We start from the raw sequence: 56,351 nt of genomic DNA, 5'->3' as shown, positions 1-56,351 counted from the left end.
CGTGCTGCGGCTCGGGGACCCGCTTCCGGAGGTCGTGGACCAGCTGCGGGGGCGCGTGGTGGCCGAGCTCGGCGAGATTCCGGTGGACGTCGAGATCTGCGGCGTCGTCGCCCCGGGCGAAGACGGTGCGGGCGAAGGAGTTCCGGGACCGGGCGGCGCTTGATGGAGCGCGATCGGGATCCGGCGGCGCGGAGCCGGTACCGGGCTTTCGTCCGCACCCACCACCCCGACGCGGGTGGTGATCCGGAGGTGTTCGCGGCGGGCCTGGAGCTATTCCGGGCTCGCGAGCGGCCCCGGAACGACCGCCCCGACCGCTACGACGCACCGGTGGAAGTGGTGCCGGACGCGCGCAGCGTGTCCGGCCTGGTCAAGCGGGTCAGGGCGTGGCGGCGGCGCAGGAGCCGGAGCCGGGTGCGGTGACGCGTCGATCCATAGAACAACAGGAGGTCAAGGCGGATGAACGGGACGCAGACCGGTGCGCTGGCCGGGTTGATCCTCGGACTCGCCGCTGCGGCAGGCGGTTTCACGGGTTTCCTGATCGCGCTCGTGCTCGGAGCGATCGGGCTGGTCGTCGGCAGGGTCCTGGACGGGGACCTGGACGTCGGTGACGTCCTGGGCAGGGGCAAGGACCGATGAGCGCCCCCGCCGAGGAGCAGGACTCGGGCGAGCGCGGCTCGCTGGAGATCGATCGCGTCGTGCTGCGCAAGATCGCCGAGCACGCGGCGTCCGGCGTCTCCGGTGTCGCCCGCACGCGCCGCGGTCCGAACGCGAAGCTCACCGGGCCCGACGAGGAACTGCGGATCCGCTTGGACCTGCCCGTGCGCTACCCGGAACCGGTGCGGGACGTCGTGCGCCAGGTGCGCGGCGCGGTGAGCGAGGAGCTGACGAAGCTGGCCGGTGCCGGAGTGCTGAACGTGGAGGTCACCGTCTCAGCGCTGGTGCCCGCCGCCCGACGAAACCGAGTGGGGTGAACCGTGCGCTTCGTCGTTCGAGTGTTCACGTCCCTGGCCGGTCTGATCGCGATGGCCGCGGGAGTGCTGCTGATCGTGGAGGTCGTCGGGGCCTGGGCGCGCCCGGACTCGGGCGGAGTTCTGGTGCCGTGGCCGGCCGCGCGACCGGTGCTGGCGCGCGTGACCTGGCACGAGCCGCCGGTGCTGGGGATCGCCGCCGGGTGCGCGCTGATCGGCCTGGTGCTGCTGGTCATCTCGCTGCTGGCGGGACGCCGGGTGGTGCGGCTGCTCGACCCCGCACCGGAGGTGACGGTGACGACCGATCCGCGCTCGCTGGCCAGGCTGGTCGGGCACCGGGTGCGCGCCGAGGACGGCGTGGCGGGCGCGGTGGTGACAGCGCACCGGAAGCGGGTGCGGGTGAAGGTGACCGGCAGGTTCCGCGCGGTCGGTGATCTGCGCGATCGGGCGGCCGCGACCGCGTCCGCCGCGGTCGGCGGTCTGCCGCTGCAGCGCGGCCCGCGGGTGTCGGTCTCGGTCTCCCCGGCGAAGGAGCGGTGATGGCGCAGGACAACGAGGAGGTGCGGCCGAGCCGCACGCCGGTCGGACGATCCCTGGGGTTCGAGCGCTCGCTGCTCGGCGTGCTGGCGATCGTGCTGCTGGCCGCCGGGACTTCGGCTCTGGTGGTCGGTTTCGGTCTGCTGGGGCGGTTCCGCGCGGCACGTCCGGTGCTGGACCCGCTGCTGGAGGACTGGATCAGCGCGCACCGCGTGCCCTTCCTCGCAGCGGGCCTGGTGCTGGGCGCGGTGCTGATCGTCACCGGGATCTGGTGGCTGCGGCGGTCTCTGCGCCCCGAGGGGCGGCCGGACGTGCCGCTGAGCGACGAGTCCGGCGGTTCGGCCACGATCACTTCAGGCGCGTTGGCGGACGCGGTGCGCGGTGACGCCGAGCGGGTCGCCGGGGTCAGCCGCGCGCGGGCGCGGATGGCGGGCACCGAGCAGCGGCCGCACCTGCGGCTCGCGCTGTCCTTGCAGGACGGTGCCGACGTGCGCGGTGTGTGGGCCGAACTGGACGAGAAGGTCCTGCAGCGCGCCCGCAGCGCGCTGGGCGCCGAGCGGCTGCCGACCGCGATCCACTTCCGCTTGGAACGCGAGGCCGGCAGCCGGGTCAGCTGAGCGGTCAGGACTGGAAGATCTTGGTGGTGTGGCGGAACGACCAGAGGACCACCACGGCGGCCAGCGCCGTCAGGGGAGTGCCCATGGCGATCTTGGCGAAGGCCAGCCAGCCGGTGGAATCGGCCAGGTAGAGCCATTCCTTGACCACGAAGCGGCCCGCGAACACCAGCAGGACCGCCAGGGACGCGAGGTAGTGCGCGCGCAACGCGGAGCGGTTCTGCCGCCAGGGGTTCTTCCCGCCGTGCAGGGCGTTCCAGATGACACCGGTGATCGGGCGGCCCGCCAGCATCGTGGCGAGCACGACGACCGCACCGGCCAAGCTCGCCCAGATACCGATGAGGAAGAAGTCCTTGGCGGACCCGGTCCACGCCGCGACACCGCCCGCCACGGCGATGGCGAGAACACCACCGAGCGCCGAGGACAGCTTCTCCCCGCGCAGCACCCGGAACCCGGTGAGCGCCAAGGCCACGGCGAGCGCGATCCCGATCGACGCGGTCAGCGGCAGGAAGGAGGTCGCGGTCACGAACACCACGACGGGCAGCGTCGTGAACAGCATTCCGACCGGCCCGCCGAGGCCGTCGAGCATCGCCTGCTTGATGTCGACCGGCTCGTCCTCGGTCGCGGGCGTCTTCGACTCTGCCGTGGTCATTTCGCGTCTCCTATGTGCTTGGTGAGGAAGCGGTCCGCAGCGCGGAACATGGCGATGAGGTTCTCCGGGTTGACGATCGCGTGGCCCTCGTCGGGGAAGACCAGGTACTCGACGTCGAGTCCGTTGTCGCGCACGGCTTGCACGATCAGGTCGGATTCGTCCTGCACGACCCGCGCGTCGTTGGCGCCCTGGACCACCAGCAGCGGTGAGCGGATCTCGGCGGCGCGGGTGATCGGGGAGCGGGCCAGCATGTCGGCTTCCTGCTCCGGGTCGGCGGGGTCGCCGACGTAGCGGAACCAGTTGTTGACCAGACCCGGTTTGACGAAATCGGGCTGGGTGCGCATGAAGTTCGCGAGGTCGGAGATGCCGACGTAGTCGACGACCGCGGCGAAGCGATCCGGTGTGAAGGTGGCTCCGACCAGCGCCGCGTATCCGCCGTAGGACCCGCCGAAGATCGCGACCCGGTCCGGGTCGGCGTACCCCTGCTCGACCGCCCAGTCCACGCCGTCGATCAGGTCGTCGTGCATGGCTCCCGCGAACTCGCCGATCGCGGCCAGGGTGTGGGCCTTGCCGAAGCCCGTCGAGCCTCGGAAGTTGACCTGCAGCACCGCGAAACCGCGGTTCGCCAGCAGCTGCGCCACCGGGTTGAAGCCCCAGGCGTCGCGCGCCCACGGTCCACCGTGGACCACCAGCACCAGCGGGAGCCCCGACGGTGCGACGCCGACCGGAAGCGTCAGGTACGACGGCAGTTCCAGCCCGTCGCGGGCGGTGATGGTCACCGGTGTCATCGGCGCCAGCGACTCGGGGTCCAGGTGCGGCAACGGCCGGAACAGCAGTCGACGCTCACCCGTGGCGTGGTCGTAGAACCAGGTCGCGCCCGGATCGCGGTCGTGGTTGAACGAGACGATCCAGCGCTGTCCCGAGTCGTCGGAGGAGAACTCGCCGACATCACCGTCGGAGAGCTTCTCCAGTTCCGCGAGCACGTCGGCGAAGTGCGGGTCGAGCGGCCGGATCACCTGGCGCTCGCCCAGGTAGCGGGCTCCGAGCAGCTCGCCGCGCCGGTCGCGGATCAGCGTCTCGGGCGAGGTGGGGAACACCTGCGGGCGAGGGTCCAGGTCGAACTCCGGGTGGCTGTCGACCTCGGTCTCGGCACCGGTGGCCAGGTCGATGCGAACCAGCCGGGTGCGGTCGGTGCCCTCGTTGCTGCCGAACCACATGCCGCGCCCGTCGGGCGTCAGCTGCAGCAGTGCGCCCACCGGGTGGTCGACGCCGGGGAACAGGCGCACGCGCTGGAGCGCGCCGTCGGCAGAGGGCCGGGCGATCTCGATGTCGCCCTCGGCCGTGAGCGAGCTGACGAGCAGTTCGCCTGCAGCCTGGAACCAGCTCATGCCGAGCCCCGGGCTCTCGCCGAGCAGCGTGAGCTCGCCGGTCGCGACGTCGAGCTCGTGCAGGTCGAACTCGGCGGGGGTGCGCGCGTTGAGCAGGAGCGTGAGCTTGCCGGGGCGGTCGAGGGACGGCTCGAACGAGACGACCCGGGCGCCGGGGAACGGCGTCAGGTCGACGGCGGGCTCACCGGGGGCGTTGACGTCCGCCCGGTGCAGGTGCCAGTTCTCGTCACCGCCGTCGTCCTGCAGGTAGAGCAGCCACCGCGGGTCGTCGGTCCACTGGAAGCTCTGCACGCTGCGGGTCTCGTCGGCGGTCACGCACTGCGGTTCCGCGCCGGGTTCGAGGTCCTGCACCCACACGTTGAGCCGGTGCTTCCAGGGCGCGAGGAACGCGAGCCTGGTGCCGTCCGGCGAGATGCGGGCCCGGGTCCGCTGCGGTTCGGCGAAGAGGTCCTCGACCGAGAGGTGGTCGGGTCTGGTCATGTCATCCCCCTGGGATCGTGGCTGTGGGTCCAGGAGAAGGTGTGCCGCTGCGTCATGCTCAAGCCTCCGGCAGGGTGATGCGCATCACGCTTGACCGTGCCGCAGCGGCACGGTTTTGACTTGAGGGCGCAACGCCGTGGAGACGAGGAGACACCTGGTGGCCTGGAGCACTCGCGAAATCGCCGAGCTCGCCGGAACGAGCCTGCGAGCCGTGCGGCACTACCACGAGGTCGGGCTGCTGGAAGAGCCCGAACGTCGGTCCAACGGCTACAAGCAGTACGGCGTCGCGCACCTGGTGCGCTTGCTGCGCATCAAGAGGCTGGTCGATCTCGGGTTCTCGCTGTCCCAGATCGCCGCCATGGGCGACGCCGACGACCACCCGGAGGAAGCCCTGCGCGCTCTCGACGCGGAACTCGCCGCCACCATCGACCGACTCCAGCGCGCCCGCGTCGAGCTCGGCCTCATCCTGCACCAGTCCGCGCCGACCGACCTCCCACCGGAGCTCGGCTCGGCGGCCGCGGGAACCGAGATGACCGAGGCCGACCGCTCGTTCCTCGTCGTGGTCTCCCGGGTCCTGGGCCCGCAGGGCATGCAGGCCTACGTGGACATGCTGCAGAGCAACCCCGGTGAGGACGCGTCCCCCGCGTTCGACCACCTGCCGGCCGACGCCGACGAGCAGACCCGCCAGTCCGTGGCCGCGGAAATCGCCGAGGAGACCCGCGCGCTCTACGAGAAGCACCCCGGCCTGCTCGAACTCGCCGCGGACGCCCCGGGCGGCTCCCGGCACGCCTGGATCACCGCGGGCAAGGCCCTCATCGACCTCTACAACCCCGCCCAGATCGACGTCCTGCAACGGGTCCACAAACTCGTCCACGACTCCTGAGTCGCTGGCAGGTTCAGGACACGGCGGTTGACGGCGTGCGGGTGCGGGTGTGTGCTCGCGGTGAGGTGATCAACCGTGCGCACTCACCGATCTCACCGCGCGACAGGGGTTCTCGGGCTCGTGCTGGCCGCGGTGGTCGCGTTGCCCGCGACGGCGTCCGCCGCCGACCCGTGGAACGGGGATTTCGCGGACTTCCCGGGCGATTCCTGGTCGCAGCGGTGGGGAGTCGTCGACGACGGGCGGTTCGGGTTCGACCGGATGTCGGGCCAGGACGGTGCCGTGGACGTCTTCTACGGGCGGGGTTCCTCCGCGCCCTCCTGCGATGACTGCCCCAGCGAGGGCGGCGGCCAGTTCTACAGCGACTTCACCGCTGCCGGACGCGGCGACCTGGCCGAGGCGCGCAGCCTCCGGCTGACCTACCAGGCCAAGTTCCCGTCGGACTGGGACTTCGGCAAGGGCGGCAAGCTGCCCGGTCTGTACGGCGGGGCGCCGGGCGAAGCCGGCGGCGGCAACCACGGTCAGGCCTGGTCGACCCGGTTCATGTGGCGCAACGACGAGGGCTCCGGTGCGCGCAGCGCCGACGGCGAGGTCTACGTCTACGACCCGTCGATGGGCGATGGCTACGGCGAGGACGTCGGTCGCGGCGCCTGGCAGTGGCAGGCCGATGACCAGTGGCACACCGTCGCGCAGACCGTCGACCGCGACACCGGGCGCATCGTGGTGAGCATCGACGGGCAGCAGGTGCTCGACGAGCAGGGCATCGAACGGATCGCCGAGATCCCCTTCGCCGGGATCTTCTTCTCCACCTTCTTCGGGGGTCACGCGACCGAGTGGGGCCCGAGCCGTGACGTGCACGCCCAGTTCCGCGATTTCGAGGTCACCACGCCCTGATCGATAACGAGCAGGCGGCGGTTGCGCGAAAATGACGGCCGCGTTCCCGCCTGGACGGGATGATTCCGGTCATGAGGCGCTCCAGGTGGGGCGGAAATGGATCGGGAGGGACCCGGGTGAAGGCACAGGCGAAACGACGCGTGCTGTGGAGCGCGGTGGTCGCGGGGTTGCTGATCAGCACGCCGCCCGCCTTCGGCGCGAGCGACCCGGACACCGCTGCGCAGCGGGCGTTCGAGGCGTCCGCCGCCGAATTCGGCGTCCCCGCACCGCTGTTGATGGCGACCTCCTACCAGCTCACCAGGTGGGAGGACCACCGAGGTGAGCAGAGCCGCGCCGGCGGGTACGGGCCGATGCACCTCACCGAGGTCGACCTCGCGCAGCTGCGCGAGCAGAACCCGAAGCTGCGCGAGCTCGCCGACCACCCGGCGCTGCACACGCTGCCGGAGGCCGCGAAGCTCCTCGGCGTTCCGGCCGAGTCGCTCAAGCGCGATCCGGAGAGCAACATCCGGGCCGGTGCCGCGCTGCTGGCCGAGCGCGCCAAGCAGCTCGGCGGCGGCGAGCTGCCGAACGACCTCGGCGGCTGGTACCCGGCGATCGCCGACCTCAGCGGCAGTCCGCAGGCCAGCGGTGCGCAGGACTTCGCCGACAGCGTCTACGACGTGCTCGATCAGGGACGCGCGCGCACCACCTCCAGCGGGCAGCACGTCTCGTTCGGCCAGATCCCCGAGGTGACCCCCGACCGCGACCTCGCCCGCACCGGGCTCGCCGCGGACGAGTCGGAATCCCGCGCCGAATGCCCGGAATCGCTGGACTGCCGGTATATCCCGGCGGCCTACGCGCCGACCGATCCCGAGGACCCGTCCGCCGGTTACGGGAACTACGACACGGCCGACCGGCCCGACGACGTCGAGATCGACTCGATCGTCATCCACGACACCGAAGTCTCCTACCAGACGGCGATCTCGCTGTTCCAGGACCCGGCGAACGGTGCCTCCTCGCACTACGTGATCCGGTCCTCCGACGGCGAGGTCACGCAGATGGTGCCGACCAAGGACATGGCCTGGCACGCCGGTAGCTGGGACCGGAACATGCACTCCATCGGCATCGAGCACGAGGGCTGGGCCAACGAGGGCGGCACCTGGTACACCGAGTCGATGTACCGCTCCTCGGCGAAGCTCGTGCGGTACCTGGCGGAGAAGTACGACATCCCGCTCGACCGCGAGCACATCGTGGGCCACGACGAGGTCAGCGCCGACAAGCCGTCGGGCGCCGGAGCCGAGCACTACGACCCGGGGCCGTACTGGGACTGGGCGCACTACATGAACCTCGTCGGAGCACCGCTGGACGGTGAGCGGGGCGACGGCGAAGCGGTCACGATCTACCCGCGCTTCGACACCAACCAGCCGCCGGTCAGCGAATGCCCGGACGGTGCCTGCCAGGACCTGCCCGCACAGCCGGCGAACTTCCTCTACCTGCGGACCGAACCGCGCGGCGACGCGCCGCTGCTGAGCAACCCGGCGGTGCACCCCGACGGCGCACCCGGCACCACTCGCATCGAGGACTGGTCGGCCAAGGCCGCGACCGGTCAGCGCTACGCCGTCGCCGAGCGGAAGGGCGACTGGCTGGCCATCTGGTTCGACGGCAAGAAGGCGTGGCTGCGCGATCCGGGCGGCGAGAACACCGCGCCCGCCGAAGACGCCGACCTCGTCGAAGCCCGTCGCGACGGCATCCCGACCTACGGCATGGCGGTCCCGTCGCCCCGCGAGTACCCGGAGGGCATCGATCCTCGCGAGATCGAACCGCTGCCGTACACGATCCCGGCCGGGCAGGTCTACGTCGCCGGCGACGGCGTGCGCGCGACCGACTACAACGCGGTGTACGACGGCATCGAGGACCCGAACAACCACACGGTGATCAGCGGAGCCGAGCAGTACGTGCGGATCTCCTACAACCACCGCTGGGTCTACGTGAAGCGCGCCGACATCAAACCGACCTGATCCACCCGATGCCGTGGTCCGGCAGGGCGTCCACCTCGGCATTTCCCAGTTTTAGTCCTAATCAGGCCGCTTTCGTGCCCGAAATGTCCACTCAGTTTGGACTAAAACTGGGAAATGCCTGGGGCTCCGCTCCCGCCGGTCGCGGGAACACCGGCCCGGAGGGGGTCAGCCGCGGCGCTGGGCGGCCTGGTCGAGGAGTTCGCCGACGGTGCGGCTGCCCGCGGCCGTGTCCCCGTTGAAGCGGCGCAGGATCTCGATCCGCGCCTCGGCGGCCTGCCCCTGCGCGACCTGCAGCAGCAGCAGGTCCTTGTCGGCGGAGGGCAGTTCGGTCATCCAGGCGCCGAGCGCCTTCGGGTCGAGGGACTCCTGCAGCGGCATGCTGTTCTCGGTCGCGACGGCCAGCAGGTCCTCGTCCAGGCGCAGGAACTCCGCGAGCGCTCGCTGCGCGTGGGTGAGCTGACCCAGCCCGGGCGGCACGACCGGTTCGGGCTCGTCCTCGGCGCTGGTGTCGAAGGCGAACTCGTCGCGCTCCCAGGTCCCGTATCCGGCGAGCCACGCGATGTAGAGCGAGCGCAGGTCCCCGGCAACGATCTCGGTGCGGATCTCGGCGAGCCGGGCGAGCAGGCCGTCGCGGTCGATCTCGGGGGACTCCTCGTCCTCGCTGGTGAAGTCCAGCACCACGTGCTCCTCGGAGCTCCACACGTCGACCCGCTCGGCGACCTCGAACTCCTCGGCCACGGCGTCGTCGAGGTCCCCGCGCGCGACGCGGATCATCAGCCGTCGCGTTCCCCAGCTCGTCACGTGCAGGTGAGCGTCGTAGTAGGACTCGACGAGCACGTCCGGGTCGCCCCGGAACTCGTCCTGCTCGTAGGTGCCGGTGAAGGTGGTGCCGGTGACCGACGCGCGGGCGGAGAGCTCGCGCACCTCGGCCTGCTCCTCATCGCTCAGCGGCCGGTCGACCGCGAGGAACTCGTAGTGCTGGTACTCGCTCACCGAAAACCCCGCAGCTCCTAGGGAACACCGAGCCGCCAGGCTACTCATCGACGCGGTGGAGCGGACGAACGGCTCGTATCGTCCGGGCTTCGCCCGTTGGGATTACTGGCCGCGAACATCTTCCGGGGCGCTGGTAAGTATCGATTTCCGGGCGAACCGGATTGGTTCGCCTTCCCCGAATCATCCCGGAGGACCCATCATGAGACGCGCTCGCTGGACGCTGAGTGCACTCGGCGCGATGGCCGCCTTGTCGGTCGTGCCCGCGCTGCCTGCCTCTGCCGATTCCGTGCTCATTACCAAGATCACCAACGTGGCCGACAAGTCGCGCTGGGTGGTCAACAGTGAGAGCTCCGCGGTCGGCACCCTGCGCCCCCACTCGACCGCGCAACCGCGGTCGTTCGACCAGTGGGTCATCGCCAAGAGGCCCGACGGCGCGGTGTCCATCCAGAGCAAGGAGAACCGCCAGTGCGTCACCGCCGAGACGCGTGCCGGAGGTGAGCTGCGCACCGTCGCCTGCGACCCGTCCAGCCCGACCCAGACCTGGACGATGAACCGCCGCAACGACGGATCGGTCGTCATCAGCCCGAAGTCCGCGGCGCGCTACGTCGTGGCCGTCCAGCAGCCCCCGGCCAAGAACGGCTCCCTGCAGCTCACCGAACGAGAACAGGTCACCAGCAATTCCACGAAACCCGACCACAGCGCCATGGACAGCCAAGCCTTCAAGCTCGACCTCTGAGCGGAGCGGAAGACGGCTGCCCCGTGGTGGTGGGGAAGTTTTCATGAAAACTTCCCCACCACCACGGAATTTGGTAGGAAAGCCGTCTTCTCGTTCCCGGCGGACTGTCAGGGCAGCAGCGGCAGGTCGAACGTCGGGTGCGGGACGCATTCCAGCGAGGGCACGCCTTCGCCGTCGACGGTGATCATGAACAGGGTCTCGTTCTCGGCGGAGAAGGCCAGGCCGCGCGGTGCCACGGCGTCCCCGCGCACGTCCACCGCCTTGACCGGCTCGGACCCTCCCACCTGGTAGATCCGCACCTGGTCCTCGGTGGAGCCGGCCGTCGCGGTGGCCAGGAAACCGCCGTCCAGCGAGGGAGCGGCCGCGAGCGGATGCGGGCCGCTCGCGTACGTCCCGGCCGCAGCCAGGTCGCCGGAGCCGAAGGCGTCCACAGCGTCCCGCGATCCCGCGGCGGTGAAAACCGTCTGCCCGTCCGGCGACACGGCCAGATCGGTGAGGTTGCTGCCGGCGGCGCCGGACTCCGCGCCGGGCGTCAGCTCGCCGCCGCCGGAGCCGTACCGCTTGAGCAGCGCGAGGCTGGTGTCCGGCTGGCCTGCCAGCACCGGGCCGGCATCGCCGGTGCCGGAGGCCAGCAGCGGTGCCTGCTGGAACGGCGTGCCGCCCTGCACGTCCAGCCGCACCGAGGGCGGCTGCGCGAGGGTGTCGAGCTCGCCGATCCGGCCCTGCCAGGACGACCCGCAGCCGTAGCCGAACCACACGTTGCCCGCCGTGCGAGCCAGGTGCGTCGGGCACGACTGTGCGCCCGTGCCGAAACGCTCTGCCTCCGCGAGGGTTTCGGCGTCGATGGCGCTGATCGCATCACCTGCGCTCAACGCCGCGTACACCGTGGCACCGTCCTCGCTCAGAATCAGCCCGGTCGCGCCGGACTGGTTCTCGATGGTCTTCTTCACGTGCCCGAAGAAGTCGGTGACCACGATTCCCTGGGATTCCGGTCCACCGCTGATGAAGATCTGCTTCCGGGCGTTGTCGACGACCATGTCGCCGTATCCCGGGAGTGGGAGTTCGTGCGCGAACAACGATCCCAAGATCGGGATCTCATCGAGCTCCAGCGCGTGCGCGGGAGCAGCCACAGGAATTGTCAGGGCCGCGGCGACCAGCGTCGTTGCGGCGAAGCGTGCGGTTTTCAGCATTGTTCCCCCTGGTTCGGCAGTGAGTGCAGAACTCGCCCGGCGCTGGAGGGTACGGCAGCCTGTTCCGCGAAGAAGGGGATTTTCCGGAGTTGGCGCGAAATGGCCGCTCGCATTGCGGCATTCGGGTGCGCAGAACGCTTCTCCACCCGAATGGCGGATTGGGCCGGTGTGGGAGTGCCGCTAGTTTCCGCCGAGTCGGATTCGTGATCTGCGAATCCGCACCACCGGGGGAATTTCGGACGGCATGGGAATGGCCGGATTCCGGGTGCACGACACACCGCGAAGGGGAACGCCGGGATGTCGAAATTAGGGCGGCTGCTGGCGCTGTCGCTGTCCGCCGCGATGCTGGCAACCGGTGTCGCGCACGTGCCCGCCGCCGCGAAGCCCGCGGTCGAGGAACGACCGGAACAACGCGACGAGCAGGTCTACCCGAAGCCCGGGCTCGACGACATCCGCGCGAACTGGACCAGCACCGGGGAATCGGCGGAGGGCAGGAAGCAGCGGGACGAATCGGCCCGCGCGCTGGCCCAGCCACCCGCTCCGGAGAAGCCGAGCGCCTACGACGCTCCCACCACCCCGCAGCGCATGATCCCCGGCGAGGAGCAGGAAGTTCCCGTCACCCTCACCAACGTCACCGATGAGACCCTGTCGGCCACGACCCACGCGCTGTCCTACCACTGGTCGCTCGCCGACGGCACGCCCCAGCCCGAGCTGCTCGGCGAGATCAAGACCGAGCTCCCGCACGACCTGGCACCAGGCGAGAAGGTCCAGCTGCAGGCCAAGGTCCGCGCCCCCAAGCTCGCCGACCTCGGCAACAAGCGCGAGCAGTTCGTCCTCAACTGGGACGTGCGGCACCGGCTCACCGGGCAGTGGTGGTCCAAGAGCGACGACGTGCCACCGCTGAGCATGCCGGTCACCGTCGAGGACCCCACCTCCGACCAGCTCGGACTCGAGCAGTTCTTCCAGTTCCAGGGCACCGGCGCCGGTGCCGGCTCCACGGTGCTGGCCAACCAGCACGCGGGCAACGCGGTGTTCAGCTTCGACCCGATCAACAACCCCGGTCGCGGGCTGGCCAGCTTCGTCCGGCTGACCTACAACTCCCAGGACACCTCCCGCTCCTACGCGGGTCACGGGTGGTCGGTGTCGGCGTCCAGCCTCACCAGGCTCGGATCACCGCTGCAGTTCCACGGCCTGCTGCCCGGCCTGGTCGGGCACGCGAGCAAGGTGACGATGGTCGACGGTGACGGCACGAGCCACACCTTCGAGCTCAACAAGAACGACAGCCTGGACCCCGCGAAGTGGACCTACGAGGAACCTGCCGGCGTCCACATGAGGCTCAGCCGCGTCGAGGACGGCTGGGAGCTGATGCGACCCGACCGCAGCCGCGCGCTCTTCGACGAGCAGGGCTACCAGCGGTCCATGGTGGACGCCAACGGCAACGTCCTGACGTTCAACTACGAGCAGAGCCACATCGGCGGGCGCAACACCGGTGTGCTCAAGAACGTCACCGACGCCACCGGCCGCCAGGTGCTCACCTTCGACTACTACGAGTGGGGCGAGAACGCGCCGCTGCTCATCGGGGCCGTGAAGAAGCTGGTCGGTTCGCTGACCAACCTCAACGTCACCAACCAGCTCAAATCCATCACCGACGTCTCCGGGCGCCGAGTCGGCTTCGTCTACGACGACTTCGGCAAGCTCCGGCAGATCGTCGACGGCCAGGACACCGAAGGCGCCCGCACGTTCGCCTTCGACTACGACGGCGGGCTGCTCAACAACGCCAAGCTCACGAGCGTCACCGACCCCCTGGGCAACACCACCCGCCTCGGCTACTTCGAAGGCGGGCTGCTCGACCTGCTGCACAAGAAGCGCGTCCAGGCCATCACCGACCGGCGCGGCGGGCGCACCACCTTCGACTACCGGGATCCCGACGGCGTGCACGGAACGCAGGTCGACTCGGTGGTCACCAACCCCAACGGCCAGCGCACCGACGTGCGCATCGACGGCTACGGCAGACCGGTGAAGCTCACCAACGCCAAGGGCGAGACCACCGAGCTGACCTGGGACGCCGACAACAACGTCGTGCGCATGACCGAACCCAACGGTGCCCTGTCCACCTGGGTCTACGACCAGCGCAGCGGGTATCCGCTGGAGATCCGCGATGCGCGCGCCAACGCCGAGCGGGGGCCGCCGACGCGCCTGGAGTACCGGTTCAGCGAAGGCGGCTACGTCGCCGACCTGATCGGCAAGACCACACCGGAAGGGCGCACGTGGTCCTTCGGCTACGACGAGCGCGGCAACCTGCTCACCGTCACCGACCCGAAGGGCACCGCCACCTCCGCCGAGGGCGATTACACCACCCGCTACAGCTACGACCGCCACGGCCAGCTGCAGACCAACACCGACGCCAACGGCAACACCACCACCTACGGCGCGTTCGACCCCAACGGCTACCCGAAGCGCATCACCGATCCGCACGGCAACCACACGGACTTCTCCTACGACGTCGTCGGCAACGTGGTCGCGGCGACCGACCCGCTGGGCAAGACCAGCACCTACACCTACGACCAGTTCCGCAGGCCGATGTCGACCAAGCAGCCGTGGGACCCGGCGAGCCCGGACCCGAACCGGCACTACGTCGTCACGCCCGGCCCGGTCTACGACGCCAACGACAACGCGGTGCAGACCACCGCCGCCAACGGCGCGATCAGCACCACCGCCTACGACCCCGGTGACCTGCCCGTCTCGGTCACCGCACCGAAGGACTCCGCCGACGGTCCGGCGAAGGTGTCCACGATGACCTACGACGCGGTCGGGAACCTGCTGAGCGAGACCGAGCCCAACGGCACCGCCACGGGCACCGAAGGTGACTACACCACCAGCTACACCTACGACCAGATCGACCAGCTCATCGAGGTCACCGACGCCCTCGGCGGTCGCACCACCGCCGAGTACGACAACGTCGGGAACGTCGTCGAGGTGGCCGACGCGCGCAAGAACGCCACCCCCGACCCGGCCGACTTCACCAGCCGCACCACCTACGACCTGCTGCACCGGCCGATCGCCGAGTTCGACGCCGACGGCAACGCCGCCCGCACCACCTACGACCGCGACGGCAACCCGGTGTCCAGCACCGACCGCGCCGGGGTGCGCACCGACATGGTTCTCGACGAGCGCGGAATGCTCGCCGAGCAGCGCGTTCCACACCGCGACGGAGTCGTGAACACCACCCGCTTCGAGTACGACCAGGTCGGCAACCCCACCAAGACCATCACCCCGCGCGGCGCGAACACCGCGAACCCGGACGACTTCGCGCAGCAGGCCGTCTACGACGAGATGAACCGGGTCGTCGAGGAGATCAACGCCTACGACCCGGCCGATCCCCGCTACAACAAGCCGACTTCCACCCGCTACACCTACGACGCCGCGGGCCGGCCGACCGAGATCAGCGCCCCTCCGTCCGACGGGCAGCAGAACCGCAACGTCACCAGCTACGAGTACTTCGACAACGGCTGGATCAAGTCCAGTGAAGACCCGTGGGACATCCGGACCTCCTACGAGCACGACGCCCTCGGGCAGCAGACCAAGCGCACCGTCAGCGACGAGAGCGGCAAGGCGAACCGGACCCAGACCTGGTCGTTCTACCCGGACGGCAAGCTGCACCAGCGCAGCGACGACGGCGTCCCGGCCGGGCTGAACCCGGTGCTGGTCGACAACTCCGACCGCAACTACACCGAGGCCCGCGGCGACTGGGCGACCGTCGGCGACGGACCAGGGCACCAGGGCTTCGACTACCGCACCCACCAGCCCGGACCGACCCAGGACAGCTTCACCTGGAAGGCCGACATCCCGGTGTCCGGGCGCTACGAGGTGGCGGTGAGGTTCCCGCGCGGCGAGGCCACCAACGCGACCTACACCATCGAGCACGACGGCGGCAGCACCACCAAGACCGTGGATCAGACGCAGGTCAGCGAGGACGGATGGGTCTCCCTCGGGTCGTACGACTACACCGAGGGACAGCTGCGCTCGGTCACCCTCAACGGCGGCGCCGACGGCGCGGTCAACGCCGACGCGGTCCGCTGGGTCCGCGACAACCTCGGCACGCGGGACGACGAGCGCAAGACCTTCGAGCACTCCTACGACCCGAACGGCAACCTCACCAAGATCACCGACAGTTCGTCGGGCGCCCGCGCGGACACCTACGACGTCGACTACGACCAGCTGGGCCGCGCCACGAAGGTCGACGAGCTGCGCGGAGGGAACCGCCAGAACACCACGACGTTCGGCTACGACGAAACCGGCAACCTGCTCAACTACGAGCACGACCAGCAGTCCGCCGAATACTCCTACGACGCCCGCGACCTGGTCACCAAGGTCACCAACTCCAAGGCCGGGGACAACCCCGAGCCCAAGACCAGCACGTTCGCCTACGACGAGCGCGAAATGCTGGTCACCGAGAACAAGTCCAACAACAACCGCACCGACTACGAGCACTTCCAGGACGGGAAGCTCTCCCACCAGATCGAGCGGAAGTCCGACGGCGCCCTGGTCAACGAGCACCGGGCGAGCTACGACGCCAACGGCAACCGGACCCGCGACGAGTCGCGGAAGATGAACGCGGACAACCACTCCGACACCATCGACCGCGACACGAACTACACCTACGACCCGCGGGACCGGGTCGGTGAAGTCCGCAAGACCGGCGACGGCAAGGACTCCACCGAGAAGTACGTCAACGACGACAACAGCAACGTCATCGAGCAGACGGTCGGCGGCCAGACATCGAAGTTCAACTACGACCGGAACCGGTTGGTCTCAGCCAGCTCCAACGGTGCCGACACCCAGTACCGCTACGACACGTTCGGCCGGCTGGACAAGCTGACGTTCGCGGGCTCGCCGCAGGAGTCCTACCGCTACGACGGTTTCGACCGCACCGCGCAGCACCGGCAGTACGGTCCGGGCGGGCAGGGCGGTGTCACCAGCGACTACAGCTACGACCCGCTGGACCGCACCACCCGCCAGTCCGTCACCGGCGACGGCGAGGACAAGAACACCGAGTTCACCTACCTCGGCATCGGCGATCAGGTGATCGGCGAAACCGAGAACGGCAAGCTGAGCAAGTCCTACCAGTACTCCTCGACCGGGGCGCGGCTGTCGCAGATCAAGTTCAACGACGACGGTGGCGAGGAGGACTCGGAGTACAGCACCAACTCGCACACCGACGTCGAAGCGACCACCGGAGCGGACGGCAACACCCAGTCGACCTACGGCTACACCGCCTACGGCGAGGACGAGCAGTCGGAGTTCACCGGCGCCGACTCGCCCGAGGGCGGCGGTGAACCGTCGCAGGACCCGCAGAACGTCTACCGCTACAACTCGATGCGCTGGGACGCCTCGTCGGGCAACTACGACATGGGGTTCCGCGACTACGACCCGGGCTTGAACCGGTTCACCACCATGGACCTCTACAACGGGGCCCTGGCGGACCTGAACCTGACCACGGACCCGTTCACCCAGAACCGCTACGCGTTCGCCGGCGGGAACCCGCTGAGCAGGGTGGAGCTCGACGGCCACGGCTGGCTCAGCGACCTCGGCCACGCGGCCTTGGACGTCGCGGGCCTGGTCCCGGTCATCGGCGAGGTCGCGGACCTGGCCAACGCGGCCTGGTACGCGGGCGAGGGCAACTACGCCGACGCGGCCCTGTCCGCTGCGGGCGCGATCCCGTTCGTGGGCTGGGGCGCGGCGGCCGCCAAGGGCGGCAAGTACGCGGCCAAGGCCGTTCGCGGCGGCACGAAGGGCGCCGACGAAGCGGCGTCCGCCGCCAAGAACGCGGGCAAGAAGGGCGGCGGCGGCAAATCCAGCGGCGATCCACCGGGCGGCGGCAAACCCGACAGCGGAGGAAAGCCGGACGGTGGCAAACCCGCAGGTGGCGGGGACAAACCGAGCAGCGGTGGCTCCAACGCGCCCAGCCCACCACCGGTGAAGGCCGAGCCACCACCTCCACCACCACCGCCGAAACCCCCGGACGCTCCGGGCTCGCCGAAGGGCGGAGGCAAGAACCCGAGCTGCAACAGCTTCGTCGCCGGCACCGGCGTGCTCATGGCCGACGGATCACGGAAGCCGATCGAGCAGGTCAAGGAGGGTGACCAGGTCGTCACGACCGATCCGACCACCGGTCGCAGCACCCAGGCCCCGGTGGCGGCCACGATCACCGGCTCCGGCATGAAGAACATGGTCGAGCTGACGGTCGACACCGATGGAGACCGCGGAGGCGCGACGGCCAAGATCCAGGCCACTGACGGCCACCCGATCTGGGTGGACGACGAAGGGCAGTGGTTGCGGGCAGGAGATCTGCTGGCCGGCGATCAGCTTCGGACACCGTCCGGTGAGCGGCTCTTGGTCGTCAGCATCCGAATGTGGACGTCGTTCGACAGAACGGTCCACAACCTGACGATCGATGGAACGCCGACGTACAACGTCGCCGTTGGTGATCAGGACGTCCTGGTCCACAACCAGCAGGGATGCGGTGTCCCCGGTGCGAGCCCGACCAGCAGTGGTGCGAGGTTCGCAGTGGACAGCCAAGGTCGCGCCACTGACCTGGCAGCCGATATGACGAGAGCGGGAAAGCCCTTCACCCGGACGGGCAAGCAGAAGGTCATCGACGCAAGCAAGGCAAGCAACGGTGGCCGTACGGTGTGTGCTGCCTGCCGAGTCGAAACTGTCCCCGCGCAGAAGTCGCAGCGCGGTGTCACTCCTTCGCCGAACGAAACTCAGATCGATCACATATGGCCGCAGTCCCGTGGAGGTCCAGGGGCACCTTGGAACGGGGCTGTACTGTGCCGGACTTGTAACAGAGGCAAATCCGACTCAATGCCGTGATCTTCGATCGACGGGAGGTGCGTGTTGGCCCCACAGCTCAAAGTGATCTTTCCGCTAACACCTGATGACGACGGCTACCCCCCTGTGTCGGCTGAGAGCCTGTGGGCTGAGCAAGCCGGTGAGGAAGGGGTCTGCACGCTGCAGAACACGCCGTTCTTCGCGTGGAATGTCAGCAATGGTGATCGAGTGCACGTCGCGCCCGACGAGCAAGGGGCGACGTACGTGGCGGTCATCAGCCGCGGGGGACACACGACGGTCCGGTTGATCGAGCTCGATGACGGTGAGGGCTTCGAAAATCTGCTGGCGGAGCTCGTCCGGGCCGGTTGCGGTGTCGAGCGGTCGAACTTGGCGGGCCTGGTCGCGGTGGACGTTCCTCCCGGAGTGGACCTCGACCTGGTTCGCGGCTTGATCCAGCCTGGAGTGGACGAAGGACTGTGGGACGCGGAGGAATCCTGCATCCAGCACCCGTGAGCGCGTTGCTCACATGGCGGTGAGACGGGAACGGCTGGGAGCCGAATCCTCCTCCAAACCCAAGAGATCGGGTCCCCGCGCGCTGGGGGATGGCGCGGGGACCCGATCCATTTGGGGGCGTCCGTAACCGGTGCGCGGCATGGGGGGTGGCCGAGCACCGGGTGCCGGACGGGGGGTTCGTGGCAGCGGAGCCAGGCCCGAGGTGGGACGTGCGCCCACCACGAATCAGACTTCGCTGCGCACGCGGATCAAGCTGAGACGGCGAGCCACTTGGAGCGGCCGGCGTGCGTGGGGATCCAGCAGCCGTTGCCCTCCGCGCCGGTTTCCAGCAGCGGTTCCGGCATGTGCAGCAGCTCGTTGATCACGTCGTGCGCGGGTCCGTTGGTTCGCCACAACACGCGGCTGGGGAACAGGACGTCGGGTTCGTCGGCGGGGATGCGCGCTGCGTCGGCGTCGTTCTCGCCGAAGAGCTGCAGGATGTCGAAAACCCCGTGATGCACGCGGATTCCGACCACGGCGACCAGACTTCCGCTGGCATCTCGGGGATGCGTGAACTGGAAGTCGCGGGCGACCAGGGCTTGCAGGCCGTTGGTTATGTCGTTCATGGCGCCACCGTTGTTCGTCGTAGGGGCTCAGACCATGTGGCCGACCAGCTCAGACGATCAGATCGTCGAACTCGCCGTCCTTTGCTCCGTTCAGGAACGCTGCGATCTCGTCCCTGCTGTAGACCAGTGCCGGGCCCTCGGGGTAGCGCGAGTTTCTGACGGCGACCCCACCGTCGATCAACGGTGCCAGCTCCACGCAGTTACCCACCGCTCCACTGTGGCGACTCTTGCGCCAGCCAGCGTTGGGAAGCTGCTTCGCGGGCATGCCGTTCTGGACGTCCGTCATCCGAACCCCACCCTTCCCCGACTCTCACTTGCACCGATCATCTGCACGTGCAGTTGATCGTGCAAGGGAAGGTATCAGCTGCAGATGCACGATTGAATGCACGTGCACGGCACTGAGAGCGTGATCACACGCATGGGTGTAACGCTAAGACGGCACTCGGTGCCGGAGCTTCGGCGAACAGTCGCCGCGCATCATCCGAACGGCGCAACAACTGGGAAATTCCCGTATGGACTCAGAGTTCCCGGAGTCGGTCCTGCAGCATCTTGCGGGTGCCCTCGGGAGTCAGCGCGTCCACGGCGAGCCGGTGGCTGACCTTGCTGTAGACCTCGACTTCCTCGGCCTTGTCCAGGTAGAGGGCTCCGCAGAGGTGCTCGAGGTAGACGATGTCCGGGATCTCCGGCTCGGCGAACCGCAGGATCGTGTAGGCGCCTTCGGCCGCGGAGCGACCGAGCGCGAAGGGCAGCGCCTGCAGCGTGACGGTCGGCAGCTTCGTCGCGTCCAGGAGGGACTCGATCTGCTCGCGCATCACGTTCTTGCCGCCGATCGGGCGGTGCAGCACGGACTCGTCGATCACCGCCCACACGCGCGGCGACTTGGGCTGGGCGAACATCCGCTGCCGCTGCATGCGCAGGCGGACCCGGCGGTCGATCTCCTCGTCCTCGGTCTCAGGGCGTCCCTGGGTGGCGACGGCCCGCGCGTAGCGCTCGGTCTGCAGCAGGCCGGGTACGAACTGGAGCTCGTAGGTCTGGATGCGGGACGCGGATTCCTCCAGGCCGACGAAGTCCTGGAACCACGGGGCGATCAGGTCGTTGTAGCGGTTCCACCAGCCGGGTTCGTTCGACCGGCGCACCAGGTCCAAAAAGGACTCGCGCTCGGTCTTGTCGTCCACCCCGTACATGCTCAGCAGGTCGGCGACGTCGCGTTCCTTGAAGCCGACGCGGCCGAGCTCCAGGCGGCTGATCTTCGACCCGGAACCGCGGATGGCGTAACCCGCGTCCTCGCGGGAGATCTGCCTGGACTCGCGCAACCTGCGCAGCTGGCTGCCCAACACGAGACGGCGGGCCGTGGGGCCGCTTCCCGTGGCGCTGTCCGGGGCCACGCAAGACCTCCTGCAGGGGGTTTTCGGACGTTCTACGTCCCACTGTCGAAACGACGTGGTGGAACGTTACGGAAGGGGATAGTAGTGGAATACCGTCGAAGGTCTAGCCGCTTCCCCGGTTCGGTGGAGCTCGTGCAGGTCAACCGGGTGAAATCTGCGCATTGTGGGGTGTTGAAATCCGTCCGTGCTGATATCGCCGACTGGATCAGCGGTTGAAATCACTCGCGCAGGGCGGTCCGTTCCGGGAGAAGAGGTCGATAGGCTCTCGGCGTGCTGACTTTGTCAACGGTGAATGTGAACGGTTTGCGCGCGGCCGCGAAGAAGGGCTTCGTGGAGTGGCTCGCGGGAACCGGTGCGGACGTGATCTGCATGCAGGAGACCCGTGCCGAGGCCGACCAGCTCACCGCCGAGGTGCGGGAGCCCGAGGGCTGGCACACGGCGCTGGCTCCGAGCTCCGCGAAGGGGCGCGCGGGCGTGGCGATCTACAGCCGCGCGGAACCGGAATCGGTCCGCGTCGGATTCGGGTCGGCCGAGTTCGACGACAGCGGCCGCTACCTGGAGATCGACCTCCCCGGCGTCACGATCGCCAGCCTCTACCTGCCCAGCGGTGAAGTCGGCACGCCGCGCCAGGACGAGAAGGAGCGTTTCATGAAGGAGTTCGGCGAACACCTCGCCGGCCTCCGCGAGCGCGCCGCCTCCGCCGATCGCGAGGTCGTGATCTGCGGCGACTGGAACATCGCCCACCGCGAAGCCGACCTGAAGAACTGGAAGGCCAACCAGAAGTCGGCCGGTTTCCTCCCGGAGGAGCGGGCGTGGCTCACCGACGTCTTCGAATCCGGCTACACCGACGTCGTCCGAACCCTCCACCCCGAAGGCCCCGGCCCCTACTCCTGGTGGTCCTACCGAGGCAAGGCCTTCGACAACGACTCCGGCTGGAGGATCGACTACCAGGTCGCCACGCCCGGGCTCGCCGGACGAGCCACCGAGGCCGTCGTCGAACGCGCGCCCAGCTACGACCAGCGCTGGTCCGACCACGCCCCGGTGACCGTCACCTACGACTTCTGATCAGGAATTCTTGATTAGTACGAAGCGCATCATGCTCCGCTATTCGTGTGATGCGTAGTTTTACGCTGCCCGCCGTTTAAGACCTTCGATACCGTTACTCGCGATCAAGTCGCGATGTTCTGGGGAGGGACGCGCGTGAGCCTTCAGGTGACCCCTGAGACTCTGGCGGAACTAGCTGGTGAGCTCGAACGCTCCAGCAACGAGCTCGCGCACGCCAGACCTGCGCCCGAAGCCGATGCAGGCCCTTCAGGTCCCGCAGTAAACGCCACGTTGGCTGAACTCATGCGCGCTGCGGCCGGCCTCGTGGAAGAAACGACCAAGACGGCCGGTGACCTGCACGCGGGCAAGGGCACGTACGTCAACAATGACCAGGGCGGCGCCGACCAGATCCACCAGGTCGGACCGCGCTGACCATATCGGAGCCGAAAACACATGCCGCTCAACATCTTCGTGGCCTGTGATCCCGGATCCGTCCGGGAAACGGTCAGTGCAGTCCGTCAACTCGCATCCGGTGTCGACGACGCGGCCTCCGGCTGGCAGCGCACAATCACCAACTCCGAAGCAGGCTGGGAAGGGCAGGCCGGGGGTGCCTTCCGCGCAAAGGCAGGAACGACCCGCCGCGACGCAGACGCGCTTGCCAACCTCTTCAACGGCCTAGGCCAAGCGCTGACCGCGTTTGCTGATGACCTGACCACGGTCAAGGCTCGCATGGCCCAAGCACAGCAGGTCGCCACCAGCGGCGGGCTCAGGATGATGGGCGCACACCTGATCCTCGAACCTGGCCCAATGCCTCTCCAGCCAGACCAGCAGCAACGCCAACAGACGGCCTACCGCGAGGCTCAGGAAACGATCAACCAGGCCCGTTCTATGGAGAAGGCCGCCCACGAGCGACTCGCAGCGGCACTCAAGGGCAACGCCGATGGTTTGCAGCACATCGGTAGCGCCGGAGGATGGGCACAAGCCGCAGCAGCAGCGACCAGCCCGGCTGCCCAAGCCCTGGCGGGGGCAGCAACGCTCATGGACGATCGCGCCCTGAACGCCACCAAGGGAATGTTCGAGAGAGCCGCGTCCACCAGCCCTGCCGCCGTAAGCGGCCTCTGGGGCGCGCTGACCAGTGCCCAACAAGCCGACCTCATGGGCCGGTTTCCGCAGATGGTCGGCAACACCGACGGCGTTCCGTCCGCCACTCGCGATCTCGCGAACCGTTCGATTCTCCAATCGCAGCGAGCCGCAATCACCAACCAAATCGGCACGCTCCACAAGCAAATTCAAGATGAGTTCGAGCGAACCGGGCACAGCGAAACCTCGAAAGGCCATAAGATCCGGGAGCTGAACGAGGCACTCCGTGGGATCGACTCACTCCAGAACAAGATCGGCGAATCGGCTGCGCAAAGCGACTACTACCTGCTGGGACTCGACTCGACCGCGGAGAATCGTGGCCAAGCCATCGTCGCCCACGGCAACCCGGACTTCGCCGACAACACCATGACGCTCGTACCTGGTACGTACAGCGACCTCGGCGGCGTGACAGACGACGTGACGCGGAATGATCAGGTCTTGAACCGGGCAAACGAACTCTCGCCAGGCAACAACGTGGCGATTACCTGGGCGAGCTACGAATCGCCCAACAGTGTCGTCCCGGGCGCTGCCTTCGGCAGCTACGCCGAGAACGCACACGGAGACCTGTCCAACTTCCAAGAGGGACTGAGGGCAAGCCACCAGGGCGAGACTCCTTCGCACAACACGCTAATCGGACACAGCTACGGCTCGACCGTCGTGGGTGAGGCCGCTTCTAACGGTGGCTCCCACGCCGACGACATCGCGTTCCTCGGCAGCCCAGGGGTGGGCGTCGACAGCGCGGACCAACTCGGGGTGCCGAAGGAACACGTGTGGGCGGCAAAGTCTGAGAGTGATGTCATCGACTGGACCCCGTCCACGGACCCGCTCCGATGGGCACCAACCGTCTTCGGTGATTCCGACTACGCGCGGTACGGCCTTGACCCGACTGACCCCGAGTTTGGCGGGAACATCATGCCGACCGACCCGAACGGTGGGCACAGCGACTACTGGGATAGAGCGCCATCTCGTGAAAGCATGGCACGCATCATGACCGGGACCAACGGCCAAGGAAGTTGACGATGCCGCACAACCCTGCCGAGAACGGCATTAACGCCAAACCGCACCGCATCGTCGGAATCGTGGTCGGCGGGTTCATCATGATCGCAAGTTTGGTCGCTTGGTTCCCTTATCTCGGCGCTTCTCTCACGGGATTCGATAGCCAGGATTCCGGCCCAGGAGTGACCAACAAGGATCTCATCCAAGCCTTCTTCGGCTTCTGGATCATCCCGTGGGCAGTCGGAATGGTCATCGTTCTAGCCTCTATCGCTGGATGGCTTCGCCGCGCCAAGTGGGTCCTGCTCGGTTTGACCGGAATCATGTTGGCTGTCTCGCTAACAACCTACTTGATCGGGTCTGCCTAGCCTTTCGGTGTTTGGTATGCCTAGGAGGATCGACTACCAGGTCGCCACGCCCGGGCTCGCTGGGCGAGCCACCGAGGCCGTCGTCGAACGCGCGCCCAGCTACGACCAGCGCTGGTCCGACCACGCCCCGGTGACCGTCACCTACGACCTCTGATCAGCGTCCTCGACTCCGAATTGAGTCGAGGACTCGGCGCGTGGTGAAACCCGATGAAGGACCGATCCTCCTCCGCAACATCTAAGGGCGCTGGGACGAGTTCGGGGTCGCCGTGCGGAAAGCGGTCGAGTTCGCCGAGGAACGCGGTCCGCGAAGGCCTCCGCCCGATGGCCGAAGCCGGCACCCCGATCACGATCAGGGAACGGAGTACCGGCTTCACCCGTTTCGCTGAAAAGCGCCCTTCATCGCGGAAAGGCCTTCGCGATTACATCAGAAGTACGGCGATGTGATGATTTCCAATCCGTGGCCGGACGGGTCCTTGAAGTACACGCCGCGGCCGCCGTGGTTGTGGTTGATCGTCCCTGGTCCGTCGCCGCGGGGGCCGGCCCAGTGGTCGACCTTCCACTCCTGGATTCGGGCGTAGGCCCGGTCGAACAGCTCGTCGTCGACCAGGAAGGCGTAGTGCTGCATCTGGATCTCGTCCACCGGAGGTTCGGCGAATTGCAGCAGAACCCCGTCGTCGAGCTGAGTGTTGGTGAAAACGCCCCAGGACGGAGCCTCCGCCACCTCGAGCAGCTCCCGGTAGAACCGCGCGGATTCCTCGCGGTCCTTGGACGCGATGATGGTGTGGTTGAACGTGATGCTCAAATGATCTCTCCTCTGCGGACTGTGGTGCTGGTCGTGGGAGAGCGCGGCGGTGGAAGTGGTGTTGGCGCGCTCGTCCGCCGTCCTCAGACGGGTAGGAGGAGATCACCCCCTCTCGAATGAGAGGGGGACGGGCGCGAGGCCCGCAGAGCGGTCAGCGCTCTACCGGGTTGCCAATCCGTGCGTGGCTTGTCGCCGTCCCGATAATCACCGGATCAAACTAGACCGGAACGCGGTGTGATCGCAACGCTTTTCTTCAGCGCTTCCGGTAGGTGAGGTGCACGACGCCGCTCTCGAACGGTTTCGCCTCCGCGAGTGCGAACTCCTCCGGAGCGAAATCGCCGTCGAACATCGCAATTCCCGCACCGGCCACGACCGGGTGCAGCTTGATGATCAGTTCGTCGATCTCGGGCCGCAGGGCTGTCGCCAGCGTCCCGCCGCCGCACAGCCAGATTCCCGCTCCCGGTTCGCGCTTGAGCTCCCGCACCCGCTCCAGCGGATCGTTGGCCACGAACTCCACAGTCGGGTCGGGGCTTTCGGCGATGCTCCGGGTGAACACGATGCTGCGCAGGTGCTGGTAGGCGTTGGTGATGCCCTCCCGCATTCCGATGTCCCAACTGCCGCGTCCCTGCAGCACCGTGTCGAAGTGCTTGTTGGGCACCCCGTCGAGGCCGAACATCGGTCGGACGTGGGTGGGCAGCACTTCCGGGAACTCCGCGCGCAGGAAATCGCCGTGGTCGCCCTCGTGCAGGAAGAAGTCGGGGTTGTCGTTGTCCGGACCGGTGATGCGGCCGTCGATCGTCGACGCGATCATGTACGTCATTCTTCGCAAAGCGGCCCCCTCGTGGTCTTCGGTGACTGTAGCGGCGCGGCGATGAGTTCGGCGGCCCTTTTTCGTCCACCTCTCGGAGAAGCCCGTTCGAGGAGGTTCGCGTTTATCGATCTGACACCCGCCTGCCACGAGTTCGCCGCCCTGCTGAGCACCGTGACCGACGACCAGCTGGACCTGCCGACCCCGTGCTCCGAGTACGCGGTCCGCGAGGTCGTCGCGCACGTCGACGAGGCCGCGCAGGGATTCACCGCCCTGGCCTCGGCGAAACCGGGACCCGGCGACGTCCGCTCGCACGTCCTGGAGCTCGCCCGGGCGTGGTCGTCCCCGGCTGCCTGGGAAGGCGAGACCGCGGCGGGCGGAGTTCTGCTGCGGAACGAGGTCTGGGGCCGCATCGCGCTCACCGAGGTGGTCGTCCACGGCTGGGACCTGGCGCGGGCCACCGGGGCGCGGTTTCACCTGCCGGACGACACCCTGCGGGCGTGCTGGGCCCACGTGCGGGTGTTCGTCCCCAGCGCACCGCTGCCGGAGCTGTGGGGATCCCCGGTCGACGTCGCCGATGACGCGCCGCTGCTGGACCGGATCGTCGCCATGACCGGACGCGACCCCGGTGTCAGCGGGCGATGTGCTCGTTGAGCGGGACGTTCGGGTCCTGGAGCGCTTCGCGGTCCACGGTGGTGCCCGAGGTGATCAGGGTCTTGATCTGGTCGGTGACGTCCCAGATGTTGACGTTCATGCCCGCCAGCACCTTGCCCTCGGAGAGCCAGAAGGCGATGAACTCGCGGGCCTCGACGTTGCCGCGGAACAGCACCTCGTCGTACTCGTCGGGATCGACGTGCCCGAGGTACTCCATGCCCAGGTCATACTGGTCGGTGAAGAAGTACGGCAGCTCCGAGTAGGTGATGTCGCCGCCGAGCATCGAGGACACCGCGACCGCGGGCTGGTTGAGCGCGTTGGCCCAGTGCTCGACGCGGATCTGCTTGCCCAGCACCGGGTGGAACGCGTTGGCGACGTCGCCCGCGGCGACGATGTTCGGATCGCCGCTGCGCAGCGTCGCGTCCACCAGCACGCCGTTGGAGACGCGCAGCTTCGACTCGGTGGCCAGGTCGACGTCGGGGTCGACGCCGACCGCGATCAGCACCGCCTGCGCGTCGATCTCCAAGCCGTCGGTCAGCCTCACCCCGGTGACCTTCCCGGACGGCGCGAGGATCTCGTCGACCGCGGTGGTGAAGCGGAACGACACGCCCTGGTCGCGGTGCAGCGCGGCGAAGACCTCGGCGACCTCCCGGCCCAGCACCCGCAGCAGCGGGAGCTCGGCGGTCTCGACCACCGTCACGCCGACCCCGGCCTGACGTGCCGCGGAAGCGACCTCCAGGCCGATCCAGCCCGCGCCGACCACCACCAGGTTCTCGATGCCGGCCAGGGCCTGCTTGATGCGGTCGGAATCGCCCACCTGGCGCAGGTGGAGAACGCCCTCGGCATCGTGGCCCGGCACCGGGATGGAACGCGGGCGGGCCCCGGTGGCCAGCATCAGCTTGTCGAACTCCAGCTGGGTCCCGTCGGTGAGTTCGACGTGGCGCAGCGAGCGGTCGATCCGCCGCACCTTGGTGTCCAGGCGCAGGTCGACGCGGTTGTCGGCGTACCAGTTCTCGGGGTGCACGTAGGCGGCGTCGAACTCGGCGCTGCCCATCAGGTACTCCTTGGACAGCGGTGGTCGCTCGTAGGGCCGGTGCGACTCATCGCCCAGCAGCGTGATCCGCCCGTCGAACCCCTGGTCGCGCAGCGCCTCGGCGCCCTTCGCGCCGGCCATGCCTGCGCCGACGATCACGAAACTCTCCGAATCTCCCACCCCCGAAGCGTCCTGCCGCCACGGGAACCGGGCAACCGGAACCCACCTCTCCCACCTCCGAAGACGACGCCGGCCTCGGCCGAGCGCATCCCGCGAGCCGGATCCCGTCCCCCACCCGGGTGGGAAGAACGAAAACCGCGGGACTCGTGCGCACGAGTCCCGCGGTTTTCGCGTGGTGGGGCTACTTCGTCACCGCGTCCAGAGCGTCGATGAGGCCTGCGCCGTAGAAGCCGGCTCCGGTCGGGCCACCCGCGCAGACGGCGTCCACGACGCCGTCACCGTCTCCGTCGTAGTCCTTCGGGCACGGCAGCGGGTCCGCCTGGTTGCTCAGCGCGCCGATGACCTGCTGCGAGGTCCACTCCGGGTGGGTGCTGCGCACCAGGGCGGCGACGCCTGCGGCGTGCGGGCCCGCCATGGAGGTGCCCTGCATCCAGCCCCAGCCTCCGCCGGGAACGCTGGAGAGGATCCGGCCGTTGGCCGACGGCGTCTGCGGGATCTGCCGCGCGTCACCGCCGGGAGCGGTCACGGCGATCGAACCGAGCCCGTAGTTGGAGTAGTACGACTTGACCGCGTTGACCCCGACGGCCGACACCGGCACGACGCCGGGCAGCTCGCCCGGCAGGACGTGGCAGTCCGGTCCGGTGTGGCGGTCCTGGGTCGGCCCGCCGTTGTTCGGGCTGTCGGTGTCGTGGATCGGCTGGGACAGGTCCCAGTTGCTGTTGCCCGCGGAGACCACGTTGACCACGTCGTGGCCTTCGGCGTAGGCGACGGCCCGGCGGACCGCTTCGGCTGCGGCCTTCTGGTCCGGGTCGCTGTCGCACCACAGGTACCAGGGGTCGACGAAGTACGAGTTGTTGGTGACGTCGAAGTCGTGCTCGGCGGCCCAGATGAACCCGCAGATGGCGTACTCGGGGTAGATGAACCCGCCGTCGTCGATCACCCGCACCGAGGCGAGCGTGACGTCCGGGGCCACACCGGCGACGCCGACGCCGTTGCGCGCGGCGGCGATGGTGCCCGAGACGTGCGTGCCGTGGTCCTGCGTCGGGTCCTGCGGCTGCCAGGCTTCCTGGTTCTGGTCCGGGACGCCCTCGTTGACGCAGCTCACCGACCGCGACACGTCGAGGTTCGGCGCGAGGTCGGGGTGCGTGGGGTCGATGCCGTAGTCCAGCACGCCGACGGTGGTGTCCTTGCTGCCCTGCGAGATCGCGTGGGCCTTCTCGGCCTTGATCTGCGGCAGGTCCCACTGCTCGGCTTCCAGCGGCTCCTGGCCCTCGGCGGCGAGGGTGGCCGCGTCGTTCGCGGTGCCTTCCAGCGTTTCGAGCTGGGTTGACTCCGCGGGCGGCAGCTGCTCGGCGAGGTTGCGGCTCGCTCCCGCCTGCTCCACGCCCGGCTGCCGGCGGACCGCTCCGGCGAAGGCCGGGTCCGGCGAGGTGGCGACGACGACGCCGATCTGCGGCCAGCTCTGCACGACGGCGCCGCCGACGGCGCGCACCGATTCCTCGGTCTGCGCGAGCCCGTCACCGACGGGTCCCACCACCACGAAGTGCAGCGGAACGGCAGAGGCGGCCGGTGCTTCCGGCGCCGAGCCCAGCAGTCCGGCGGGTAACAGGAGCGTCAGGGCGAGGGCCGATCCTGCGATCCGCAGCGAACGGCCTCTCCTACTTCTGCGTGACAACTTGTCCCTCCCAGGGAGACTAAGAATGGTTCACCCAGTGATATTCGTCCGGATTTTGCGCCTGATTCGGGGATAGCCGGTAGGTCTCAATGGAGTAATTCGGTAGCCGAAAGTGAGGGACTCGGCACGCAGATGACGGCTGGGCAACAACTTCGGGCCGACTTAGAGTCGGCAGGTGTCGGTTGCAGATTTGAACATCACCCCGCCGGAACAGACCCCGAGCTCATCGGCGATGCGGCGCGCTCTGCGCCGCGCCACCGACGGCGTCTCGCTCGACGCCACCGAAGCCGCGGTTCTGCTGCACGCACGCGGCGACGACCTGGACAAACTCCTGACAGCGGCCGGAAAGGCGCGTGACGCGCACCTGGTCGCCGAGGGGCATCCGGGCGTCGTCACCTACAGCCGCAACGTGTTCATCCCGCTGACCAGGCTGTGCCGGGACCGTTGCCACTACTGCACTTTCGCCACCGTCCCGCACAAGGTGGAATCGGCCTTCCTGGAGCGCGACGAGGTTCTGGAGATCGCTCGCCAGGGAGCCGCCGCCGGGTGCAAGGAAGCCCTGTTCACCCTGGGCGACCGGCCGGAGGAGCGCTGGCCCGCGGCCCGCGAGTGGCTCGAAGCGCGCGGCTACTCCTCCACGGTCGACTACGTCCGGTCCTGCGCGATCGCCGTGCTGGAGGAGACCGGTCTGCTGCCGCACCTGAACCCCGGAGTGCTGTCCTGGTCGGAGCTGACCAGGCTCAAGCCGGTCGCGGCGAGCATGGGCATGATGCTGGAGACGACCTCGGAGCGGCTCTGGAGCGAGAAGGGCGGCCCGCACTTCGGCAGCCCGGACAAGGAACCGGCCGTCCGCAAGCGGGTGCTCACCGACGCCGGCCGCGTCGCGGTGCCGTTCACCAGCGGAATCCTCATCGGCATCGGCGAAACGCGCACCGAGCGCGCCGAATCGCTGCTGGAGCTGCGGCAGTCCGCGCGCCAGTACGGGCACATCCAGGAGATCATCGTCCAGAACTTCCGGGCGAAGCCGGACACCGCGATGCGCGGGATGCCCGACGCCGACCTGGACGAGCTCGCCGCGACCATCGCCGTGGCCCGGCTGCTGATGCCCTCGGGCGTGAGCGTGCAGGCACCGCCGAACCTGGTGGGTGATGAGCACCTGCTGATGCTGCGCGCCGGGATCGACGACTGGGGCGGCGTCTCCCCGGTGACGCCGGACCACGTGAACCCCGAACGCCCGTGGCCGCAGGTCGCCGAGCTCGACGAGCTCACCGGCACCGCCGGTTTCCAGCTGCGCGAGCGGCTCACCGCCTACCCGCGCTACGTGCGCAAGGGCTTGGCCGGGGACAGCACGCAGTGGCTGGACCTGCGGGTGGCCTCGCACGTCGACGCGCTCTCGGATGCCGACGGCTTCGCCGACCCGGACGCGGAGATCGCCGGGCGGGAGTGGCAGGAGCCCGACGGCGGCTTCGAGTCGATCGGCCGGACCGACCTGCACCGCAGCATCGACACCGAGGGCCGCTCGGAGGACCGGCGCACCGACTTCGACACCGTCTACGGCGACTGGGACGAGCTGCGCGGCCAGGTCCCCTCGGCGGCGGCCCCGCAACGGCTGGACGCGGACGTCAAGAAGGGCCTGCGACTGGCCGACTCGGACCCGGCGGTGCTGCTGGATCCGCAGCACCACGATGTCGCGATGGCGTTGATGACCTGCGAGGGGTCGGCGATGGACGAGCTCGCCGGGATCGCAAACCGGCTGCGTCGTGAGGTGGTCGGCGACGACATCACCTACGTGGTCAACCGCAACATCAACTTCTCCAACATCTGCTACGTGGGCTGCCGCTTCTGCGCCTTCGCCCAGCGCGAGCGGGACGCCGACGCCTACCGGCTCTCGCCGGAGGACGTCGCCGATCGCGCCGACGAGGCGTGGCGGGCCGGAGCCACCGAGGTGTGCGTGCAGGGCGGCATCGACCCGAGGCTTCCGGTGTCGGGGTACGCCGACCTGGTGCGGGCCGTGCGGGCGCGGGTGCCGGAGATGCACGTCCACGCCTTCAGCCCGATGGAGATCGTCAGCGCCTCGGCGAAGGCGGGCGTGACCGTCGAGGACTGGCTCGCCGAGCTCAAGGAAGCGGGTCTGGGCAGCATCCCGGGCACGGCGGCCGAGATCCTCGACGACGAGGTCCGCTGGGTGCTGACGAAGGGCAAGCTGCCCGCGGCGGAGTGGATCGAGGTCGTCAGCACCGCGCACCGGCTGGGCATCCCGTCCTCGTCGACGATGATGTACGGCCACGTCGACCACCCGGAGCACTGGTTGGGGCACCTGCGCACGCTGGCCAGTGTGCAGGACAGGGCTCGCGAGCACGGTCAGGCCGGGTTCACCGAGTTCGTCCCGCTGCCGTTCGTGCACCGCAACGCCCCGATCTACCTGGCGGGCCTGGCCCGGCCGGGGCCGACGCAGCGGGACAACCGGGCGGTGCACGCGATGGCCCGGATCCTGCTGCACGGGCGGATCGACAACGTGCAGACCTCGTGGGTCAAGCTCGGCGACTCCGGCACCACCGAGGTCCTCAACGGCGGCGCCAACGACGTCGGCGGCACGTTGATGGAGGAGACGATCAGCCGGATGGCCGGATCGGAGCACGGTTCGGAGCGCAGCGTCGAGGAATTGCACGAGCTCGCATCGCGAGCGGGCCGCACCGCGCGGCAACGCACTACGACGTATGGGCGAACGCGTCAGGTGCAGCTCGGCGTCAGTGCAGTGTGAGGAGCTGATTACTCCGATTGAGTGTTATTCAGCTCACTAGGTGACGCTTGGTGGGGCCGACTGGCCGTCGGCTCCACCGCTCACCTGCGAAGTCCGTGATCAACTCCCCCTGGGAAGTCGCTCGGTTCCGGAAAATATGATCACCCTGTCGTGGTTGGTTTACGCAAGGCAACCGCGATCGCAACGGGCGGTCGGTACTGTCCGCCACCGGACCACACGAGTAGAGGGCCCCGAAGGGGTCAACTTCCGCAGGGAGGCACGCTCTTGCGTAGCCGAATATCTCGCGTGATCAGGCGAGTGTCCGCACCCGGCGCCCTCGTGGCGGCGCTGATGCCGATCACGACGGGTCTCGCCGAAGCTCAGTCCGCAGCCGTCATCGTCGCCGCGCCGACGGTGGACTCGCTCGGCTCCGTCGGGCTCAGCGCCGTCGTCCTCGGTGTCGCCGGGATGGTCGTCGGCGTCTTCCGCAAGAAGAAGATCCAGCCGGAGAACCAGCGCAAGGGTTGAACCCGGTCCCGCGGGCGGGGCGGCGCTTGCGAGAATCAGCTCCGTGAGCAGCGACAGCCCCGCAACCCAGACCAGTGAGCAGCCCGAGGCCCGGCCCCGCGTCCTCTCCGGGATCCAGCCGACGGCCGACTCGTTCCACCTCGGCAACTACCTCGGCGCCCTGCGGGAATGGGTCACCATGCAGGACACCTACGAGTGCTTCTACAGCGTCGTCGACCTGCACGCGATCACCGTCGAGCAGGACCCGGAACTGCTCCGGAAGCGCACCCGGGTCTCCGCGGCCCAGTTGCTCGCCCTCGGCGTCGACCCCGACCGCTCGGCCCTGTTCGTGCAGAGCCACGTGCCCGAGCACGCGCAGCTCTCCTGGATCCTGGAGTGCATGGCCGGGTTCGGTGAAGCCGGCCGGATGACACAGTTCAAGGACAAGTCGTCCCGCCAGGAGGCCGACCACGTCAGCGTCGGGCTGTTCACCTACCCGGTGCTGCAGGCCGCGGACATCCTGCTCTACCAGGCGGACGCGGTCCCGGTCGGCGAGGACCAGCGCCAGCACCTGGAGCTCACCCGCAACCTCGCGCAGCGCTTCAACTCCCGCTTCGGCAAGTCCTTCACCATTCCGGCGGCGCACATCCCCAAGGACACTGCCAAGATCTACGACCTGCAGGACCCGACCGCCAAGATGAGCAAGTCGGTGCCCAGCGGCGTGATCGAGCTGATGGAGGACCCGAAGCGCTCGGCGAAGAAAATCCGCTCCGCCGTCACCGACGCCGGCCGCGAGATCCGCTACGACGCCGACGAGAAGCCCGGCATCTCCAACCTGCTGGCGATCTACTCAGCGCTGACCGGCCAGACCATCGCCGAACTCGAAACCTCCTACGAGGGACGCGGGTACGGCGACCTGAAGAAGGAGCTCGGCCAGGTCGTGGTCGACTTCGTGACGCCGCTGCAGGAGAAGGTCAACTCCTACCTCGACGATCCGGCCGAGCTGGACAAGGTTCTGCACCGGGGTGCGGAAAAGGCCCGCGAGGTCTCCGCGCAGACCCTGAAGACGGTGTTCGAACGGGTGGGTTTCCTGTCTCCGTTGCGCTGAGGTGATCAACTGCGGGTAGCCTGCCACCGTTCGGGGGAGTGCCGTTGGGTGGGAGGTGCACCATGACGGGTCAACAGGACCAACCTGGCCGTCTGGACAGGTTGCGGCAGCGGCACGCATGGCTCGACAGGCTGATCCGGGCCTCCGCCCGCTACCAGCAGCAGTACGGCGACTACTACGCCGCGGCGATCACCTACTTCAGCGTGCTGGCCCTGGTGCCGCTGCTGATGATCGCCTTCGCGGTCGCCGGTTTCGTGCTGAGCGGCAACCCCGAGATGCTGACGAACCTGAAGAACTCGATCACCTCCGCGGTGCCGAGCCCGGCGCTGAGCGACATGCTCAACCGCGTCGTCGACCAGGCGATCAAGCAGGCGGGCGCGGTCGGGATCATCGGTCTGCTCACGGCCCTGTACTCCGGTCTGGGTTGGATGACCAACCTGCGCGAGGCGTTGACCGCGCAGTGGACCCAGGTCCCGGAACCGCAGCCGATGCTCAAGAGGATGGGCTCCGACCTGGCGTCGCTGCTCGGCCTCGGGCTGGCGATGGCGCTGTCGTTCGGCATCAGCGCGCTGGGCGGCGGCGTCGGGAGCCTGCTGCTGGACGCGGCGGGGTTCGAGCGCAGCGTCCTCGCGGGCGTCGTGCTGCGGGTGCTGTCGATCCTGCTGTCGCTGCTGGCCGGGTGGCTGGTGTTCACGTGGGTGCTGTCGCGGCTGCCGCGCAAGCCGGTGACGTTGCGCAGCGCCGTGTGGGGCGCGTTGTTCGCGGCCCTAGGCTTCGAGGTCCTCAAGCAGGTCGGCGTGATCTACCTGAACTCGGTCACGAACTCGCCCGCCGGTGCGGCGTTCGGCCCGATCCTCGGTCTGCTGGTGTTCGCGAACCTGATCTCGCGCTTCATCCTGTTCGTGACCGCTTGGACCGCGTCATCGGCCGAGAACCGCGAATCGGATGCGGTCCCGGCTCCCGGGCCGGCCATCATCCGCCCGGCGGTGCGGGTCCGCCGCGGCGCGGGAATGCGCACCGCGGCGGGCATGCTCGGCCTCGGAGCCCTCGCGGGCTGGCTGGTGCGCAGATCGCGGGGCTCCGGCCGAGGCTGAGCCGCTCGATCAGGGGTGCTCGGCGCTCTCGGCCGACGCCTGGCGTCGGGCTTGGGCGAGCTGCGCCCGGCGCCTGCGCAGGAGCACGGCCGTCGCCACGGCGACGAGCGCGATCGCGAGCAGGATCAGCGGCCCGGTGATCGTGCCGAAGAACGACGAGTCGCGGACGCCGACGCCCTGCGCTTCCGGCGGCACACCGGCCCGCGCCGCGGGGACGGCGGCTTCCGGAGCGCGCGGCGAGGTCGTCACCAGCTGACCGACCGAGGTGCCCCCGGGCAGCGAGAACCCGTGGTCGAGCAGGGCCATGGCCTGGTGCGACAGCCGCACCGGGGTGTTCTCGCCGCGCATCATCACCGCCACCAGGCGGCGTCCGTCGCGCTGCGCGGAGCCGATGAACGTGTGCCGGGCGTCGTCGGTGAACCCGGTCTTGCCGCCGAGGCCGCCGGGGTAGTTGCGCAGGACCTGGTTGTCGCTCCACAGCTCGAACGGCGGCTGGCCGGGCGCGCCGGGCAGCAACATCATCGGGGTGGCGATCGCGTTGGCGAAGGCGGGTTCGCGCATCGCCAGCCGGAAGATCGTGGCCAGGTCGTACGCGGAGGTGCTCATGCCCGGACCGTCCAGACCGGACGGTGTGGCAGCGCGGGTGTCCAGCGCGCCGATCTCGGCGGCCAGGTGGTTCATCTTCTCCAGCGTCGCCGGGACGCCGCCCATCTTCATGGCCAGCGCGTGCGCGGCGTCGTTGCCGGAACCCATCAGCATCGCCTGGAACACGTCGCCGACGCGGTAGGTCATCCCGGGCAGCAGGCCGATGCGGGTGCCCTCCTGGTTGGCGTCCTCCTGGGTGGCGACCAGCGTGTCGTCGAGCTTGAGCTCGCGCAGCGCGGTCAGCGCGGTGAGCACCTTGATGGTGGAGGCCGGGCGTTGCCGGGCGTGGGCGTCCTTGGCGGCCAGGATCTCGCCGGAGTCCAGGTCGGCCAGCACCCAGCCGGCGGCGGAGGCGGCGACGTCCGGTGGCGGTCCGGTCCGGTCCGGCGCGGTCAGCAGCGCGCAGTCGGCGATCCGGTCGCCGCCCACCGGTGTCTCGGGCACCGGGACCGGGGTCGGTGCGGGCTGGCCGGGCGCGGGCACCTCGGAGGTGTCGACGGCGGGCGGTGGTGCCTCGGCGTTGGGGCAAGCGGGTGGCTGAGCAGCGGCGGGCGCGGCGGTCAGCAGCGGCAGGGCGACGAGCATCGCCGCGAAAACCGGCCAAAACGGTGGTTTCGCACGGGATTTCGTCGGGAGGTGAGAACGCGGAGGCACACGGAAGAGGTTAACGCGTCGGCTCCATGAACGTTCCCGGGTCGGCGGACCCCGGGAGGCCGGGTGAGCCCGGCAACAGCGGATACTCGGGAACGTGACGATTTCTCGCCGAGTTGCGCTGTTCCTGCTGGCCTTCGGGGTCTGGTCCTACTTCCTGTGGCCGACGTTCATGCGCAACATCTGGAACAGCGACCGATCCTGGGCGCAGGGCAGCCCCACGGCCTACCTGATCGTCCACCTGGTCATCGCCGTGGTGTCCCTCGTCCTGGGCACCATCATCGGAGTCCTCGGGTGGAAGGCCTACCGAGCCACGCGCACGTGACCACCGCGCTCACGGCGGACCGAGCGGTGCGTTCCCAGTTTTAGTCCAAACCGAGCCATGATCATGTCCGAAATGTCGGCTCAGTTATGACTAAAACTGGGACCTGGTGACGTTTCCGCGAGCGAGGTGCCCCGGTCGGGTCTCGTTCGTCGCTCGAACGGACGACGGCGCCCGTCCCCGATGGGGGCGGGCGCCGTCGTCGCGGTGGTGCTGCGGGTCAGCGGCGGCGGAACATCAGGGCGCGCTTGACCTCCTGGATCGCCTTGGTGACCTGGATGCCACGCGGGCAGGCGTCCGTGCAGTTGAAGGTCGTGCGGCAGCGCCACACGCCGTCGACGTCGTTGAGGATGTCCAGGCGCTCCTCAGCGGCTTCGTCGCGGCTGTCGAAGATGAACCGGTGCGCGTTGACGATCGCGGCCGGGCCGAAGTAGTTGCCGTCCGACCAGTACACCGGGCACGACGTGGTGCACGCCGCGCACAGGATGCACTTGGTGGTGTCGTCGAAGCGCTCGCGCTCGGCGACCGACTGGATCCGCTCGCGGGTCGGCTCGTTGCCGGTCGTCTTCAGGTACGGCTGCACCGCGCGGTAGGCCTCGAAGAACGGCTCCATGTCGACGATCAGGTCCTTCTCCAGCGGAAGGCCCTTGATCGGCTCGATGGTCAGCGTGGTCTCGCCGCTGGAGCTGAGCATGTCCTTCATCAGGACCTTGCAGGCCAGCCGGTTGACGCCGTTGATCCGCATCGCGTCCGAGCCGCACACGCCGTGCGCGCACGACCGGCGGAACGTGAGCGTTCCGTCGACGTACCACTTGATGTAGTGCAGCAGGTTGAGCACGCGGTCCGACGGCAGCGACGGGATCCGGTACGACTCCCAGTGCGGCTCTTCGTCCTGCTCCGGGTTGTACCGGAGCAGCTTGACCGTGACCATCACCGCGTCGTCCGGGATCGGCGGTGCGTCATCGGGAAGGGGAGTGGCGTTCTTCTCTGTGGTGGCGGCAGTCATCAGTACTTACGCTCCATCGGCTGGTACCGGGTGACGGTGACCGGCTTGTAGTCCAGGCGGATGTCGGCCTGGAACCCGGTCAACCCGAGCGGCGCGTTCGGATCTTCGGACTCGGGCAGCACCTTGTACTGCATGCTGTGCCGCATGAAGTTGGTGTCGTCCCGGGAGGTGTAGTCCTCGCGCGCGTGACCGCCGCGGGACTCCTTGCGGGCCAGGGCCGCGTTGACCAGGGCCTCCGCCAGGTCGAGTAGGAAGCCCAGCTCGATGGCCTCCAGCAGGTCGGAGTTGTACCGCTTGCCCTTGTCGTGCACGGCGATCCGGCCGTAGCGCTCCTTGAGCGCCTGCACGTCCGACAGAGCCGTCTTCAGCGTCTCCTCGGTGCGGTACACCGAGGCGTTGGCGTCCATCGTCTGCTGCAGCTCGGTGCGGATGGTCGCGACCCGCTCGCCACCGGTGTTGGTGCGCAGGTGGTCGACCATGCCCTCGACCAGCTTGGTCGGCTCCTCCGGCGTTTCCACGAACTCGCGGGAGTGCGCGTACTCGGCGGCGGCGATGCCGGAGCGGCGGCCGAAGACGTTGATGTCCAGCAGCGAGTTGGTGCCCAGGCGGTTGGAGCCGTGCACCGAGACGCAGGCGCACTCGCCGGCGGCGTAGAGACCGGGAACCACGGTCTCGTTGTCGCGGAGGACCTCGCCCTGCACGTTGGTGGGGATGCCGCCCATCGCGTAGTGCGCGGTCGGGTAGACCGGCACCGGCTCCTCGGTCGGCTCCACGCCCAGGTAGGTGCGGGAGAACTCCATGATGTCCGGGAGCTTGGACATCAGCAGCTCTTCGCCGAGGTGGGTGACGTCGAGCAGCACGTAGTCCTTGTTCGGGCCCGCGCCGCGACCTTCCAGCACCTCCAGGGCCATCGACCGGGCGACGATGTCGCGCGGCGCGAGGTCCTTGATCGTCGGGGCGTAGCGCTCCATGAAGCGCTCGCCGTCGGCGTTGCGCAGGATGCCGCCCTCACCCCGGACGCCCTCGGTGATGAGGATGCCCAGACCGGCCAGGCCGGTCGGGTGGAACTGGTAGAACTCCATGTCCTCCAGCGGCAGGCCCTTGCGGTAGACGATGCCCATGCCGTCACCGGTGAGGGTGTGCGCGTTGGAGGTCGTCTTGAAGACCTTGCCGAAACCGCCGGTGGCGAACACGACGGACTTGGCCTGGAAGACGTGGATCTCGCCGGTGGCCAGCTCGTAGGCGATGGCGCCGGTGCAGACCTCCTGGCCGTTCGCGTCCTCGCTCATCATCACGTCGAGGACGTAGAACTCGTTGTAGAACTCCACGCCGTGCTTGACGCAGTTCTGGTACAGCGTCTGCAGGATCATGTGGCCGGTGCGGTCCGCGGCGTAGCAGGCCCGGCGGACCGGGGCCTTGCCGTGGTCGCGGGTGTGGCCACCGAAGCGGCGCTGGTCGATCTTGCCCTCGGGGGTCCGGTTGAACGGCAGACCCATCTTCTCGAGGTCCAGGACCGCGTCGATGGCCTCCTTGGCCATGATCTCCGCGGCGTCCTGGTCGACCAGGTAGTCACCACCCTTGATCGTGTCGAAGGTGTGCCACTCCCAGTTGTCCTCTTCGACGTTGGCCAACGCCGCGCACATGCCGCCCTGGGCGGCACCCGTGTGCGAACGGGTGGGGTAGAGCTTGGTCAGCACGGCGGTCCGGGCGCGCTGGCCGGACTCGATGGCCGCGCGCATCCCGGCGCCACCGGCGCCGACGATGACCACGTCGTATTTGTGGAATTGCATGGTCGCCTCCTCGGGCTGTGGCGGGGGCCCGCGTTCGGCGTCGCCTCGCCACGCTGTGGTCTCTGCGGCGCTAGCCGATGTTCGGGTCGAAGGTGAAGATCACGAAGCTGCCCAGACCCACGGTCAGCAGGACGGAGACGTACAGCAGCATCTTCAGCCAGAAGCGTGTGCCGTCTTTTCGGGAGTAGTCGTTGATGACGGTACGAAGCCCGTTGCCGCCGTGCAGGCCGGCCAGCCACAGCATCGTCAGGTCCCACATCTGCCAGAAGGGGGAGGCCCAGCGACCCGCCACGAAGGCGAAGTTGATCTTGTGGACGCCGCCGTCCAGGAACAGCATGATCAGCACGTGGCCCAGCACCAGGAACAGCAGGACCACACCGGACAGGCGCATGAACAACCAGGCGTAGAGCTCGAAGTTGCTGCGGCGCGCTGCGGGGCGGCTCGGGGTGCGCGGCTTCTCCACGGCGAGAGGTGCGTCGGTGACGGACATTGGCGCTTAACCCCCGAAGATTTCCGTGACGGCGCGGGTGAGCATGCTGATCGCGGCCGGGACCATCAGGACCAGCCAGAGCACGAGCACGGTCCACAGCATGGGCTTCTGGTACTGGGTGCCCTTGGACCAGAAGTCGACCAGCATGACTCGGATGCCGTTGAACGCGTGGAAGAGCACTGCGGCCAGCAACCCGAGTTCGAACAGGATCATCAGTGGGTGCTTGTAGGTCTCGATGACCGTGTCGTACGCGTTGGGCGATACCCGGACGAGCGCCGTGTCCAGGACGTGCACGAACAAGAAGAAGAAGGTGAGCACGCCCGTGATCCGGTGCGCCACCCACGACCACATGCCCAGATCGCCGCGGTAGAGACGTCCCTTGGCGCGCACGGGTTCCGCGCGCGTGGGAGCGTCGGCCGCGGAGGCGGTGGTGCTGGCCATGGTGGAAGGCCTCCAACCTCGCTGGTGGACTGGCGGCCCCGCGTTCGGGAACAGGGGCGGCCGGCCCCGAGTTGCAGTTGGTCCCAAGCGATGTTGGGTGCACGCCCGTCACCGGCCACGAACTGGGGCCTTGACGAATTGGATGCTAGACCCGAGGAATCGCCGGGGCCTACTCGCCCGAGCCGTCTGTGATCGACCAGACAAGCTGCCCGGACCGGTTAATCGAGTAAGAAATCATTTCGTGACACGCGAGCGATGCCCAAGCGGCAGCGTCAACCCTTAATTTCGAGAGTCACGTCACCGGCTGACGTGCACCGCGCGCGGAACGAAGATCCACTCGAAAGTGGATCTGGAGTTCGACGCCGCCGAGCCCCGCTGATCCGGGGTCGCGGCCGGGGGAGCGCGGTGGCCTCGAACGAAAGGGGAACGGCATGCGGCGAACGCCGACAGAGGGACGGCGCTCGGGTGCCGGAACGCGACGCAGGAGCGTCGCGACGGTCGCGTTGCTGCTCAGCGGTGCCTTGGCGCTGGCGGGCTGCGCGAAGGACACCGGTGGCGGTGGGAGCAGCGCCGGTGGCGGGACGGGACCGTGCCAGCTGAGCGCGCCGCCTGCCGGAGCCGCCGGAGCGCCCAGCTCGACGGCCCAGCAGCAGCCGCCGCCCAGCGCCGGCGCGTTGCGCGTCGGAGTGGCCTTCGACATCGGGGGGCGCGGGGACGCCTCGTTCAACGACGCGTCGGTGGCGGGCCTGGACCGCGCCAAGGCCGAGATGGGCCTGGGCGAGACCAAGGAGCTCGACGCCGGAGCGGGCGAGCCCGAGGACGCCAAGCAGACCCGGCTGCGCCAGCTCGCGCGCGAGGGCTTCAACCCCGTCATCGCCGTCGGCTACGCCTACGCGGACGCCATCAAGATCGTCGCCCCGGAGTTCCCCGGGACCAAGTTCGCCATCATCGACGAGCAGGTCGACGGCTTGCCGAACGTCACACCGCTGGTCTTCGCCGAGGAGCAGGGCTCCTTCCTGGCCGGTGTGGTGGCCGCGCACAAGTCGAAGAACTGCCACGTCGGGTTCGTCGGCGGCGTGCAGACACCGCTGATCCAGAAGTTCGAGGCCGGTTTCGAGGCGGGTGCGAAGGCCGCGGCCCCGAACATCAAGATCGAGGAGAAGTACCTCACCCCGGCCGGGGACTTCAGCGGCTTCCAGGACCCGAACAAGGGCTCCGAGGTCGCCACCGGCCAGCTGGAATCGGGCGCCGACGTGATCTACCACGCGGCCGGCGCTTCCGGTAAGGGCGTGTTCGGCGCGGTCAAGGGCGCGGGCGCCCAGGCCATCGGGGTCGACTCCGACCAGTACAACCAGCCCACCGTGGCCGAGTACAAGGACGTCATCATCAGCTCGATGCTCAAGCGCATCGACATGGCGGTCTACGACTACATCGCCGCCGTCGCGCGCAACGACCTGAGCACGGTGCCGAAGAAGTTCGACGTCGCCATCGACGGGGTCACCTACTCGACCTCGGGCGGCAAGATCGACGACCTCAAGCCCACGTTGGACGCCTACAAGGCCGCGATCGCCAACGGTCAGATCCAGGTCCCGGACAAGCCCTGATCCACGGCGGCCTCCGGCCTGAGCAGTGATGATGAAGGGCACCTCGCTCTCACCGCGCGTGCGTGCGAGGTGCCCTTCCTCGTCGCCACTCCCGGTTGGCGGTTTCGCGCCAAGACGGCCGGTCCTGGACCGAAACCGTCCATTGTTGAGCGTCCATCTGCTTCGCTGCCGGTGGAGACAAGCCCTGGAGCACCATGAACACCTCTGCCGAGCCGGAATCCGGTGACCCGCCGGCCGTCGAGCTGACCGGCATCACCAAGACCTTCCCCGGCGTCGTGGCCAATTCCGACGTCAACCTGACCGTTCGCGCTGGCGAGGTGCACGCGCTGTGCGGTGAGAACGGGGCGGGCAAGTCGACCCTGATGAAGATCCTCTACGGGATGCAGGCGCCGGATTCGGGAACCATCCGGGTGCGCGGCGACGAGATCGCCTTCCGCACCCCGGCCGAGGCCATCAAGGCCGGGATCGGCATGGTCCACCAGCACTTCATGCTGGCCGACAACCTGACGGTGCTGGAGAACGTCGTGCTCGGCGCGGAGAGCGAGCACGGCATCGGCGCCAAGGCGCGTCGCCGGGTGCGGGAGCTGGCGGAGCAGGCCGGTTTCGAGCTGCGGCTGGACGTGCTGGTCGAGAGCCTCGGCGTCGCCGAGCGGCAGCGCATCGAGATCCTCAAGGTCCTCTACCGCGGCGCGCGGATCATCATCCTCGACGAGCCGACCGCGGTGCTGGTGCCGCAGGAGGTCGACGAGCTGTTCACGACCCTGCGCACCATGCGGGAGCGGGGTTTCACGTTCCTGTTCATCTCGCACAAGCTCGACGAGGTGCGCAGCATCGCCGACACGATCACGGTGCTGCGGCGCGGAACGACCGTCGGCAGCGTGGGCGCGTCCGAGGTGACCAGTCGCGCGCTGGCCGAGATGATGGTGGGCAGCGAGCTCCCGGTCCCCGAGCGCGGTCCGTCCACGGTGACCGATCGCGAAGTGCTCGCCGTGGAGGGACTTTCGGCCGTCGAGTCGCAGCGCCCGGTGCTCGACGAGATCGAGCTGTCCGTGCGCGCCGGTGAGGTCGTGGGCATCGCCGGTGTCGAGGGGAACGGCCAGACCGAGCTGGTCGAGGCCATCATGGGCATGCGCCAGATCGCGTCCGGTCGCATCAGGATGGGCGATCAGGACATCACCTCGTTCGGCACGCTCGCCCGCCGCGAGGCCGGGATCGGGTACGTGCCGGAGGACCGGCACCGGCAGGGCCTGCTGCTGGACGAGTCGCTGTGGCATAACCGGATCCTCGGGCACCAGACGCGGCGACCGGTCGCCCGCGGCCGGTGGCTGGACCGGCAGGGTGCCAAGGACGACACCCGCCGCATCGTCGAGCAGTTCGACGTGCGCACCCCGGGCATCGAGGTGGACGCCGCCGCGCTGTCCGGCGGGAACCAGCAGAAGCTCATCATCGGCCGGGAGCTCTCCGGGCAACCGCGGCTGCTCATCGCCGCGCACCCCACGCGCGGCGTGGACGTCGGCGCGCAGTCGGGCATCTGGGAGCACCTGCGCACCGCCAGGGCCGAGGGCCTCGCGGTGCTGCTGATCTCGGCCGATCTCGACGAACTCATCGGTCTCTCCGACACGATCCGGGTCATGTTCCGGGGGCGCCTGGTCGCCACCGCCGACCCGCGCTCGGTGACGCCGGAGCAGCTGGGCGCTGCCATGACGGGAACCCAGGAGGCGGTGTGAGGCACACTTTTCGGCTTTCTCGCGGCGCCGACCGGGGGTGCGGGGTGTCCCCGCATGGCACAGGAGGCGGTGTGAGGCCCACTTTTCGTCCTTCTCGCGGCGCCGACCGGGGCGCGGGGCGTCCCCGACGAGCACAGGAGGCGGTGTGAACAGCTGGCGGACGCGGTTGACGCCGCCGTTCTTGGCGATCGTGTTCTCCGCGGTGCTCTGCAGCGCGGTGCTGCTGGTCTCCGGAGCCGATCCGCTCGCGACGCTGGCGGAGATGATCGCGCAGGTCGGTCGCGGGACGACCGCCGTGGACATCATCAACACGGCGGGCGCGTACTACCTGGTGGCGATCGCGGCTGCGATCGGTTTCCAGATGAACCTGCTCAACATCGGCATCGAGGGCCAGTGCCGGCTCGCGGCGTGCGTCGCCGCGATCGTCGCCGGATCGGTGAGCCTCCCGTTCGGGCTGCACGCCGCGCTCGTCGTGGTGGTCGGCGCGGTCACCGGGGCCGTGTGGTGCGGGATCGCGGCGGTGCTCAAGGTCTACCGCGGGGTGTCCGAGGTGATCTCCACGATCATGCTCAACACCCTGTCGATCGGCGTGATCGCTTTCCTGGTGCGGGTGTTCGGCGAGATGCGCGGCAACAGCCAGGGCACGGCCATCATCCCGGACAGCGGCACGGTGCCGGGCCTCTCGCTCGGCGGTGCGGGAACGGTGTTCGGACTCGTCCTGCTGGCCGTGCTGGTCGGCATCGGCTACGCGCTGCTGATGGATCGGACCCGATACGGTTTCGAGCTGCGCGCTTCCGGGCTCTCGCCCACGGCCGCCCGCGCGGGCGGCGTCAACTCCAAGCGCATGATCCTGTCCGCGATGCTCATCTCCGGAGCGATCGCGGGCCTGGCCGGGCTGCCGGAGATCCTCGGCCGCGACCACACCTTCACCGTCAACTTCCCGACCGGCTACGGCTTCGCCGGCCTGGCGATCGCACTGCTGGGCCGCAACCACCCGCTCGGCGTTGCCTTCGGCGCCCTGCTGTGGTCGTTCCTGGACAAGAGTTCGCTGACGCTGGACAACATCGGAGTCCCGAAGGAGATCGTGACCATCCTGCAGGGAACCATCGTGCTGTCGGTGGTGGTCGCCTACGAGCTGGTGCGCCGCCGCGAACTGGCCGCCGAGCAGCGCAGGGTCGGCAAGGTCCTGGAGACCGCCGAACCGGTCGCCGCGAGCGGAGGTGAGCGGGCATGACCGCCGCGCTTCAGGAGAAGGTCCCGGCCGCCCGCGGCGGCGGGACGAAGATGCCGGGCTGGGCCCGGGTGCTGCTGTGGGTCGCGGTCGGGTTCGTCGCGCTGTCGATCACCTCGTACCAGACCGGGGTACCGCAGCTGACCGGCTCGGGCACGGTGCAGGCCGCCGTGCGACTGGGCATCCCGATCCTGCTGGCCGCGCTCGGCGGTCTGTGGGCGGAACGAGCCGGCGTGATCAACATCGGGCTCGAAGGCATGATGATCATGGGCACCTGGGGTGGCGCCTGGGCCGGGTACCAGTGGGGTCCGCTCGCCGGACTCGTCGCCGCGGCGCTGTTCGGCGGGCTCGGCGGGCTGCTGCACGCGATCGCGACGGTGTCCTTCGGCGTCAACCACATCGTCTCCGGTGTGGCGATCAACCTGCTCGGAGCGGGTGCGGCGAAGTACCTCTCGACGCTGCTCTTCGAGCCGGTCTCGCAGAACCCCCGGCAGTCGCCGCCGGTGCCGAAGTTCGACACCTACTCGATGCAGCCGCTGGCCACCTGGCTTCAGCAGCTGGAGGACATGCAGCGGGCCGTGATCTCCGACATCGCGGGCATCCTCGGAGGTCTCGTCTCCGGCGTCTCGCCGCTGACGATGCTGGCCTACCTGCTGGTCCCGGCGAGCTACCTGGTGCTGTGGCGCTCGCCGTTCGGGCTGCGGCTGCGGTCCTGCGGCGAGAACCCGGTCGCCGCCGAATCCCTCGGCGTGAACGTCTACCGGTACAAGTACCTCGCCGTGATCATCTCGGGCGCGCTGGCGGGCATCGGTGGTGCGGCGCTGATCCTCAACCCGGGTCAGGCCGGCTACCTGGAGGGCCAGACCAACAACCGCGGTTACATCGGCCTCGCCGCGATGATCTTCGGCAACTGGCGCCCGGGCGGTCTGCTCGGCGGTGCCGCGCTGTTCGGCTACTCCGACGGCCTGCAGCTGCGCAGCGGCGAGACCAGCGTGCACGCCCTGTTCTACGGTGCGACGCTGCTGCTCGTGGTGGTCGCGGCACTGCAGGTCTGGCGGCGCAGCTGGTTCGCCGCCGGGATCTCGCTGGTGGCGTCGGCGGCGATGTACTCGGTCTACTGGTTCACCGACGAGCTGCCCGAGGAGCTGACCGCCTACACGCCGCACCTGGTCACGCTGGTCGTGCTGGGCGTGGCAGCGCAGCAGCTCCGACCACCGGAAGCCAACGGCCTGCAATACCGGAGAGGTGCCGACCAGTGACGGAGCCCGACTGGGACTCGTTGCGCGCCAAGGCGGTCGAGGCCGCCGCGCTGGCCTACTGCCCCTACTCCGGGCTGCAGGTCGGCGCGGCGGCGCTGTGCGACGACGGGCGCGTGGTGACCGGCTGCAACGTCGAGAACGGTTCGTACGGCGTGACGTTGTGTGCGGAGTGCACGATGGCGGGGCAGTTGCGGTTGACCGGCGGTGGCCGCTTCGTCGCCGTCGCCTGCCGCAGCGGTACCGGGGACCTGCTCATGCCCTGCGGTCGCTGCCGCCAGCTGCTGCACGAGCTCGGAGGGCCGGACTGCCTGGTCGACACCCCGCACGGCCCGCTCCCGATGACCCAGGTCCTCCCCGACGCCTTCCAGCTCTAGGAGCTGTTGAGGAGTGGTTCTGCGCATGCCGCATTACCCCAGGGGTGGGGGGAAGTTTTCATGAAAACTTCCCCCCACACCCACACGACGGTGTCTCCCGGCGCGCTCGCGCCGAGGCGTTCAGATTCCCCGCCTGTCAGGCGTGTTCAGGGGGTCGGAGGTCGGGTGAAGATGACCAGTGGTGATGTGAGGAGGCGACATGCATTCCGCGGTTGAGGTGATCCGGGCCAAGCGCGACGGGCTGCGGCTCAGCGATGAGCAGATCGACTGGGTCATCGACGCCTACACCCGAGGTGATGTCGCGGACGAGCAGATGTCCGCGCTGGCCATGGCGGTGCTGCTGCGCGGCATGACCCGGGAGGAGACCGCCCGGTGGACCGCCGCGATGGTGGCCTCCGGTGAGACCCTCGCGCTCGGCGGTGTCGGCAGGCCCACTGTGGACAAGCACTCCACCGGCGGTGTCGGCGACAAGATCACGTTGCCGCTCACGCCGCTGGTCGCCGCGTGCGGCGCGGCGGTGCCGCAGCTCTCGGGCAGGGGACTGGGCCACACCGGTGGCACGCTGGACAAGCTGGAGTCGATCCCCGGCTGGCGGGCGAACCTCTCGGCCGACGAGATCCGGGACCGGCTGCGCGACGTCGGCGGGGTGGTCTGCGCGGCGACCGAGGGCCTGGCCCCCGCTGATCGCAAGCTCTACGCGCTGCGCGACGTCACCGGCACGGTGGAGTCCGTGCCGCTGATCGCCAGCTCGATCATGAGCAAGAAGATCGCCGAAGGCGTGGAGTCGCTGGTCCTCGACGTCAAGTGCGGCTCGGGCGCTTTCATGAAGGACCTGGACCAGGCGAGGGAGCTGGCCACCGCCCTGGTGGGCATCGGGGACGCCAACGGGCTGCGCATCAGCGCGCTGATCACCGACATGTCGGCGCCGCTCGGCCGTGCGGCGGGCAACGCTCTGGAGGTCGCCGAGAGCGTCGAGGTGCTGCGCGGTGGTGGGCCGCCGGACGTCGTGGAGCTGACCGTGGCTCTGGCCCGAGAGATGCTGGACCGCGCGGGAGTGTCCGATGTGGACCCCGCCGAGGTGCTGGCCGATGGCCGCGCCTACGACGTCTGGTGCCGGATGATCTCCGCCCAGGGCGGGGATCCCGAAGCCGAGCTGCCGCAGGCCGCACACGTCGAGACGGTCACCGCACCCGCGTCAGGCGCGCTCACCCGGCTCGACGCCTACGCCGTCGGGCTCGCCGCGTGGCGGCTGGGAGCGGGCCGGGCCCGCAAGGAGGACTCGGTCGATCACGCGGCGGGCGTGCTGTGCCTGGTCAAACCCGGGGAGCGGGTGACCGAGGGGCAGCCGCTGCTGGAACTGCGCACCGACCGCCCCGACACCCTCGCCGGGGCTCGCGAAGCGCTCGCGGGTGCTTACGACATCAGCGGTGCCGACGTGGAGCCGACACCGCTGATTCTCGACAAGGTCACCGCTGACCGATGAGATCCCGCTCCCCGCACCGCGATGCGGGGAGCGGAACGCTCGTCAGGCGCTTTCGGCGGTGAAGTCCTCGTCCCCGCCTTCGATCGCCTTGTTCTCGCCGTTGTTGTCCCGCTTGGCGCTCTTCGAGCGGCCGCGGCGCTGCTGACGGGGCAGCGTGGTGGGCGGCGGCGGGCTGGACTGCGCGCTGCCGCCGAGGATGAGCTCGGCGAAGGTGGCCATGGCCTCGTCCAGCTGGCCGGCGTGCCGCTGCTCGCTCTCCTCGTTGGCCTCGCGGACCAGGGAGTTGAGCTTGTCGGCGTCGGGACGCTGGGACAGCGTGCCGGACAGCTGCGAGAGGTTCTGGGACAGCGTGCCGCCCAGCTCGCCGAGACCGGACTTGACGCCCTCCTCGACGTTGTCCAACCGGGTGCTGACGCCCTGCTCGACGCTGTCGATGCGGGTGTTGACGTTGTCCTCGACCTGGGTGAGCCGGCCGGAGACCTGGTCCAGCCGGTCGGTCAGCGCCTCGAGGCGTCCGGCCAGGTCGTTGAGCTTGTCGGTCGGGTCCACGGCCGGGCGCTCGGCGAGGTGGTCCAGCTTGGCGTCCAGCTGGTCGCGGGAGCCGGAAACGGCGTCCGCGAGCTCCTTCTGGGACGCGGCGAGCTCCTTCTGGGCCTCGTTGAGGTCCTTCTGGGTGCTGCCCGCGGACTCGGTGACCGCGCGCTGCAGCGCCTCGCGGGTTCCGTCGAGGTGCTCGTGCACGCCCTCGTCGATCTCGGCGAACCGGCCGCGCAGGCTGGTCTCCAGCGAGTCGACGCGGTCGCGCATCGGGTCGTTGACCGACGCGGGAAGGGCTTCGAGGCGGTTGTCCTGCTTGTCCAGGTGCGCGCCGAGCTCGTCCATGCGGCTGTGGATGTGGCCGAGCTTGTCCTCCAGGCCGTCCATGCGGCCGGACACGCCGTCCATCCGCCCGGCGACGCCGTCGAGACGGCCGTCGAGCTGGGCGAAGGGCTTGGCGAGCTTGTCCACCACGGCCTCGACGGCACCCTTGAGGTCCAGCAGTGCACCGTCGTGCGCTTCCAGCTTGGACAGCGCCTCGTCGAGCCGCTCGGCGAGCACGCTGACCTCGGTGCGGTCGGGCAGCTCGGACAGGCGCTTGCGCACGGAGCCCAGGGACTCCAGCGGGGAGAGCCGGGCATGGATTTCGTCGAGTGCGTCGAAAATCTGCTGCTGTTCGCTTTCGCGGATCTCAGCCGCACGCGTGAGCATGTTGCGCATGCGGTCGAACGACATGTTCTCGGTCACGGCTAGAGGCGTCCTTCGTCGAGGGGGGTGAGGACCTCAGAAGCGTAGCCACTCTCTTCTCGCGCCCATAGCCGCCCCCCGTTACATTCCGCGACATTGATCGGCCATTTGGGTCTGATTGGCGGTGTGCTATTGGGCTGTTCGCATCAGTGGACCGGAACTGAATGCTCCAAGAAACGTGATTGCCTCCATACGGGTGAGTTTTTTCGCGGAGCCCCTTCGGCCAATGGGTTGTGAACCCCGAACGGCGCAGTGGTGGATAGCCGTTGAACTGCGCTGAAGTCGTTGGGTGATCATGCGGTGGCACTGTGTGAGTCACCCCAACGCTGCGGGTAACGTAGTCGCATGTCGACACCGGTGAACCTGGAAAACATCCGGCAGGCGCCGAAGGTGCTGCTGCACGATCACCTCGACGGCGGGCTGCGTCCGCAGACCGTCCTCGATCTCGCCCACGAAGGCGGGTATTCCGGCTTGCCGCACGACAACGCCGATGACCTCGCGCGGTGGTTCGTGATGGCAGCGGACTCGGGCTCGTTGGAGCGCTACCTGGAGACCTTCGCGCACACAGTGGGGGTCATGCAGACCGCCGAAGCGCTGTCGCGGGTAGCGGCCGAAGCAGCTGAAGACCTCGCCGACGACGGCGTCGTCTACGCGGAAGTCCGGTACGCGCCGGAACTGTTCCAGGAACAGGGCTTGACCCTGGACGAAATCGTGCAAGCGGTGCAGGACGGTTTCCGCGAAGGAGAGCGCCGCGCCGAGGCCGCGGGCAAGAGAATCCGAATCGGGACGTTGCTGTGCGCGATGCGGCAGAACGCGCGATCCACCGAAATCGCCAACCTTGCGATTCGGTATCGGGACGCGCAGGTCGTGGGCTTCGACATCGCGGGCCCGGAAGCGGGATTCCCGCCCACCCGCAACCTCGACGCCTTCGAATACCTGCGGCAGCAGAACGCGCATTTCACCATTCACGCCGGTGAGGCGTTCGGATTGCCCTCGATCTGGGAGGCGATCCAGCACTGCGGCGCGGAACGGCTCGGGCACGGAGTGCGCATCGTCGACGACATCAAGGTCGATGACGACGGCACCGCGCACCTGGGACGACTGGCCTCCTACGTGCGGGATCGCCGGATCCCGCTGGAGATGTGCCCGTCGTCGAACCTGCAGACCGGCGCGGCGCCGTCGATCGCCGAGCACCCCATCGGCCTGCTGGCCAGGATGCGCTTCCGGGTCACCATCAACACCGACAACCGGCTGATGAGCCATTGCTCGATGTCCAGCGAATTCGCCGCGCTCCACGAGGCCTTCGGCTACGGCTGGGAGGACTTCCAGTGGTTCACGGTGAACGCGATGAAGTCGTCGTTCCTCGGGTTCGACGAGCGGCTGGAGATCATCAACGAGCAGATCAAACCGAAGTATTCGGACATGTTGGCCTGACCGGCGCGCTGCGGGCACTAGGCTGCGGACCTCCGGCGGCACACCGCCGTGTCGCCGGAGAGCCCGCAGCTGCTCGCCGTTGCGGGGCCTGGAGGCGCAGGTGAGTAGGGGCAGCGAACCCACGTTGATCGCATCGGTCCAGCGGGCCCTGCGGTTGCTGGAGGTCGTCGGCGAACATCCTGGCGGGGTCACGGCGAAATCCCTCGCCCGCAGCACCGGGTTGGCGCTGCCGACGACGTACCACCTGCTGCGCACCCTCGTCCACGAGGGATATCTGGCCAAGCTGGACGACGGCGCGTTCATCGTCGGCGGGCAGGTGACCGGGTTGCACGACGCCGCGCTGGTGCAGCAGGTGCGCGGCAGGATCCGCGGCCTCATGGTCGAGCTCCGCGAAGATCTCAGGGCCGCGATCTACCTGGCCCGCTACCACGACGGCGAGGTGCAGGTCGACGAGATCGTCGACAGCCCGCGCGCGCCGAGGGTCGACGCCTGGGTGGACTTCCGGGAGGCCGCGCACGCCACCGCGGTCGGCAAGTGCCTGCTGTCCGGGCTGAGCGAGGACGAGCGCGCGGACCACTTCCACCGGTACCCGCCGGAGAACCTCACGCCGCGCACCATCACCGGGTTGCGCGAGCTGGTGGAGCGTCCCGAGCAGTCGCTGGTCACCGACACCGAGGAGTACTCGCTGGGCACGGCGTGCCTGGCGGCCCGCGTGCTGGGCCCGGGTTCGCCGGTCACGCTCGCGATCTCGTTCCCCGCCCGCAGGCTCGCCACCACCGGCCAGTACGTCCTGCCGTTGCGCTCGGCGGCCGGTGAGATCTCCCGGGTCCTGGCGCTGGCCGGCGGGCGGGCGGCCTGGACCTGACGCCGCGCTCGATCACCATCTGAAAAGCCGCGCCTTGTCAACCCCTCCGGCTCGTCGGATGATCTTCGCAAGCGGCCAGTGAGGGGTACCCGATGCCACCGGGCGACGAGCGGATGTTGCTGCGCGACGTCCGAGCCGGTTCGACGATCGCGTTCGCGGAGCTCTACGCCCTGCACAGAACCGCGGCCCGCACCACGGCCCTGCAAGTCGCGGTGGTCCCGTCGGACGCCGACGACCTCGTCTCCGAGGCATTCACCAAGATCCTCGACGTGCTGCGCAGGGGCGGCGGTCCGGATCGGGCGTTCCGCGCCTACCTCCTCACCACGATCCGCAACCTCGCGACGGCGTCGAACGCCAAGTCCCGCCGCACGTTCCTCACCGCGGACCTGGAGGAGTTCTGCGCGCCGCAGGACCCGGTGTCCTGCACCGATCCCGCCGACGGCGAGCTCGAACGGGCCCGGGTGAGCGAGGCGTTCGCCCGGCTCCCGAAGCGCTGGCGGCAGGTCCTGTGGTCGGTCGAGGTGGAGAACCAGACCCCGTCGGAGCTGAGCCGCCGCTTCAACCTGAGCCGCAACAGCGCGGCGGCGCTGGTCTACCGGGCGAGGAAGGGGCTGCGGCAGGCCTACGAGCGGAACCTGCGCACCAGAAAGCTCACCACTCTCGCGTGAGCGCGGAATTTCGTTGCTTGGCGGTGCGGGTGGCGGAACCGCACACGCCGTCTGGACTCCGTGCGCCACTCCTGATGTCTTCCGCTTACCCCGGGGTGGACATCGGCGTCGCGGCGTACTCGCCAGACAGCGTGTGAGAACCCGCGGCGGTGCCAGCTGAGTCCCACACCTGAAACAACGGCACCCGCCGCACTGGATGCGACTCCACGAACCCCGCGCGCGCCTGGTCAGTGCTTGCGGAAGCGGTCTTCGAGTTGGGACACGAGGGTGCGCCAGGCCTCGACCTCGGCGTCGAACGGTGCGCTCGGGGGCATCCGGTTCGGGCTCGGGCGCAGGATGAACGACACGAGCCAGCCCAGCCGTTCCGAGGACTGCAGGGCCTTCTCGGCGCTGTCGTCGCCCGACCAGGCCGCCGCGTCCAGCAGCAGCTCCTCGGCGAGGTCCAGCTGCGTGGAGTCCACTTCGGACGGACCTTCGGCGAGGTCGGTGTCCAGGCCGTTGAGCACGTAGGTGTTGTCGGATTCGACCTCCACCTCGAGCTCACCTCCGACGGCCGCGTCGCGCAGCTGCTGCCAGGTGGCGACCCGGGCCAGGTCGGTGTTCTCGACGGCTTCGTCGTCGGCGAGGAACCTGGCCAGCGCGCGCGACGAGGGGAACACGTCGATCTTGCCGTCGCTGCCGAGGAAGACCGGGTCGTCGCCGAGGTAGCAGCGCAGCGTGTAGAGCTCGCTGTCGCTGGTGATGATCTGGATCGGGTCGATGCCGATCTCGCCCCAGAAGCCGGGTTCGACCTCGTCGATCTCGTCCACGTCGTCGGAGGGCGCGGAGCGGGTGCTCTCCTCGTCGGAGTCGGTCTCGGTGGCCTCGGCGAGCTCGGTCTCGGCGGTGGCGACCGCGTCCGCGGGCACGTCCGGAGTGCTCACGACGCCGTCGACGGCGTCGAGCACCTCGTCCCAGCGCTCCACCACGACCTTGCACAGCTCGTTCCAGCGCTTCTGGCCGTCGCGGCCGTTGAAGGCCAGCATCCCCTGGTTGAGCAGGGAGAAGCCGTCCGCGGCGTCGAGGACCTCGTCGACGGCGTCGAGCTCGCACACCTCGGCCAGCGACCGGGTGATCTCGACGATCTCGGCGAGCTCGGCGACGGTCCACGTGTCCAGCGGCTCCGCGACGAGCTCCGGGACGCCGACCAGGTCGAACTGGTGGTTCTCGTCCGGGCTGAGCTCGACGGCCGACAGCGCGGGCACCACGTGCCACGCCGGGTGGTCGTCGAGATCGTGCTCCCGTGCTGTGCGCACGAACGCGGCGAGCCGCGCGGGATCGGGGAATCCGTAGAGGTCGTCCCCGTATCCGAGGAACGCTTCCCACTCTTCCCCATCTTCGCGCCAGTGCGGTGCCCACAGGGTGACGACGTCTCCCTGCGGCAGCCCGAGCTCGATGGGGACGATGTCCTGCGCCATCTCTCTACCTCCGGTCACCGGAACCAGACCCCGCGGGAGCCTACGGGTTGGCCGTGGACGGCTTGTGCCCTGGTCCGGTGTCACCGTAGCTGGTTCGATCATTGCAACGGTCGACGGAACAGTTGGTAACGATCATTCGTCGGTGCGGGGACTTCGGGGCAATCGGGGTCCCCTGTTCGGCCCAGCGCGCTCACCGCTCGTCGGCGAAGTCCCCATTGGCGGTACCGTCCGGGTGCGCCGCAGGCGACCATGATCGGAATGTATGTCACGGAGCTGTGGACTCAGATCGCGCAATGGCTCGAACGACATGCGCCGGTCACCGCAGCCGCCCTTCGTCCTCCCGCCCGGGAGCCGGATTTCACCGAGTTGGAGGCCGAGTTCTCCGTCGAGCTCCCGGGTGATCTGCGCGAGCTGTGGCTCCGCTGCGGTGGGACCGATGGCGAGTTGGCGGACGTGCTCCCGCCCTTCTACACGCCCTACGGCGCCGAGCAGGCGTTGTCGGCGTGGCGCGATCACCGCAAGACCTGGACGGCGCAGTGGGAACGGCCGGCCTGCGACTACTACGCGGGTTCGCCGGGGTCCAGCTTCCACCCGTCGTGGATCCCGATCGCGGGCGACGGTTTCGCCGACGAGCTGGTGGTCGACCTGCGTCCGGGGCCGCTGCGCGGATGCGTCCTGGAGTGGGAGCAGGAGCACGCGCAGGTGCTGCGACCGGAGTGGCAGGGCATCGCGGCGATGCTCGCCGACGTCCACCGCTCGTTGGTCGAAGGCGCGCCCGCCGGGCACAGCTACCCGACGGTGACCGAGGACGGCCGCCTGGACTGGCAGATCCGCTGATCAGATCCCCATCGGAGTTCCGGTGGGGATCTTTTCTGACCTACTAGTTGGCGTCGCACACTAGTCGGTGTTACGTTCTAGGCATGGCGGAACGGACGACGACCAGGCAGACGCAATGGCTGCGCGGGGTGCTCGACCTCGCGGTGCTGGCGCTGCTGGCCGAGGGCGGAGAGGGCTACGGCTACACGCTGCTGCAGCGGTTGGCCGAAGCCGGACTGCCGGACATGAAGGCCGGGACGCTCTACCCGCTGCTCAACCGGCTGGCCGCGGACGGCCTGCTGCAGGCGGAGTGGCGGGCGGGCGAAGGAGGCCCGGGTCGGAAGTTCTTCTCTCTGACCGATCAGGGCCGCGCCGCGCTGGTGGAGATGGGACCGAAGTGGGTCGAGTTCGCCCGGAACTCGATCACCGTTGTGGAACGAGGGGTGCAAGCATGATGACGCTGGACAAGTACACCGATGACCTGCACAAGGCACTGCGCTTTCACGAGATCTCCGGCGAGCGCACGGGTGAGGTGCTCGCCGAGGTCGAGGCGCACGTGGCCGAGACCGGGGAGGACCCGGTGGACGCGTTCGGGAAGCCGCGCGACTACGCGCGGCAGGTCGCCGCGCAGCTCGACCCGTCCACCGGCAAGCGCTCGACCGGCGGCATCGTGGTTTCCTTCATCGCCATCGCGACCCTGGCCCTGTTCGGCCAGACCTTCTTCGGCGACGGGATCGCGCTCGACGAGGCCGGTGTGGGCTACACGCTGCGCGACGTCGTGGCGATGCCGCTGCTGCTGGTCGCGGTCATCGCAGTGGCCCTGCTGGTCTACCTCGCGCGCACGGCTTCGGAGAACAACAAGCTCTACGGCGGCGGGGCCGTTCTGGTGCTGATCGCGGGCCTGGGCGCCCAGGTGCTCTGCAACAAGAACCTCGATGACGCAACGCCGGTCATCACCGCGCCGAGCTGGCTGATCCTCACCCTCGGCGTCGTCTTCCTCATCGGCATGTTCGCGATGCTCGCGCAGTCCATCCGGCGAGGCCGGGTCCGGTACCCGAAGAAGCACTGACACGGCCCGGGGGGCGGAGGTCTCTACTGAGGCCGCTCACGTCCCCACGGGGTGCCAGACGGTCTTGATCTCGGTGAAGGCGCGCAGGCGCTGCAGGTCGGGTTCGCCGGTCCAGTCGGGTTCGCTCCGGACCGGCAGCACCCGCTTGACGGTGTCGGCCGCCGAGCGCGCCAGCTCGCCGCGCAGCTGCTCCGGAGCTCCGGTCGGGTCCAGCGCGTTGACGTCGGCGTGCGAAGCCAGCCACGGGCCGAGCTCGGCGGCGAGCCCGCTCACGATGTTGACCACGCCGCCGGGGACGTCGGAGGTGGCCAGCACCTCGGCGAAGGTGATCGCGGGCAGCGGTCGCTCACCGGAAGCGACGACCACGCAGGTGTTGCCCGCGGCGATCACCGGGGCCACCACGCTGACCAGTCCGAGCAGCGACGACTCCTGCGGCGCGAGCACTCCCACGACACCGGTAGGTTCGGGCGTGCTGAACGAGAAGTACGGCCCCGCGACCGGGTTGGACGCCCCGAGCACCATCGCGATCTTGTCGGTCCAGCCCGCGTACCAGACGACCCGATCGATCGCGGTGTCCACAGCGGACAGTGCTTCCTCCCGCGAGACGCCCTCGGCGGCGGAGACCTCGGCGGCGAACTGCTCGCGCCTCCCCTCCATCATCTCGGCGATGCGGAACAGCACCTGCCCCCGGTTGTAGGCGGTGGCACCGGACCAGCCGCCGAACGCCTTGCGCGCAGCGGCGACGGCGTCGCGCACGTCCTTGCGGGAGGCGTGCGCGACGTTGGCCAGGAACTCCCCGTCCGCACCGCTCACGGCGAACACCCGTCCCGATTCGGAGCGCGGGAACGCGCCACCGATGTAGAGCTTGCAGGTCTTGGCGACGGCCACCCGGCCGGGAACGTCAGACATCGAGGTACGCCTCC

The 56,351-nt window shown here is 68.8% G+C and carries 54 protein-coding genes and 1 pseudogene (2 of these 55 only partly in view); 35 read left to right on the top strand and 20 right to left on the bottom strand.

Annotated features, from left to right (window positions below):
• The 6 genes in view from FHU35_RS25560 to FHU35_RS25535 are tightly spaced (at most 36 nt apart) and all read left to right on the top strand, a layout consistent with a single transcriptional unit that may run on beyond the window.
• Positions 1 to 163 carry the end of a hypothetical protein gene (locus FHU35_RS25560; RefSeq protein ID WP_145744246.1) on the top strand. 167 nt of this gene lie to the left of the window's left edge, so only the last 163 of its 330 coding nucleotides appear in the window; the start codon falls outside the window, past its left edge; its stop codon occupies positions 161 to 163.
• Positions 163 to 420: a hypothetical protein gene (locus tag FHU35_RS25555; protein WP_145744244.1), complete on the top strand. Its 258-nt coding sequence runs from the start codon at positions 163 to 165 to the stop codon at positions 418 to 420. The genes FHU35_RS25560 and FHU35_RS25555 overlap by 1 nt, the downstream gene beginning before the upstream one ends.
• A 36-nt stretch (positions 421 to 456) precedes the next feature.
• Positions 457 to 636 (top strand): hypothetical protein, encoded by a 180-nt coding sequence (locus FHU35_RS25550; protein WP_145744242.1) that lies wholly within the window; start codon positions 457 to 459, stop codon positions 634 to 636.
• A complete protein-coding gene (locus tag FHU35_RS25545; RefSeq protein ID WP_145744240.1) occupies positions 633 to 971 on the top strand; it encodes an Asp23/Gls24 family envelope stress response protein in 339 nt (112 codons plus the stop codon). Before FHU35_RS25550 ends, FHU35_RS25545 begins: the two co-directional genes overlap by 4 nt.
• A 3-nt stretch (positions 972 to 974) precedes the next feature.
• Entirely contained in the window at positions 975 to 1,508 is a 534-nt protein-coding gene (locus FHU35_RS25540; RefSeq protein WP_145744238.1) for a DUF6286 domain-containing protein, read from the top strand.
• Complete coding sequence (locus FHU35_RS25535; RefSeq protein WP_145744236.1) at positions 1,508 to 2,122, top strand: Asp23/Gls24 family envelope stress response protein; 615 nt, start codon at positions 1,508 to 1,510, stop codon at positions 2,120 to 2,122. The genes FHU35_RS25540 and FHU35_RS25535 overlap by 1 nt, the downstream gene beginning before the upstream one ends.
• 4 nt (positions 2,123 to 2,126) lie before the next feature.
• Here the strand turns inward: FHU35_RS25535 and FHU35_RS25530 are convergent, their stop codons facing one another.
• A complete protein-coding gene (locus tag FHU35_RS25530) occupies positions 2,127 to 2,771 on the bottom strand; it encodes a DUF3159 domain-containing protein (protein WP_145744234.1) in 645 nt (214 codons plus the stop codon).
• Positions 2,768 to 4,639, bottom strand: a complete 1,872-nt coding sequence (locus tag FHU35_RS25525; protein WP_145744232.1) for a S9 family peptidase — start codon at positions 4,637 to 4,639, stop codon at positions 2,768 to 2,770. The genes FHU35_RS25530 and FHU35_RS25525 overlap by 4 nt, the downstream gene beginning before the upstream one ends.
• A 157-nt stretch (positions 4,640 to 4,796) precedes the next feature.
• Between FHU35_RS25525 and FHU35_RS25520 the strand changes: the two genes are divergently transcribed.
• From FHU35_RS25520 to FHU35_RS25510, 3 genes are all read left to right on the top strand, one after another.
• Positions 4,797 to 5,522 carry a helix-turn-helix domain-containing protein gene (locus FHU35_RS25520; protein ID WP_145744230.1) on the top strand — a complete coding sequence of 242 codons (726 nt, stop codon included), beginning with the start codon at positions 4,797 to 4,799 and terminating at the stop codon, positions 5,520 to 5,522.
• 75 nt (positions 5,523 to 5,597) lie between these two features.
• Complete coding sequence (locus tag FHU35_RS25515) at positions 5,598 to 6,413, top strand: polysaccharide lyase (protein WP_246110572.1); 816 nt, start codon at positions 5,598 to 5,600, stop codon at positions 6,411 to 6,413.
• A gap of 116 nt (positions 6,414 to 6,529) precedes the next feature.
• Positions 6,530 to 8,410: an N-acetylmuramoyl-L-alanine amidase gene (locus tag FHU35_RS25510; protein ID WP_186459610.1), complete on the top strand. Its 1,881-nt coding sequence runs from the start codon at positions 6,530 to 6,532 to the stop codon at positions 8,408 to 8,410.
• Between the two features lie 165 nt (positions 8,411 to 8,575).
• Here the strand turns inward: FHU35_RS25510 and FHU35_RS25505 are convergent, their stop codons facing one another.
• Positions 8,576 to 9,403 carry a hypothetical protein gene (locus FHU35_RS25505; protein ID WP_145744226.1) on the bottom strand — a complete coding sequence of 276 codons (828 nt, stop codon included), beginning with the start codon at positions 9,401 to 9,403 and terminating at the stop codon, positions 8,576 to 8,578.
• A gap of 199 nt (positions 9,404 to 9,602) precedes the next feature.
• Between FHU35_RS25505 and FHU35_RS25500 the strand changes: the two genes are divergently transcribed.
• Positions 9,603 to 10,139 carry an RICIN domain-containing protein gene (locus tag FHU35_RS25500; RefSeq protein ID WP_145744223.1) on the top strand — a complete coding sequence of 179 codons (537 nt, stop codon included), beginning with the start codon at positions 9,603 to 9,605 and terminating at the stop codon, positions 10,137 to 10,139.
• A gap of 107 nt (positions 10,140 to 10,246) precedes the next feature.
• Here FHU35_RS25500 and FHU35_RS25495 read toward each other — a convergent pair whose 3' ends face one another.
• A complete protein-coding gene (locus FHU35_RS25495) occupies positions 10,247 to 11,329 on the bottom strand; it encodes a lactonase family protein (protein ID WP_145744221.1) in 1,083 nt (360 codons plus the stop codon).
• A gap of 297 nt (positions 11,330 to 11,626) precedes the next feature.
• Between FHU35_RS25495 and FHU35_RS25490 the strand changes: the two genes are divergently transcribed.
• The gene (locus FHU35_RS25490; RefSeq protein WP_145744219.1) at positions 11,627 to 18,205 is read left to right on the top strand and encodes a golvesin C-terminal-like domain-containing protein; all 6,579 of its coding nucleotides are present in this window, start codon (positions 11,627 to 11,629) and stop codon (positions 18,203 to 18,205) included.
• 24 nt (positions 18,206 to 18,229) lie between these two features.
• On the top strand, positions 18,230 to 18,676 hold the full coding sequence (locus tag FHU35_RS25485) for a DUF4265 domain-containing protein (protein ID WP_186459609.1): 447 nt from the start codon (positions 18,230 to 18,232) through the stop codon (positions 18,674 to 18,676).
• Between the two features lie 248 nt (positions 18,677 to 18,924).
• Here FHU35_RS25485 and FHU35_RS25480 read toward each other — a convergent pair whose 3' ends face one another.
• The 3 genes from FHU35_RS25480 to FHU35_RS25470 form a co-directional block, all read right to left on the bottom strand.
• Positions 18,925 to 19,281 carry a hypothetical protein gene (locus FHU35_RS25480; RefSeq protein WP_145744215.1) on the bottom strand — a complete coding sequence of 119 codons (357 nt, stop codon included), beginning with the start codon at positions 19,279 to 19,281 and terminating at the stop codon, positions 18,925 to 18,927.
• Between the two features lie 49 nt (positions 19,282 to 19,330).
• Entirely contained in the window at positions 19,331 to 19,567 is a 237-nt protein-coding gene (locus FHU35_RS25475; RefSeq protein ID WP_145744213.1) for a DUF397 domain-containing protein, read from the bottom strand.
• A 232-nt stretch (positions 19,568 to 19,799) separates the two neighbouring features.
• Entirely contained in the window at positions 19,800 to 20,666 is an 867-nt protein-coding gene (locus FHU35_RS25470) for a helix-turn-helix domain-containing protein (RefSeq protein WP_145744211.1), read from the bottom strand.
• Positions 20,667 to 20,936: 270 nt separating this feature from the next.
• Here FHU35_RS25470 and FHU35_RS25465 point away from each other — a divergent pair, with 270 nt between their 5' ends.
• The 5 genes and pseudogenes from FHU35_RS25465 to FHU35_RS25445 form a co-directional block, all read left to right on the top strand.
• Complete coding sequence (locus FHU35_RS25465) at positions 20,937 to 21,731, top strand: exodeoxyribonuclease III (protein WP_145744209.1); 795 nt, start codon at positions 20,937 to 20,939, stop codon at positions 21,729 to 21,731.
• A 135-nt stretch (positions 21,732 to 21,866) separates the two neighbouring features.
• Positions 21,867 to 22,142, top strand: a complete 276-nt coding sequence (locus FHU35_RS25460) for a hypothetical protein (protein ID WP_246110571.1) — start codon at positions 21,867 to 21,869, stop codon at positions 22,140 to 22,142.
• 21 nt (positions 22,143 to 22,163) lie between these two features.
• Positions 22,164 to 23,867 carry an alpha/beta hydrolase gene (locus FHU35_RS25455; protein ID WP_145744205.1) on the top strand — a complete coding sequence of 568 codons (1,704 nt, stop codon included), beginning with the start codon at positions 22,164 to 22,166 and terminating at the stop codon, positions 23,865 to 23,867.
• Positions 23,868 to 23,869: 2 nt separating this feature from the next.
• Positions 23,870 to 24,211, top strand: coding sequence for a hypothetical protein (locus FHU35_RS25450; RefSeq protein ID WP_145744203.1), 342 nt, complete (start codon positions 23,870 to 23,872; stop codon positions 24,209 to 24,211).
• A 25-nt stretch (positions 24,212 to 24,236) separates the two neighbouring features.
• Positions 24,237 to 24,365: pseudogene (locus FHU35_RS25445) on the top strand (exodeoxyribonuclease III); the annotation flags it as partial.
• Positions 24,366 to 24,635: 270 nt separating this feature from the next.
• Here FHU35_RS25445 and FHU35_RS25440 read toward each other — a convergent pair.
• On the bottom strand, positions 24,636 to 25,013 hold the full coding sequence (locus FHU35_RS25440; protein WP_145744201.1) for a VOC family protein: 378 nt from the start codon (positions 25,011 to 25,013) through the stop codon (positions 24,636 to 24,638).
• 253 nt (positions 25,014 to 25,266) lie between these two features.
• The gene (locus FHU35_RS25435) at positions 25,267 to 25,842 is read right to left on the bottom strand and encodes a dihydrofolate reductase family protein (RefSeq protein ID WP_145744199.1); all 576 of its coding nucleotides are present in this window, start codon (positions 25,840 to 25,842) and stop codon (positions 25,267 to 25,269) included.
• A 42-nt stretch (positions 25,843 to 25,884) separates the two neighbouring features.
• Here FHU35_RS25435 and FHU35_RS25430 point away from each other — a divergent pair, with 42 nt between their 5' ends.
• Entirely contained in the window at positions 25,885 to 26,475 is a 591-nt protein-coding gene (locus FHU35_RS25430) for a TIGR03086 family metal-binding protein (protein ID WP_145744197.1), read from the top strand.
• Here the strand turns inward: FHU35_RS25430 and FHU35_RS25425 are convergent.
• A complete protein-coding gene (locus FHU35_RS25425; RefSeq protein WP_246110569.1) occupies positions 26,453 to 27,667 on the bottom strand; it encodes an NAD(P)/FAD-dependent oxidoreductase in 1,215 nt (404 codons plus the stop codon). The two genes, FHU35_RS25430 and FHU35_RS25425, sit on opposite strands and share 23 nt — an antisense overlap.
• Before the next feature lie 202 nt (positions 27,668 to 27,869).
• On the bottom strand, positions 27,870 to 29,363 hold the full coding sequence (locus tag FHU35_RS25420) for a S8 family peptidase (RefSeq protein ID WP_246110568.1): 1,494 nt from the start codon (positions 29,361 to 29,363) through the stop codon (positions 27,870 to 27,872).
• A gap of 175 nt (positions 29,364 to 29,538) precedes the next feature.
• On the opposite strand from FHU35_RS25420, the gene FHU35_RS25415 reads away from it, so the two are divergent.
• The 4 genes from FHU35_RS25415 (at position 29,539) to yhjD (ending at position 34,812) form a co-directional block, all read left to right on the top strand.
• Entirely contained in the window at positions 29,539 to 32,124 is a 2,586-nt protein-coding gene (locus FHU35_RS25415; protein WP_145744193.1) for a bifunctional FO biosynthesis protein CofGH, read from the top strand.
• A 285-nt stretch (positions 32,125 to 32,409) separates the two neighbouring features.
• Positions 32,410 to 32,631 carry a hypothetical protein gene (locus FHU35_RS25410; protein WP_145744190.1) on the top strand — a complete coding sequence of 74 codons (222 nt, stop codon included), beginning with the start codon at positions 32,410 to 32,412 and terminating at the stop codon, positions 32,629 to 32,631.
• Positions 32,632 to 32,674: 43 nt separating this feature from the next.
• Positions 32,675 to 33,718, top strand: a complete 1,044-nt coding sequence (gene trpS, locus FHU35_RS25405; protein WP_145744187.1) for a tryptophan--tRNA ligase — start codon at positions 32,675 to 32,677, stop codon at positions 33,716 to 33,718.
• A gap of 62 nt (positions 33,719 to 33,780) precedes the next feature.
• Complete coding sequence (yhjD, locus tag FHU35_RS25400; RefSeq protein WP_145744185.1) at positions 33,781 to 34,812, top strand: inner membrane protein YhjD; 1,032 nt, start codon at positions 33,781 to 33,783, stop codon at positions 34,810 to 34,812.
• A 9-nt stretch (positions 34,813 to 34,821) separates the two neighbouring features.
• On the opposite strand, the gene FHU35_RS25395 is transcribed toward yhjD, so the two are convergent.
• Positions 34,822 to 36,042 (bottom strand): D-alanyl-D-alanine carboxypeptidase family protein, encoded by a 1,221-nt coding sequence (locus FHU35_RS25395; protein WP_145744183.1) that lies wholly within the window; start codon positions 36,040 to 36,042, stop codon positions 34,822 to 34,824.
• A 163-nt stretch (positions 36,043 to 36,205) separates the two neighbouring features.
• On the opposite strand from FHU35_RS25395, the gene FHU35_RS25390 reads away from it, so the two are divergent.
• The gene (locus tag FHU35_RS25390; RefSeq protein ID WP_186459608.1) at positions 36,206 to 36,433 is read left to right on the top strand and encodes an SCO4848 family membrane protein; all 228 of its coding nucleotides are present in this window, start codon (positions 36,206 to 36,208) and stop codon (positions 36,431 to 36,433) included.
• Between the two features lie 217 nt (positions 36,434 to 36,650).
• On the opposite strand, the gene FHU35_RS25385 is transcribed toward FHU35_RS25390, so the two are convergent.
• From FHU35_RS25385 to sdhC, 4 genes are all read right to left on the bottom strand, one after another.
• A complete protein-coding gene (locus tag FHU35_RS25385) occupies positions 36,651 to 37,361 on the bottom strand; it encodes a succinate dehydrogenase iron-sulfur subunit (RefSeq protein ID WP_425474186.1) in 711 nt (236 codons plus the stop codon).
• A 74-nt stretch (positions 37,362 to 37,435) separates the two neighbouring features.
• A complete protein-coding gene (gene sdhA / locus FHU35_RS25380) occupies positions 37,436 to 39,226 on the bottom strand; it encodes a succinate dehydrogenase flavoprotein subunit (RefSeq protein WP_145744180.1) in 1,791 nt (596 codons plus the stop codon).
• A 70-nt stretch (positions 39,227 to 39,296) separates the two neighbouring features.
• The gene (locus tag FHU35_RS25375; protein WP_145744177.1) at positions 39,297 to 39,716 is read right to left on the bottom strand and encodes a succinate dehydrogenase hydrophobic membrane anchor subunit; all 420 of its coding nucleotides are present in this window, start codon (positions 39,714 to 39,716) and stop codon (positions 39,297 to 39,299) included.
• Between the two features lie 6 nt (positions 39,717 to 39,722).
• Entirely contained in the window at positions 39,723 to 40,157 is a 435-nt protein-coding gene (sdhC, locus tag FHU35_RS25370) for a succinate dehydrogenase, cytochrome b556 subunit (protein WP_145744175.1), read from the bottom strand.
• Positions 40,158 to 40,588: 431 nt separating this feature from the next.
• Between sdhC and FHU35_RS25365 the strand changes: the two genes are divergently transcribed.
• The 6 genes from FHU35_RS25365 (at position 40,589) to FHU35_RS25340 (ending at position 47,835) form a co-directional block, all read left to right on the top strand.
• Positions 40,589 to 41,761, top strand: a complete 1,173-nt coding sequence (locus FHU35_RS25365; RefSeq protein ID WP_186459607.1) for a BMP family lipoprotein — start codon at positions 40,589 to 40,591, stop codon at positions 41,759 to 41,761.
• A gap of 194 nt (positions 41,762 to 41,955) precedes the next feature.
• Positions 41,956 to 43,488, top strand: a complete 1,533-nt coding sequence (locus FHU35_RS25360) for an ABC transporter ATP-binding protein (protein WP_145744172.1) — start codon at positions 41,956 to 41,958, stop codon at positions 43,486 to 43,488.
• A gap of 145 nt (positions 43,489 to 43,633) precedes the next feature.
• Complete coding sequence (locus tag FHU35_RS25355; protein ID WP_145744170.1) at positions 43,634 to 44,722, top strand: ABC transporter permease; 1,089 nt, start codon at positions 43,634 to 43,636, stop codon at positions 44,720 to 44,722.
• On the top strand, positions 44,719 to 45,978 hold the full coding sequence (locus FHU35_RS25350; protein WP_145744168.1) for an ABC transporter permease: 1,260 nt from the start codon (positions 44,719 to 44,721) through the stop codon (positions 45,976 to 45,978). The genes FHU35_RS25355 and FHU35_RS25350 overlap by 4 nt, the downstream gene beginning before the upstream one ends.
• Positions 45,975 to 46,352: a cytidine deaminase gene (locus FHU35_RS25345; protein ID WP_145744166.1), complete on the top strand. Its 378-nt coding sequence runs from the start codon at positions 45,975 to 45,977 to the stop codon at positions 46,350 to 46,352. Before FHU35_RS25350 ends, FHU35_RS25345 begins: the two co-directional genes overlap by 4 nt.
• Before the next feature lie 199 nt (positions 46,353 to 46,551).
• The gene (locus tag FHU35_RS25340) at positions 46,552 to 47,835 is read left to right on the top strand and encodes a thymidine phosphorylase (protein ID WP_145744164.1); all 1,284 of its coding nucleotides are present in this window, start codon (positions 46,552 to 46,554) and stop codon (positions 47,833 to 47,835) included.
• A gap of 42 nt (positions 47,836 to 47,877) precedes the next feature.
• Here FHU35_RS25340 and FHU35_RS25335 read toward each other — a convergent pair whose 3' ends face one another.
• Positions 47,878 to 49,119 carry a hypothetical protein gene (locus FHU35_RS25335; protein ID WP_145744161.1) on the bottom strand — a complete coding sequence of 414 codons (1,242 nt, stop codon included), beginning with the start codon at positions 49,117 to 49,119 and terminating at the stop codon, positions 47,878 to 47,880.
• A 345-nt stretch (positions 49,120 to 49,464) separates the two neighbouring features.
• Here FHU35_RS25335 and FHU35_RS25330 point away from each other — a divergent pair, with 345 nt between their 5' ends.
• The 3 genes from FHU35_RS25330 (at position 49,465) to FHU35_RS25320 (ending at position 52,086) form a co-directional block, all read left to right on the top strand.
• On the top strand, positions 49,465 to 50,553 hold the full coding sequence (locus FHU35_RS25330) for an adenosine deaminase (protein ID WP_145744158.1): 1,089 nt from the start codon (positions 49,465 to 49,467) through the stop codon (positions 50,551 to 50,553).
• 100 nt (positions 50,554 to 50,653) lie between these two features.
• Complete coding sequence (locus FHU35_RS25325) at positions 50,654 to 51,418, top strand: IclR family transcriptional regulator (protein ID WP_145744156.1); 765 nt, start codon at positions 50,654 to 50,656, stop codon at positions 51,416 to 51,418.
• A 92-nt stretch (positions 51,419 to 51,510) separates the two neighbouring features.
• A complete protein-coding gene (locus tag FHU35_RS25320; RefSeq protein WP_145744154.1) occupies positions 51,511 to 52,086 on the top strand; it encodes an RNA polymerase sigma factor in 576 nt (191 codons plus the stop codon).
• A 227-nt stretch (positions 52,087 to 52,313) separates the two neighbouring features.
• Here the strand turns inward: FHU35_RS25320 and FHU35_RS25315 are convergent, their stop codons facing one another.
• Positions 52,314 to 53,543: a primosomal protein gene (locus FHU35_RS25315; protein WP_145744151.1), complete on the bottom strand. Its 1,230-nt coding sequence runs from the start codon at positions 53,541 to 53,543 to the stop codon at positions 52,314 to 52,316.
• A gap of 258 nt (positions 53,544 to 53,801) precedes the next feature.
• On the opposite strand from FHU35_RS25315, the gene FHU35_RS25310 reads away from it, so the two are divergent.
• The 3 genes from FHU35_RS25310 to FHU35_RS25300 all read left to right on the top strand — a co-directional run bounded on the left by FHU35_RS25310 (position 53,802) and on the right by FHU35_RS25300 (position 55,428).
• On the top strand, positions 53,802 to 54,380 hold the full coding sequence (locus FHU35_RS25310; RefSeq protein WP_145744149.1) for an SMI1/KNR4 family protein: 579 nt from the start codon (positions 53,802 to 53,804) through the stop codon (positions 54,378 to 54,380).
• 83 nt (positions 54,381 to 54,463) lie between these two features.
• Positions 54,464 to 54,814, top strand: a complete 351-nt coding sequence (locus tag FHU35_RS25305; RefSeq protein WP_145744147.1) for a PadR family transcriptional regulator — start codon at positions 54,464 to 54,466, stop codon at positions 54,812 to 54,814.
• Positions 54,814 to 55,428, top strand: coding sequence for an HAAS signaling domain-containing protein (locus tag FHU35_RS25300; RefSeq protein ID WP_145744145.1), 615 nt, complete (start codon positions 54,814 to 54,816; stop codon positions 55,426 to 55,428). Before FHU35_RS25305 ends, FHU35_RS25300 begins: the two co-directional genes overlap by 1 nt.
• Positions 55,429 to 55,464: 36 nt before the next feature.
• Here the strand turns inward: FHU35_RS25300 and FHU35_RS25295 are convergent, their stop codons facing one another.
• Both FHU35_RS25295 and FHU35_RS25290 read right to left on the bottom strand, forming a co-directional pair.
• Positions 55,465 to 56,337, bottom strand: a complete 873-nt coding sequence (locus FHU35_RS25295) for an aldehyde dehydrogenase family protein (RefSeq protein WP_145744143.1) — start codon at positions 56,335 to 56,337, stop codon at positions 55,465 to 55,467.
• A protein-coding gene (locus FHU35_RS25290) for an aldehyde dehydrogenase family protein (protein ID WP_145744141.1) crosses the window boundary here: on the bottom strand, positions 56,330 to 56,351 show its end. The gene runs 1,415 nt beyond the window's last position; the window shows 22 of its 1,437 coding nt (coding positions 1,416-1,437); its start codon lies off the right edge, out of view; the stop codon is at positions 56,330 to 56,332. Before FHU35_RS25290 ends, FHU35_RS25295 begins: the two co-directional genes overlap by 8 nt.

It is taken from the genome of Saccharopolyspora dendranthemae (assembly GCF_007829955.1).
GTDB lineage: Bacteria > Actinomycetota > Actinomycetes > Mycobacteriales > Pseudonocardiaceae > Saccharopolyspora > Saccharopolyspora dendranthemae.
The sequence above is the reverse complement of the archived record's forward strand: the minus strand, read 5'-3'. Positions and strand labels throughout refer to the sequence as shown.

What these genes read in the sequence shown, in the direction of transcription:
- FHU35_RS25530 (WP_145744234.1), bottom strand. Translation starts at nt 2,771, where the DNA reads ATGACCACGGCAGAGTCGAAGACGCCCGCGACCGAGGACGAGCCGGTC.
- FHU35_RS25330 (WP_145744158.1), top strand. Translation starts at nt 49,465, where the DNA reads ATGTCGACACCGGTGAACCTGGAAAACATCCGGCAGGCGCCGAAGGTG.
- FHU35_RS25475 (WP_145744213.1), bottom strand. Translation starts at nt 19,567, where the DNA reads ATGACGGACGTCCAGAACGGCATGCCCGCGAAGCAGCTTCCCAACGCT.
- FHU35_RS25555 (WP_145744244.1), top strand. Translation starts at nt 163, where the DNA reads ATGGAGCGCGATCGGGATCCGGCGGCGCGGAGCCGGTACCGGGCTTTC.
- FHU35_RS25300 (WP_145744145.1), top strand. Translation starts at nt 54,814, where the DNA reads ATGACGCTGGACAAGTACACCGATGACCTGCACAAGGCACTGCGCTTT.
- FHU35_RS25385 (WP_425474186.1), bottom strand. Translation starts at nt 37,361, where the DNA reads ATGGTCACGGTCAAGCTGCTCCGGTACAACCCGGAGCAGGACGAAGAG.
- FHU35_RS25500 (WP_145744223.1), top strand. Translation starts at nt 9,603, where the DNA reads ATGAGACGCGCTCGCTGGACGCTGAGTGCACTCGGCGCGATGGCCGCC.
- FHU35_RS25450 (WP_145744203.1), top strand. Translation starts at nt 23,870, where the DNA reads ATGCCGCACAACCCTGCCGAGAACGGCATTAACGCCAAACCGCACCGC.
- FHU35_RS25525 (WP_145744232.1), bottom strand. Translation starts at nt 4,639, where the DNA reads ATGACCAGACCCGACCACCTCTCGGTCGAGGACCTCTTCGCCGAACCG.
- FHU35_RS25480 (WP_145744215.1), bottom strand. Translation starts at nt 19,281, where the DNA reads ATGAACGACATAACCAACGGCCTGCAAGCCCTGGTCGCCCGCGACTTC.
- FHU35_RS25535 (WP_145744236.1), top strand. Translation starts at nt 1,508, where the DNA reads ATGGCGCAGGACAACGAGGAGGTGCGGCCGAGCCGCACGCCGGTCGGA.
- FHU35_RS25430 (WP_145744197.1), top strand. Translation starts at nt 25,885, where the DNA reads ATGAGTTCGGCGGCCCTTTTTCGTCCACCTCTCGGAGAAGCCCGTTCG.
- yhjD (WP_145744185.1), top strand. Translation starts at nt 33,781, where the DNA reads ATGACGGGTCAACAGGACCAACCTGGCCGTCTGGACAGGTTGCGGCAG.
- FHU35_RS25295 (WP_145744143.1), bottom strand. Translation starts at nt 56,337, where the DNA reads ATGTCTGACGTTCCCGGCCGGGTGGCCGTCGCCAAGACCTGCAAGCTC.
- FHU35_RS25305 (WP_145744147.1), top strand. Translation starts at nt 54,464, where the DNA reads ATGGCGGAACGGACGACGACCAGGCAGACGCAATGGCTGCGCGGGGTG.
- FHU35_RS25320 (WP_145744154.1), top strand. Translation starts at nt 51,511, where the DNA reads ATGCCACCGGGCGACGAGCGGATGTTGCTGCGCGACGTCCGAGCCGGT.
- FHU35_RS25310 (WP_145744149.1), top strand. Translation starts at nt 53,802, where the DNA reads ATGTATGTCACGGAGCTGTGGACTCAGATCGCGCAATGGCTCGAACGA.
- FHU35_RS25545 (WP_145744240.1), top strand. Translation starts at nt 633, where the DNA reads ATGAGCGCCCCCGCCGAGGAGCAGGACTCGGGCGAGCGCGGCTCGCTG.
- FHU35_RS25550 (WP_145744242.1), top strand. Translation starts at nt 457, where the DNA reads ATGAACGGGACGCAGACCGGTGCGCTGGCCGGGTTGATCCTCGGACTC.
- FHU35_RS25455 (WP_145744205.1), top strand. Translation starts at nt 22,164, where the DNA reads ATGCCGCTCAACATCTTCGTGGCCTGTGATCCCGGATCCGTCCGGGAA.
- sdhC (WP_145744175.1), bottom strand. Translation starts at nt 40,157, where the DNA reads ATGGCCAGCACCACCGCCTCCGCGGCCGACGCTCCCACGCGCGCGGAA.
- FHU35_RS25315 (WP_145744151.1), bottom strand. Translation starts at nt 53,543, where the DNA reads ATGGCGCAGGACATCGTCCCCATCGAGCTCGGGCTGCCGCAGGGAGAC.
- FHU35_RS25340 (WP_145744164.1), top strand. Translation starts at nt 46,552, where the DNA reads ATGCATTCCGCGGTTGAGGTGATCCGGGCCAAGCGCGACGGGCTGCGG.
- sdhA (WP_145744180.1), bottom strand. Translation starts at nt 39,226, where the DNA reads ATGCAATTCCACAAATACGACGTGGTCATCGTCGGCGCCGGTGGCGCC.
- FHU35_RS25375 (WP_145744177.1), bottom strand. Translation starts at nt 39,716, where the DNA reads ATGTCCGTCACCGACGCACCTCTCGCCGTGGAGAAGCCGCGCACCCCG.
- FHU35_RS25365 (WP_186459607.1), top strand. Translation starts at nt 40,589, where the DNA reads ATGCGGCGAACGCCGACAGAGGGACGGCGCTCGGGTGCCGGAACGCGA.
- FHU35_RS25395 (WP_145744183.1), bottom strand. Translation starts at nt 36,042, where the DNA reads ATGCTCGTCGCCCTGCCGCTGCTGACCGCCGCGCCCGCCGCTGCTCAG.
- FHU35_RS25350 (WP_145744168.1), top strand. Translation starts at nt 44,719, where the DNA reads ATGACCGCCGCGCTTCAGGAGAAGGTCCCGGCCGCCCGCGGCGGCGGG.
- FHU35_RS25495 (WP_145744221.1), bottom strand. Translation starts at nt 11,329, where the DNA reads ATGCTGAAAACCGCACGCTTCGCCGCAACGACGCTGGTCGCCGCGGCC.
- FHU35_RS25490 (WP_145744219.1), top strand. Translation starts at nt 11,627, where the DNA reads ATGTCGAAATTAGGGCGGCTGCTGGCGCTGTCGCTGTCCGCCGCGATG.
- FHU35_RS25360 (WP_145744172.1), top strand. Translation starts at nt 41,956, where the DNA reads ATGAACACCTCTGCCGAGCCGGAATCCGGTGACCCGCCGGCCGTCGAG.